A 55,256-nucleotide genomic window follows, 5' to 3' on the forward strand; every position below is an offset into this window, starting at 1 on the left:
CTCTTTTTACGTCAGGTGCTCTACAATCGTAGAGCGGATGGCGGCGCCTCCGCGATGTGCTTCCATCCGCTCACGGTGTGTCACTGCAAGTATCGGACAAGAATCATGCTCTCCAAACGGCAGCCCGGTCCCGGCATCTTCGTCATGGTGTGCCTGCTGGCCGGCTGCGCGGTCGGGCCCGATTTCCGGCGTCCTGCCGCTCCCGGCGGCGAGCGCTACACGTCGGCGCCCTTGCCATTGGAAACCGCCTCGGCGCCGGGCGCGGGCGGCGAGGCGCAGCGTTTCATGCCGGGCCGGGATATTCCCGCGCAATGGTGGTCGTTGTTCCAGTCGCCAGCCCTGGACCAGCTGGTGCGTGATGCCTTGACGCGCAGTCCCGGCCTCGCGTCGGCGCAGGCGGCGCTGCGCCAGGCGGATGAAAACTACCGCGCCCTGGCCGGCAGCCTGCTGTATCCGGAGGTGGGCGCCCAGCTGGGCGTGAGCCGCGAAAAGACCAGCCGCCTGGAAGGGGCCGGCGGCGTTTCCAATTTGTACAATGCCTCGGTGAATGTCTCGTATGCGCTGGACGTGTTCGGCGGCAACAAGCGCCAGCTGGAAGGCTTGCAGGCGCTGGCCGATTATCAGCAGTACCAGCTCGAAGCGGCCTATTTGGCCCTGACGGCCAACCTGGTGACCACGGCGATCCGCGAAGCGTCGCTGCGCGGGCAATTGCAGGCGACGGGCGAGGTGCTCGATGCGCAGCAGAAACAGCTCGACGTGATCGAGCTGCAATTCCAGTTCGGCGCGATCCCCCGCGCGACGGTGCTGCTTCAGCGCAATACGGTGGCACAGACGCGCGCCAGCGTGCCGCCGCTGGAAAAGGCCCTGGCGCTGACGCGCCACCAGCTTGCCGTCTACGCGGGCCGCCTGCCCAGTGAGCCGGACCTGCCCGCCTTCGACCTGGCATCGCTGCGCTTGCCACAGGACTTGCCCGTGTCGCTGCCATCGGCCCTGGTGCGCCAGCGACCCGACATCCGCGCCAGCGAAGCGCTGTTGCAGCAGGCCAGCGCGCAGATAGGCGTGGCCACGGCAAACCAGTATCCGCAAATCACCTTGACGGGCAACTACGGTTCGCTGGCATCCAGCTTTCCCGCCTTGCTGCAAGGCGGTTCCTCCGTCTGGGGCGTGGCCGCCGGGCTGGCCCAACCCCTGTTCAACGGCGGCGCCCTGAGCGCCAGGCGGCGCGCCGCCGTCGCCGGCTACGAGGTGGCCGCGGCCGGCTACCGCGCCACCGTGCTGGGTGCATTCCAGAACGTGGCCGACAGCCTGCGGGCGCTCGATGCGGATGCCGACGCGCTCAAGCAGCAGGCCGAGGTGGCGGCGCTGGCCAGCGAATCGCTGGCGCTGAGCACGCAGCAATTCAAGCTGGGCGCCATCAGTTATCTGTCCCTGCTCGATGCCCAGCGCACGTATCAGCAAGCCAGGGTGGGCCTGGTGCAGGCGCAGGCGGCGCGCTATGCCGACAGCGCCGCACTGTTCCAGGCGCTGGGCGGCGGCTGGTGGAACCGGCCCGCGCTGGCGACTGTTAGCGCCACGACGGCCCTGCCGCTGAGGACGGGCACGGACTGATTTTGTTGGACGCCACAATCACAAGGGGTGCATCCATGACGAAACGCACGAAGCGCATGCTGATCATGCTGGGGGCGGTGGCGCTGCTGATTGCCTTGCTGGCGCTGGGTTTCTTCCTGCATATCCGGCAACTGATGGCCAGCGCGCCCAAGCCCGCGCCGCAGACGGTCTCGGCCACGATCATCCGCCATGCGCAATGGCAGCCGCACCTGTCGTCCGTGGGCACCATGGTGGCCGTGCGCGGCGTCGACGTGGCCAGTGAAATTGCCGGCCTGGTCAGGTCCGTCCATTTCAAGTCGGGCCAGGAGGTGGCGGCGGGGCAGTTGCTGGTGCAGCTGAACGCCGATGCCGATATCGCCCAGTTGCGCGCTTTGCAGGCCGCCGCGGAACTGGCCGCTTCCGTGCTCCGGCGCGACCAGCAGCAATTCGCCGTGCAGGCGATCAGCCAGGCGCAGATCGACAGCGACCAGGCCGACCTGAAGAGCCGCCAGGCGCTCGCCGCGCAGCAGGCGGCGCTGGTGGAGAAGAAAACCATCCGCGCGCCGTTCGCGGGCAAGCTTGGCATTACCACCGTCAATCCAGGGCAGTACCTGAATCCCGGCGACAAGATCGTGACCCTGCAAACCATCGATCCCATCTATGTGAATTTCTATATTCCGCAAAAGCAGCTGAGCGGACTGCAGGTGGGGCAAGCCTTGCAGCTGTCCAGCGACGCCTATGCAAACACGGCTTTTACGGGCAAGGTCAGCGCCATCAGTTCCAAGGTCGACCCCGCCACGCGCAACGTGCAGGTCGAGGCCACGGTGGCCAATCCGCAGCGGCAATTGTTGCCCGGCATGTTTGCCAACGTGCACGTGGAGGCGGGCGGCAAGCGGCAGTTCCTGACCTTGCCGCAAACGGCGATCACCTACAATCCGTACGGTTCCACCGTGTTCGTGGTGCAGGCGGCGCAGCAGACCAGGCAGGATGCCAAGGTGGGGACACCGCCGCCGCCCAGGGCGGACGGGCTGGTGGTGCGCCAGGTGTTCGTGACGACGGGCGAGACGCGGGGCGACCAGGTGGCCGTGCTGACGGGCCTGGCCGAGGGACAGCAAGTGGTCACCAGCGGACAGATCAAGCTCAAGAACGGCAGCCCCGTGGTGGTCAGCAACGTGGTCGAACCGCGCAACAATCCGCGGCCTACGCCGCAGGAACACTGAGGCGCCGCCATGAACTTCACCGATCTCTTTATCCGCCGGCCCGTGCTGGCCATGGTGGTGAGCCTGCTGCTGGTGGTGCTGGGCCTGCGCTCCCTGTTCAGCTTGCCCATCAACCAGTATCCGAAAACGCAGAACGCCGTGGTGACGATCTCCACCACGTATTACGGCGCCGACGCGCAGACGGTGGCGGGGTTTATCACGCAGCCGCTGGAATCGGCCATCGCACAGGCGCAGGGCATCGATTATCTGTCGTCGTCGAGCAGCAGCGGCGTGTCCACGATCACGGCCACCTTGCGCCTGAATTACGATGCCAACCGTGCCCTCACGCAAATCAATACCCAGGTCAGTTCCGTGCGCAACCAGTTGCCGGCGCAGGCCCAGGCGCCCGTGCTGACGGTACAGACGGGGCAGACGACGGACGCCATGTATCTGGGCTTTTACAGCAAGACCTTGCCAACGAATAACGTCACGGATTTTCTCAGCCGCGTGGTCAAGCCCAAGCTCGACTCCGTCAGCGGCGTGCAGACGGCGGAACTGCTCGGTGCGCGCCTGTTTGCCCTGCGCGCCTGGCTCGATGCGGACAAGATGGCGGCTTTCGGCGTGACGGCGGCCGAGGTCAGCGCCGCGCTGGGCAACAATAATTACCTGGCCGCGCTCGGTTCGAGCAAGGGCCAGATGGTGACGATACCCCTGACGGCGGGGACGGACCTGCATTCCGTGGATGAATTCAAGAAGCTGGTCGTCAAGCGCAGCGGCGACTCCATCGTGCGCCTGGAAGACCTGGCCACCGTCGTGCTGGGGTCGGAAAACTACGATTTCAACGTCGCCTTCAGCGGCGTGCGTTCCGTCTTCATCGGCATCAAGGTGGCGCCGGAAGCCAATATCCTCGACGTGGCCGAGCGCGTGCGCGCCGCCTTCCCCGACATCCAGACGCAGCTGCCGGCCGGCCTGACGGGCGAAATCGTGTATGACTCGACGTTCTTCATCAATACCTCGATCCGCGAAGTCATCAAGACCCTGGTCGAGGCGCTGCTGATCGTCACCATCGTCATCTACCTGTTCCTGGGCAGCCTGCGGGCCGTCATCGTGCCCGTGATCGCCATGCCGCTGTCGCTGGTCGGCACCTTTACCGTGATGCTGGCGCTCGGCTATTCCATCAATCTGCTGACTTTGCTGGCCATCGTGCTGGCCATTGGCCTGGTGGTCGACGATGCTATCATCGTGGTGGAAAACGTCGACCGGCACATGAAGCTGGGCCAGTCGCCGCTGGAGGCCAGCCTGCTGGCGGCGCGCGAGCTGGGCAGTCCCATCCTGGCCATGACGGTGGTGCTGATCGCCGTCTACGTGCCCATCGGCTTCCAGGGCGGCCTGACGGGCGCGCTGTTTACGGAATTCGCGTTTACGCTGGCCGGCGCCGTGGCTGTCTCGGGCGTGGTGGCCTTGACCCTGTCGCCCATGATGTGTTCGCGCTTTTTTCGCCCGGAACAGGATAGCGGGCGTTTCGTGCAAGCCATCGACCGCGTGTTCGGCAAGGTGCATGACCGCTACCGGCGCATCCTGCACAGCTTGCTCGACACCTGGCTGGTGCTGATCGTGCTGGCGGCGATCCTGATGCTGGTGCTGGGCCTGATGTTCAAGATGTCGCAGTCGGAACTGGCGCCCGAGGAAGACCAGGGCGTGGTGCTGTCGCAGGTGGTGGGCGACCCGACGGCCACCTCGGACCAGATGCAGACGTACGCCGAGCAGATTTACCAGGTGGCCAAGGCCATGCCCGAATACAGCCAGATGTTCCAGATCACGGGCGTGCCCACAGTTAACTCGGGTTTTGGCGGCATGCTGATGACGCCATGGGACGCGCGCGCGCGCAGCGCCCAGCAGGTGCAGCAGGACTTGCAGGCGGGCTGGAACAGGATCGCTGGCGCGCGCGTGGCCGCCTTCCAGTTTCCCGCCTTGCCCGGCTCCTCCGGCTTGCCGGTGCAGTTCGTCATCACCACCACGGAACCGTTTGAAAACCTCGACGCCATCGCGCAGCAGGTGCTGGAGAAGGCGCGGGCGTCCGGCAGCTTTTATTTCATCGACACGGATTTGAAGATCGACAAGCCGCAAGCGACGGTAGTGATCGACCGCGACAATGTGGCCGCGCTGGGCCTGACGCAGCAGGACGTGGGCGGGGCCCTGGGTGCGGCGCTGGGCGGCGGCTACGTCAATTATTTTTCCATCGCGGGCCGTTCGTACAAGGTGATTCCGCAGGTACTGCAGGTGGACCGGCTCAACCCGTCCGAAGTGCTGGATTTCCATATCAAGACGCCGGACGGCACGATGATACCGGCCAGCACCGTGGCACACATCCAGTACGACGTCGTGCCCGAGTCGATCAACCGTTTCCAGCAGCTCAATTCCGTGACCCTGTCCGGCGTGTCCGGCGCTTCGCAGGGCGACGTGCTGGCCTTGCTGCGCAACGCCCTGGCCGAGGTGGCGCCCAGCGGCTACACGGCCGATTATTCGGGACAGTCACGCCAGTACGTGCAGGAATCGGGCGGCTTTGTCGTCACCATGCTGTTTGCCGTGGTGATCGTCTTCCTGGCGCTGGCGGCGCAGTTCGAGAGCTTCCGCGACCCCGTCGTGATTCTCGTCTCCGTGCCGCTGGCCCTGTTTGGCGCCACCATGTTCATCTTCCTGGGCTTTGCCTCGATCAACATTTATACGGAGGTGGGCCTGGTGACCCTGATGGGGCTGATCAGCAAGCACGGCATCCTGATCGTGGAAGTGGCCAACCAGCTGCAAAAGACGGGCAAGAGCAAGCGCGAGGCGGTGGAAGAGGCGGCTGGCGTGCGCCTGCGGCCCATTTTGATGACGACGGCCGCCATGGTGTTTGGCGTGCTGCCGCTGGTGATCGCCTCGGGTGCTGGCGCGGCGGGGCGCCACGCGATGGGCCTGGTGATCTTTACGGGCTTGTCCATCGGCACCTTGTTTACCCTGTTCGTCGTGCCCGCCATGTATTTGTTCCTGGCCGCCGACCACCAGGCCTTGCGTGCCGGCGCGGCGGAAGCGGCTCCCACGGAGGCGCCGGCGCATTGATGCGTTGGAACCGCTGAATGCAGCGAGGTACGCAAAAGGCCCCAGCAAAGACAGGCGCACAAGCAGGCGCACAAGCAGGCGTACAAGCGGGCACAATAGCTGGTGAATAGCCGGTGAATAGCCGATGCAATAGCAGATGCAATAGCGGGCGCAAAAAAGAGCCTTCCGGGAAGACTCTTCTGCACACAAGGCTCTGACCAGGCTCTGAGAACAAGATGCTGCAAACAGGATGCTGGACACAGTATCCCGCAAACAGTATCCCGCGAACAGGATGCTGCAAACAGAACGCTGGACACAACCCGCCGCACACAACCCGCCGCGAGAGCGGGCCGTAGCAACCTGCCGCCAACTGCCAACTGCCAACTGCCAACTGCCAACTGCCAACTGCTAGCTGTTGCGGGGCGGCGGCGTGGTCGTGCCTGTACCCGTTCCCGTGCCCGGCGGGGTGCCATTGTTGGGCGGCACGGTGGGGGGCGTGGTGGTGCCGTCGGGATTGGTGGTGGTGCCAGGCGCGACGCCTGGCGTCGTGGTGGCGGGCGGAACGGTGCTGTCGGGCGTGGTGCTGCCGCCCGTGCCCGAGGTGCCGGAATTGCCGCTGCCGGGCGTGGTGGCGGGCGTGGCATCGGGCGTGGCGGCCGGTGTCGCGGGGGCGGTGGTGGCGTCGTTGCGCTTGTTGCAGCCGCCCAGCAGCGCACACACGATGGCGGTGCCGAGGACTAGCTTGCTGGTGCTAAGGAGTGGGGCCGTCATGATTGTTCCTTTCTCGTTGGAAGGCTGTCGTAAGACTTCGAACATCGCCAGGCCACCCGCTGCATGCGGTAACAGGCAGCGTGCAAGAGGCAGCGCTAGCAATGCTGGCATCGCTTGCAGAAATTAGAGTAGACGGGCGTGCGCAGGTTCACCGCAGTTACAAATCAACGGTGCATGGCGGCGAGAGTAACGGCGCGCTTTGACGTGGCGCAAGCAGGCCACAGGAACGGGAACGGCGGCAGTGGAAATCACAGGGGGCATGCTTGCGGCCAGGACAGGGCGTCCCGGCCGCAGGCCATGCTTATTTAGATGGTGCAGCCTTGCTCACTTCCACTTCCCAATCCACGCCCGATTCGACATGGTGCTTGGCGGCAAAGTCGCCCTGGCTGATGGCCACGGCCACGTCGAGCAGGCTGTTCAGGTAGACGAGCGGCTTGCCCTTGGCGACGCCGCCAAACGTGTGCTCGAACGGCGCCGTGACCTTGGCCACTTGCTTGCCCTTGTGCAGGATGCGCACTTGCAGCGGATCATGTAATTTCACCTGTAATTCATCGAGCAGGGATTTCGGGATATTCGTCCACACATTGCCATATTTGACGTCGAGCACGGGCACGATGCCGCGGATGGTGTTGCCGTCGCGTACAGGTTTTTGATACGCGATTTTGACCACGGATTCGCTCGGCAATTGCGGGCCCACCTGTTCATAGGTGATGGCGCCCGACGCCAGGCGCGCGCCCACGTAGGCGTACACATCACGGCCATGGAAGGTGTACGACTCGCCTGATCCGGCCAGGCGGTTGACCTTTTCATCGATTTCACGCAGCTCGGCCACACCGTCGCGTTCGGCGATCAGGGTGAACAGGCCATTATCCGGACCCACGAAATAGCGTCCGCCCTTGGTTTTCAGCACCACCGACTTGCGGTTCGTGCCCACGCCCGGATCGATGACGGAAACAAATACCGTGCCTTGCGGCCAGTAATTGGCCGTCTGGTACAGACGGTAGGCGCCCAGCCAGATATCGTAGTCGGGAATCTGGTGCGTCAGGTCCGAGATGGTGAGCCGGGGATCGACGCCATAGGCCACGCCATGCATCGCGGAGACGGCGCCGTCGGCAGTGCCGAAGTCCGTCATCAGCACCAGCGGAGACGCGGCCTGCGCGGCGGACAGCATGAGGGCGCTCAGGCAGGCGCCCGCGACGAGGTGAGAAACAAGGCGGGAAATTTGCTTGATGATCATATGGCGTTTCCGTGTTTTAGAAGTTGTAGCTCAGCTTGGCATAGAAATACGCGCCGTTTACGCCGATGGGGTTGATGAAATTGTAGGGCAGGGCGCCGCCATAGGTGGCATTGTTGGTGTCGCGCACGCGCTGCGGATAGCGGTCGAGAATATTGTTGCCGCCGACGCTCAGGGTCAATTGCTTGCTCAGTTTCAACTGGCCTTCCAGGTCCAGCGACCAGACGGCGCCGAAGCGCTGCGCGGGGATGCCGTCGATCAATGGCGCATCGCTGTCATACGAAAAATCCTTCAGTTCGCCAAAGCGCGTGGCGCGCGCCTGCACGCCCCAGCCTGCCGCCTGCCAGTCGGCACCCAGGATCAGCTTGCTATTCGGCGAGGCGTTCTTGATGCGGAACAAGCTCGTCTCCGTCAGCAAGGTCAGGTCCGGATCGATGGCGGCCAGCATCGTCGAACGCTGGCGCACCTTGTCCAGGCTGGTCTTGTTCAGGTTCAGGGCCGCGCTCAGGTTCAACTTGCCGTTGCTGAGGGCCAGGTCGTGGTTCAGCACCACGTCCAGGCCGCGGGTAGCGGTGTCGAGCAGGTTCGCCAGGTAGGCCACGGACTGGATGTCGCTGCGGCCCGCGCCAGCCAGGTAGGCGGTGACGGCGTCGCTTTGCAAGTCGCTTGAGCGCGTGATGCGGTCGCGGATGCGGATCACGTAGGCGTCCACCGTCAGGCTGGTGGCGCTCGCCGGCTTCCATGCCAGGCCCAGCGACACATTGGTCGACTTTTCCGGCTTCAACTGTTGCGCGCCGAAGCTGCGCGCCAGCGGATCGCTGGCCGGCAGCAGGGCCGCCGTTTGCAGGGCCGTGCCGTCCGCGTTGAAATTCAGGGTGGCGAAGCGGAAGCCCGTCTGCACCAGGGCCGGCGCGCGGAAGCTGTTCGACAGCGAGCCGCGCACGAGGAACGTGTTCGTCACTTTATAGCGGCTCGACAGCTTGCCCGTGCTGGCGCTGCCAAAGTCGCTGTAATCCGAATAACGGGCGGCGGCGCCCACCAGCAGGCGCGGCGTGAGATCGGTCTCCACGTCCGCATATACGGAGCGGATCTGCCGGCTGCCGTCATACGCATCCGACGGACGCAAGCCCGGTCCCGCCTGCGCGCCCGGCGGCGCATCCGTGTTGCCGCCGGCCGCATACGACGCGGCATCGCCGGCCGAACTGGTGTAGCTTTCGCGCATCCATTCCGTGCCAATGGCCAGGCTCAAGGGCGCTGGCAAGCCAAGATCGAGGCTGCGCGTGGCGTCCAGGTTTAGCGCATCCTGGCGGAAGTCGAAGCCGGCCAGGTGAAAACTGGTGGGACTGGCCGCGCCCTGCGAAGCGTTGACGGAGTGGCTGACGCCGTAGTCAAAGCGGTCGCTGCCATGGCGCGCGCTGGCGTCCCAGTTCCACTCGCCTGCGCTGCCACGCACGCCGGCCACGACGCTCAGGTCGCGCTTGTCGCCGTTGGTGACGGGGCGGTAGCCGTTCGGATACAGGGCCGGCACGTTCGACGGGTCGCCCGGATAGCGGAAGTAGGCGCTGCCGTCGGATGTTCTCTCGTTCAAGGTGGCGAACGAGTACACGTCCAGTCCATGATCCAGGGTCAGCTGCGCGTTGTAAAACAGGTAGTTGTTGCGCTGGCGCGAGTCGCCCGACTTGAACAAGACCTTGCCATCGAGGGCCTGGTCGGCCGGCGTGAAGTTGTAGGAAGTCCAGCCCGCGTCGCTGGGGCCGGCCCGTTCCGTGGGCGAGCGGCGCCGCGTTTCCGCGCCGAAGTGCAAGTAGCCCGCGTCGCCCAGCGGCACGCCGTAGTCGGCGTTGACGATGACGCTCTGGCCATCCGTCAGGGTTTGACCGGTGGGGTCGAAATGCGTGTGGTTGGCGCCATAGCTGACGGACGCGGCACCGCCCGCGCGGGCTTTTTTCAGCACGATGTTGATGACGCCCGCGACGGCGTCGCTGCCGTACTGGGCGCCGGCGCCGTCGCGCAGGATTTCGATATGGTCGATGGCGTTGGGCGGTATCGCATTGATGTCCACCGGCACCGTGCCGGCGAAGCTGCTTTCAGTGTCGAGCACGGCGCTGGTGTGGCGGCGCTTGCCGTTGATTAGCACCAGCACCTGGTCCGGCGCCAAGCCCCGCAGCTGGATGCCGCGCACGGAGTCCGACGCGCCACTCGACTCGATGCGGGGGAAGTTGATCGACGGCGACAGCGCCTGCAATGCCGCGCCCACGTCGCCCGAGGCCAGCGCATTGCTCACTTCGCGCGCGCCGAAACGGTCGATGGGCACGCTGCTGTCGAAGACGGTGCGGTTGCGCGCGCGCGAGCCGACGACAGTGACCTGGTCGATGCTGGCCGCGGCTTGCGGTTCGGCCTCGGCGGCCGTGCCGCCGGCCCAGGCGGGGGCGTTGCCCAGCATGGCGCAGGCCAGCACGATGGCGCGCAGGGGCGTGGCGGGAAGGGAAGATGCAACGTCAGAATGGCGCGGGTGCAAGGCGGTGTCCTTTGGCTCGATTAGTGTCGGTGTGGAAACAGTTGCCATGAGCTTAAGGGAGCCACCCGCCGGCGCTAACGATTCTTTCTGGATATGCTTATGCTGTTGTTTTTATGTTGCCAGCTGGTGCAGCAGGGCGGGTATCTCGGCCGGAATTTCGCGCGCCAGGTAGCCGAGGGTGCCGAAGCGCAGGGCCAGCTGTTCGCCCGCCAGCGCATGCAGGGCGATGCCCCAGGCGCACGCTTGTTCCAATGGCGCGCCGCGGGCGGCCAGGCCCGCGATGATGCCGGCCAGGGTGTCGCCCGAGCCGGAAATGGCCAAGCCGATATTGCCGCCTGCGTGCATCCCGTGCGTCCAGCCGGTGCCGTCGGGCATGGCGAGGACGGTCAGCGCGCCTTTCAGGGCGACGATGGCATTCCAGCGCCGCGCCGCTTCCATGGCGCAGGCGCGCGGGTCGGCCAACACGGCATCTTTCGAGATACCCATCAGCTGCGCCAGCTCGCCCGCGTGCGGCGTCAGCAGGACGGGCTGGTCAAAGCGGAAATGCGCAGGCTTGCGCACGACCTGCATGGCGCAGGCGTCGAGAATCAGGCGGCTGCCGGCAAACAGGGGCAGCAGGTGGCGCATCAGCTCGCAGCTGGCCGCCGTCTCGCACATGCCCGGCCCGACGAGCACGGCATCGACCTTGTCCACCAGCGGCGCCAGCTGGTGCCGCGCCTCGTGCCGGAAGCCGCCCAGCGCCGTTTCATCGAGGCCGATGACCCGCGCTTCGGGCATGGCGATGGCCACTTGCGTCGCCACCGAGGCGCCCGTCGCCAGGGTCAGCTTGCCCGCGCCGGCGCGCAGGGCGGCCGTGGCCGCCAGCAGGATGGCGCCCGGCATTTCCTCCGAGCCGGCGACGATCAGCAAGTGGCCGCGCACTTCCTTGTCGCCATCGGCGGCGGGCATGGGCAGGGGCCAGGAGCGCAGCAGGGCGGGCGTGATGTCGGTGGCGGGCATGCGGTGCCTCCTGGCGGGAAAATCTAGGACTTGGGCGCGGCCGGCATGTCGGGCTGCGCCGTGACGGGGGTGCCCGCGGCTTCCAGCGGCGCGACGAAATTGCACAGGTCCAGCTGCAGCTTGCCATGCTTGCCCAGGCCCGGATTGAAGGCATACGAGGTGACGCCGCAGTTGGGCACGTCCGCTGCCTTGTCGATGGCCAGGATGGCGTGCTCGTCGCAGCGTTCCAGCAGGTAGCGGAAGCAGTTGACGATAACCTGGTGGCCGACGATCAGCACCCGTTCGCCCCGGTATTCGCGCGTGATGGTGTCGAGCACGCTGCGCAGGCGCAGGATGACGTCGCACCAGCTTTCGCCGCCGGGCGGACGGAAATAAAACTTGCCCACGTGCTGGCGCTGCGCGTGCAGTTCCGGATACTTGCTGGCGATGCCATGCACGGTCAGGCGGTCGAGGATGCCGAATTCCTTTTCGCGCAGGCGCTCGTCGGCCACCACGGCGCTCAAGTTGTCCGCATCGATGCGCGCCAGCACGGCCTGCGCCGTCTGGTGCGCGCGCACATAGGGCGAATACAGCACCACGGTCGGTCGTTGTTCAGGGGGGAGGGTGGCGAACCAGTCGCCCAGGGCTTGCGCCTGGCGCGCACCGAGGCTGGAGAGGGGGACGTCGACATCGCGCTCGGCAATGGCGATCAACAGCTGCTTTTCCGCTTCGGCGGCGTCGCGCGCCACGTTGCCGGCACTCTGGCCGTGACGCACGATCCACAATTGCTGCGGCCATTTTTGCTCCATCGCCTTGCGCTCCCATCTGTATTGATCGACTGTCAATATAGATGAAAGCGGCCAGGCGCGGCGCGCCGCTGGTCCGGGTGCAACGATTACGCCGTGTGTTCCGCTTCGTCCAGGTCGGGCGCGTTGTCGCTGTTGTAGACGGCCAGGTCGGTCTCGCCCATGACGCGGCTGGTGACGGTGCCGGCCGTGATGGAGCCGCTCACGTTCAGGGCCGTGCGGCCCATGTCGATCAGCGGTTCGACGGAAATCAGCAGGCCGGCCAGGGCGACGGGCAAGTCCATCGCCGACAGCACGATCAGGGCGGCAAACGTGGCGCCGCCGCCCACGCCGGCCACGCCGACGGAACCGATGGTGATGATGGCCAGCAAGGGCAGCAGGAAGCTGATGGTGAACGGGTCGACGCCGACGGTGGGGGCGATCATCACGGCCAGCATGGCGGGATAGATGCCGGCGCAGCCATTCTGGCCGATGGTCGAACCGAACGAGGCGGCGAAGTTGGCGATGCCTTCCGGCGTGCCCAGGCGTTGCGTCTGCGTCTGCACGCTCATCGGGATCGAACCGGCGCTGGTGCGCGACGTGAACGCGAAGGCCAGCACGGGGAAGACCTTTTTCACGAAGCGCAAGGGGTTCAGGCCCACGCCGGCGATGATGGCCAGGTGCACGAGGAACATCAATATCAGCGCGCTGTAGGACGCCACGACGAAGTTGATCAGTTTCAGGATGTCCGTGTAGCTCGACGAGGCCACCACTTCAAACATCAGCGCGAAGACGCCGTACGGCGTCAGGCGCAGCACCAGGGTGACCATGCGCATGACGATGGCGTGCGCCACTTTCATGAAGTTTTCGAAGGACGCGAAAATCTCCGGTTTTTTCGCCGCGATGCCGGTGGCCGAGATGCCGATGAAGATCGAGAACACCACCACGGCGATGGTCGAGGTCTTGCGCGCGCCCGTCATGTCGAGGAAGGGGTTGGTTGGCACGAAGCTGACCAGCAGTTTCGGCAGGGACAGGGCTTTCGCCGTTTCCAGCGACCCTTGCAGCTGCACGCCGCGCGCCACTTCGGCCGCGCTCGACGTCAGGCCCACGGCCGTCAGGCCGAACAGCTTGGCCATCAGGATGCCCAGCGCGGCGGCGACGGTGGTGGTGATGAGCAGCGTGCCGATGGTCAGCGCGCTGATCTTGCCCAGGGAACTCGCATCCTTGAGTTTCAGGATGGCGGAGATGATGGAGACCATGATCAGCGGCATGATGATCATCTGCAGCAGTTTCACATAACCGCTGCCGACGATGTCGACGTATTCATTGGTGCCGGCGATGACGGGCGAACCGGCGCCGTAGATGGCCTGCACGGCCGCGCCCAGCAGCACGCCCAGGCCCAGGCCCGTGAACACGCGCACGGTGAACGTGGCGTGCTTGCGTTGCTGGTGGAACATGAAGGCGAAGACGAGCAGCGCAACGAGCAGGTTCAGAATGATGTTAATTGCCATGAGAGGGCCTTATCTTGGTTTTATTCGAGTCTGCATAAAGCATGTGGAACTGTACTACAGGTAGCAGCTGCCCCAGCCTGGGGCGGAAGGGCAAGCACTGTACAGTACTATGGGGGCGTTCTGCGCAATGCCGCTGCGAATATTACGCTATATGAATATGCTCCACAGGCATAAGTCTTTCGGATGATTGTGCATCTGGCCATTTCGTGCCAGCATTCTTTTCCCGTTTGCTAATATGGCGCGCGTTATTTTAATAAGGAAAAAGATGAATGCTTTGACGGAAGTACAAGTGCTGGATGGGGAAGAGCGCTTGCGCCTGGCCATGATGGCGTCCGACGTGGCCGCGCTGAATGGCTTGCTGGCCGATGATTTGCTGTTTACCAATCACCTGGGCCATCTGCTGAGCAAGCATGCGGACCTGGCCGCACACGAGCAGCGCCTGCTGACCATCACGGATCTGCGCGCCTCCGAGCGCCATGTGCGCATCACGGGCAGCGTGGCCGTGGTGTCCGTGCGCATGCAGCTGACGGGCAGCTATCACGACGTGGAAACGCATGGGGACTTCCGATTTACCCGCGTCTGGGCGCAGGATGGCAGCGGCGCGCTGCAAGTGATCGCCGCCCATTCGGGCGTGGTGGCGTAGGCAATGGCAGTGGATCATCGTTCCAAAGGGCAGCTGCTGGAAGCTGTCATCGCCGCCGGCCCCGCCACCCTGGCCATCACGGCCGGCTATCCCGTGCTGCTGTACAACCTGGTGCGCACCTGGGCCGAGGCGCCCGGCGCCAACGCGCTGGCCGCGCTGCTGCTGACGGGCGGGCTGTGGGCCTTGCTGGAATTCTGGCGCATCGCGCTGGCCACGGTGGCGCGCAAGGCATATGCATTCAACTGGCGCTTCTGGCTGGCCATCGCCGCTTTCCTCGCCTGCTTCGCGCGTTTCGTGCCGGACATGCCTGCCGGACTGATGCTGGTCTTGCTGGTACTGCCGGCGCTGGCGTGGACACATTTCATCCTGCTGCAGCTGAAACGTCCGCGTGATGCCTGAGGCGTGATGCCGGCGTTTTACGCAAGCAATTGCCGGCCGGGGCAAGATCGTCATGCCGCCGCGCCTGGCAATCGATATAATCATTTCCCACACGCATTGCAAACAGCATGCCTGGCGTAACTCCATTTATTTTGAAAGAATGTCGATGAAAGCTCTCTTTTTGCTGGTGTTCGTATCGGGCGCCGCCCTGGCCGACGATGCCGCCATGCTGCAATGCCGTTCCCTGGCCGATGTGCCCAGCCGCGTGAAATGCTATGACGCCATTCCGCTGGGTGCGGCGGCGCCTGCCATGCCGGCCGCCGTGGCAGCGGCTGCCGTGCCCACCGCGCAGCAGCGCGAGCAAAGCTTTGGCATGGAAACGATCAAGGCGCCCAAGGCGGCCGTGCCGGAAGAAAGCACCTCGATCAGCAGCACCATCGCCGGCAAGTTCGATGGCTGGAGCGGCAATGAAATGATTAAATTGGGGAATGGCCAGGTATGGCGCGTCATCGATGGCAGTTCCGCCGTGCTGGCGCCACTGAACAACCCGAAGGTGACGGTCGAACGCAACTTCATCGGCACCTTCTTCCTGAAGATCGAAGGCACGAATAATTCGCCCAAAGTACGCCGCGTGCAATAAATTCCTGCAGCACAGGGCGCGCGGCCATCAGTGCTGCGCGTCCATGTTGCGCAGCAGCTCGCCGATCCAGTCGGCGAAGGAGCGCACGGCCGGCGACAGGTGCCGGTTTTGCGGATACAGCACGGACAGCGGCACCACCGGACCCCGGTACTGCTGCAGCACGGCCACCAGGTGCCCGGCGCGCACATGCGGCGCCGCCAGGAAACTGGCGATGCGTATCAGCCCCAATCCTTCCAGCCCGCAAGTGATATAGGCATCGGTATCGTTGACGGCCAGGCTGCCGCGCAAGGTGAGCGCGCGTTCCTCGCCGTCGACGATGAAATGCCAGGCCAGCGGCCGCCCCGTCAGTCCTGAATGAAACTCCACCGCCTGGTGCTGCGCCAGCTCGTCCAGCGAGCGGGGCGTGCCATGCCGTTCCAGGTAGGCGGGCGAGGCGCACGTCACCCATTCGAAGCCGCCGATACGGCGCGCCACCAGCAAGGGGGACAATTCCGGCACGCCAGCACGCACCACGCAATCGACGCCTGCCTGTATCAGATCGACGGGCCGGTCGCCCAGGGTCAGCACGAGATCGATGTCCGGATAGCGGTCCTGGAAGGTCCGCATGGCGGGCAAGACCACCTGCCGCGCGAAGGACGAGGTCATGTCGACGCGCAAGGTGCCGCGCGGCTTGGCCGTGCCGTTCGACAAGGCATTGTCAACCCGCGCGAGCTCGCTCAGGATGCGCTGGCAGTGCTCGTAATACACGCCGCCGTCCAGGGTCAGGCTCAGCGTTCGCGTCGTGCGCTGCAGCAGCCGCACGCCCAGCATGGCTTCCAGGTCCTGTATCGAGCGGCTGACGGTCGAGCGCGGTATCGACAGATTCCTGGCCGCTCCGGCAAAGCTGCGCGCCTCCACCACGCGGGAAAAAATCTGCATGCCCCGTATCCTGTCCACCGCCGCTCCCGTGTCTGGTATTGAGGGACGATTATCCCATTTTTTGCAATTCTCAAGGCCAGCCATGCCCGCTTATGCGCAAGCCGCCACCTGCCTATACTGCCCTGCATCCCCGGCATGCCCGTGCGCACCAGTTGGCCGTGCCGAAAAATGGATCAATCTCACCACTGAACAGAAGGAAGCAAACATGTCCCCTCATTCTAATGAATTGCCTCGCGGCGCCACCCTGGTACTCGGTGCCGGTGAACTCGGCATGGCGGTGCTGCGCCATCTGGCGCCGCGCTGCCAGGCGCTGGCCAGGCCGCTTGCCGTGCTGGTGTCGCCCCGCTCGCTGCAGGCGCCGGACCCCGCGCAGGCACGCACGCAGGCACAATTGCGGGCCATGGGCGTGCGCGTGCTGCCCTTTGATTTGCTGGAGGGCTCCGGTGCCGAGCTGACCGCGCTGCTGCGTACATTCGACACGGTGGTCAATTGCACGGGATTCGTGGCGGGGCCGGGTACCCAGAGCGGCATCACCGGCGCCGTGCTGGCCGCTGGCGTGCGCCGGTATTTTCCCTGGCAGTTCGGCGTCGATTACGACGTCGTCGGCATGGGCAGCGGCCAGCCCGTGTTCGACGAGCAATATGCCGTGCGCCAGCAGCTGCGGGCGCAGTCCGCCACCGAGTGGGTGATCGTCTCGACGGGGATGTTTACCAGTTTCCTGTTCGAGCCGGCCTTCGGCCTGGTCGCATTCGGCAAGGACGGGGACGTGGTGCGCGGCCTGGGCAGCTGGGAAACGCGGCTGACGGTGACCACGCCCGACGACATCGGCCGCCTCACCACCGCCATCCTGCTGGAAACGCCTGCCATCCGCAACCAGGTGGTGTACGTGGCCAGCGATACGGTTTCGTATGGCCAGCTGGCCGCAATCGTCGAGGACGTCACGGGGCGGCCGTTCCGCCGCGAGCTGCTGACGCCGCAGCGGCTGGCCGCCGACCTGGCCAGCCATCCCGGCGATGGCATGGCGCGCTACCGCGTCGCCTTCGCGCGCGGCGAGGGCATGTGGTGGGACAAGGAAAGCACCTACAACGCGCGGCGCGGCATCCCGACGGTGGACGTGCGCAGCTGGCTGCAGGCGCACGGCGGTGTCTGGCAATCCGGCGAAGCGCCCGCATGCGCATGAGCCGCATGAGCCGCGTGGGCGGCAAGGCCGGCCGTTTCAGTCCTGCGCCTCTGCCACCTCCAGCCAGGCGATGCGGCCGTTGCCCGCTTCCTCCAGGTGGGCCAGCAGGGCGCCGGCCGCCGTTTCCGGCAGGCTGAAGTCGAACAGCACGGCGTCGCCGTGCGCCACGTTCAGCAGGGTGGCGCCGGCTCCGTCCAGCTCGCGGCGCAGCATGCCTTCCATCGCATACGGCACCGTGCAGCGCAGGGTTCGCTGGCGCACGATGGCCGTCTTTTCCGCCTGCAGCAGCGCCTGCGCCACGCTGTCCGTGTAGGCGCGCACGAGGCCGCCCGCGCCCAGCTTGATGCCGCCAAAATAGCGCACGACGGTGGCCAGCACGCCTTCGAGGTCCTGGTGGCGCAGCACGTCGAGCATGGGCCGCCCCGCCGTGCCGCTCGGCTCGCCATCATCGACGGCGGCCGACTGCCCGCCCGCCAGCAGCGCCCAGCACACATGGCAGGCGCCCGGATGCTGCGCCTTCAAGTCATTGACCACCTGCTGCGCGCTGGCGCGGTCCGTCATCGGCTGCACGCAGCCGATGAAACGGCTTTTCTTGATGATCAGTTCGCTGTGGACGGGGGCGGCAATGGTAAACGGCATGGCGGGAACGAAAGCGGGCAAAGCAGCATGATAGAGGAAATGCGCGCCGGCGACGAGCCAGTGCCGCCTACGCGGCCGATGGCGATACCAGTTCGCGCAGCGCGGCATCGCGCACTTGCACAATGTCGAACAATCCCAGCGCGCGCAGGGCGGGCAAGGCGTCGAGAATGTCGCGCTCGGCACTGTTTCGCTCGGCGCTGCTGGCGGCTTCGTCCAGCCATACCCGGGCATTCGCAAGGAAGGCGCCCACCGTGCCCTTGCGCACGGTGACGCCATTAAACTGCCCCTGGTTTTGTTGATCTGGTAATACGTCTTCTGCGCGCATGGTGAACTCCTGAACGATGGAAAGACTCCACTGTATGATGGCGGGATTGTCTTGCCTACGTTGTTTATGACTATCGATACGTCAAATCCGCCAATCTTGCCGCCGACGCTGCTCACGCCGCTGCGCGCCATGCTCACGCCGCTGCGCGCCATGCGCATGGCCCAGCCGCAGGAACGGGTGACGCCGCCGCACAGCCATGCCAGCGGGCAGTTGTTCGGCGCTGTGCGGGGCTTGCTCGCCGTTGCCGCCGACAGCGGGCAGTGGGTGGTACCGGCCAGCCATTGCGTGTGGATGCCGCCCCATCACGTCCATGCGCTGCGTTCCCATGGCCCGTTTGCTGGCTGGAGCGTGTATGTGGACGAGGCCAGTTGCGACAGCTTGCCCGCCGCGCCGTGCGTGATGCGCGTCTCGGGCCTGCTGCGCGAGGCGGTGGGCCGCGCCAGCGCCTGGGACGACGGTGCGCCGGACGCGCGCCAGGCCCGGGTGGCAGGCGTGATCCTCGACGAGATCTCCGCCGCGCCGCACGAGCCCTTCGGTTTGTCGCTCCCCACGGACCCGCGCCTGCTGCGCGTAGCGCGCGCCGTGCTCGATGACTTGGCCGACGAGCGCGGCGTGGAAGCGCTGGCCGCCTGGGCCGGCGTGTCGCCGCGCACGCTGGTGCGCCGTTTCGCGCTGGAGACGGGTTTTACCCCATCCGTCTGGCGCCAGCGCGCCCGCACCCTGCGCGCCCTGGAACTATTGGCCGCCGGCCAGCCCGTCACGACGATTGCGTTGGACCTGGGCTACGGCAACGTCAGCGCCTTCATCGCCATGTTCCGGCGCGTGATGGGTGTGACGCCGGGCAGGTATGCGGCCATGGCCGGGTGAAGGGCGGCGCGCCTCGCTGGCAGCGCCCGCCGGCCTGTTGAAGACTGCAAGCATGCAATCGGCGTAAAATTGCTCAATTCATTCTTTGGTTTCCATGATATATGCACAACGACGACCGCTTCGATGGCATCAACGATTTCGTCATGACCGTGAAACTGGGCAGCTTTGCCGCGGCGGCCGCCGCGCAGGGCGTGTCGGCGTCGGGCGTGGGCAAGAGCGTGTCGCGGCTGGAAGCGCGCCTGGGCACCAAGCTGCTGCACCGTACCACGCGCCGGCTGACCCTCACGCCGGAAGGGCGCACCTACTACGACATGTGCGTGCAGATGCTCGACGACCTGGAGGCAACGGAACATGGCCTGATCATGGGCCAGCAAGTGCCGACGGGGCGCCTGCGCGTGGACGTGCCGGCCGCGTTCGGCCGCCGCCACATCCTGCCCACCCTGCTGGAGCTGGCGGCCCGCCACGCGGGCATCGAGCTGGCCGTGACCTTCACGGACCGCACCGTGAACCTGGTCGAGGAGGGCATCGACCTGGCCGTGCGCATCGGCGCGCTGAACAACGACGCCGACCTGGTGGCGCGCCAGCTGGGCACGCAGCGGCTGCTGATCTGCGCCGCGCCGTCCTACCTGGCGCGCCACGGCACGCCGCAAGTGCGCGACGAACTGACGCAGCACGACTGCATCGTGGGCTGGCGCCGGCAGGGAGCCGCGGTCTGGCTGCTGCGCGAGGCGGACGGCAGCTCCACCGAGCAGGCCATCCGCGTGCGCCATGCCCTGCGCGATGGCGAGGCGATGCTGGCGGCCACCGTGGCGGGCGCGGGCCTGTGCCAGCTGCCCACCTGGCTGATCGATGCGCACCTGGCGTCAGGCCAGCTGGTGCCCGTGCTGCAGCAGCATGCGGGCGGCGAAATGCCCATCCATGCCGTGTGGCCGGCCACGCGCTATGTCAAGCCGCGCCTGCGCGCCGCCATCGATGCGCTGGTGGCGCTGGCGGGCGCGCCCAATCCCGTGTTTCACCCGGCCCGGTGAGCGGCCTCGATCAGCATCAATCGGCATTAAACAGCGGCAGCACATGCTCGGCCATCTCCGCGATGACCTCTTCGGCCGGGCGCTGCGACGGCTTCATGTTCAGCGCCACGTGGCTCACGCCCAGTTCGCGCTGCGCCTGCCAGCGTTCGATCAGCGCCTTGCGGCCGATGCGCACCACATTGTAGAAGCGCCGCGGCGGCGCGTCCGGGTCCTTGTCCAGGTCGAAGAAGGTGGCGTAGCCATAGGGCGGCGGCGTCCTGTCGCCCGCATGCTGGCGCAGGCTGGCCAGGATGTCGCCGATCGCCTGGGCATCGTCGACGGACCATATCCACGCGTCGACATGGCGCGCCAGCCAGTCGATGGGCTGGCGCGAGCGGCCCACCGCCAGCATGGGCAGGTGGTGGCGCACCGGCTTGGGCACCAGGTCCAGACTGCCATCCAGGTTGCCGTAATGCCGCGTCGTGGCGGCCGGGAAGGCTTGGCCGCCCAGCTGGCGCAGCAGCGCGAAGGCTTCGCGGTAGCGCTCGTCGCGGTTGTCGAAATCGGCGCCAAAGGCCGGGTATTCGGCGGGCCGGTCGCCCGTCGACAGGCCGAGTAGGAAGCGCCCGCCGCTCAATTGATCCACCGAGGCCGCCTGCTTGGCGACGATGACGGGGTCGCGCACGGGCAGCACGATGCCGGCCGTGCCGATGCTGATGCGCCTGGTGACGGAGGCCAGGAAGCCCGCGTACACGAAGGGATCGAACACCTGCCCGGCGTCGCCGAATGCCGGATCGAGGAAGGGCACGTCGCGCAGCCAGATGCTGGCAAAGCCGGCGTCGTCGACCAGCCTGGCCATGCGCTCGTGTTCCCGCATGGTGGGCAGCGGTGAGCCGGGGTAGGCTTCCAGCGGCGCGATCAGGCCGAAGGTCAGCTTGCCGGGGCTGAACACGCGCCGGAACGGGGCGTGCTGCGCCAGGCTGGCCGGCGCGGGCGGCGGGGTGTCGTGGTGCTGTCGCAAATCCATGATGTCGTTCCTTTCCTTATTCGGCTGCCGTCGCCGGCAGTTCCAGCTTGTCGCCGGGCTGGCCGCCGCCGCCATTGCGCGCCGGCCAGACGATGTCGAGCTGCGAGCGGCTGATGTGCCAGCGGCCGTCGATGCGCCGGTATTCGTCCGCATATGCGCCCAGCAGTATCCACGGGTCGCGCTGCTCCGGCTGGCGCGTGTGCAGGTCGATCAGGTAGCAGCGCCCCTGCGCCGTGTCCGCGTCGAGCAGTTCCACCCAGTGGTTCGTCACGGCGTGCAGGAAGGGGTAGCTGCCATGGCGCTCGGTGTCGTAGTCGTCGAAGGCCTGCTGCAGGCCGGCGCGGATGGCGTCCCGTCCGCGCCATTCGCCCAGTCCCGCGTTGCAGACGGCGTCCGGCGCGAACAGTTCGGCCAGTTCGCCGATGCGGTTGCTGTCCAATAAATGGCTGTAGCGGATGCGCAGGTTTTTGATGGCTTCCAGGTCCAGCAGTGTTTGCATGTTCATCGTGTGTCCTTTCAAAGAGTGGGGCCAAAAGCGGGCCGGTTACTGCGGCGCCGCCGCAAAGGCGGGGTAGTCCGTATAGCCGTTCGCGCCGTGCGGGCCGTAGAAGGTGGCGCGCTCGGCCTGCGCCAGCGGCCAGCCGTGGCGCAGGCGCTCGACCAGGTCCGGGTTGGCGATGAACGGGCGGCCGAAGGCGGCCAGGTCGATGCGGCCCTCCTGCAATGCCGCTTCCGCGCTGTCCCCGTCGAAGCCGCCCGCCGAGATCAGGGTGCCGCGGTAGGCGCGGCGGAACTCGGCCGCGAAGCCGGCGGGTATCGGCGTCTGCCCCAGGGTCAGCTGGTCGCTCGTGTGCACGTAGGCGAGGCCGCGTGCATTGAGCGCTTCGGCCAGGGCCAGCCAGGTGGCCGCTTCGTCGTCGAAGGGCTGCATGTCGTACAGGCGGCCGAACGGCGAGATGCGCACGCCGACGCGCTGCGCGCCCACTTCCGCGCTCAGGGCGTCGATGGTGTCGAGGATCAGCCGCAGACGGTTGGCGATCGTGCCGCCGTACGCGTCGTCGCGCGTGTTGAGGGCGCCGTTGATGAATTGCTCGAACAGATAGCCGTTGGCGCCGTGCAACTCGATGCCGTCGAAGCCGGCCGCCATGGCGCGCCGCGCGGCCAGCACGAAGTCCTGAATGACGCGGGGGATTTCCGCGGCGTCCAGGGCGCGCGGCGCGCTGGCGGGCACTTGCCCGGCCACGCCCGGCGACACCCAGGCAAAGGCGGGCGAATTGTCCGCGCGGCGGGCCACGGACGACACGGGCGCCGCGCCATCGGCTTGCAGCGAGGTGTGCGACAGGCGCCCCACATGCCACAGCTGGGCAAAGATGCGCCCGCCCCGCGCATGCACGGCGTCGCACACCTGGCGCCAGCCGGCTTCCTGCGCATCCGTGTACAGGCCGGGCACGAACAGGAAGCCCGTGCCTTCGCGGCTGACGGGGATGCCTTCGCTGATGATCAGCCCGGCCGATGCGCGCTGGGCGTAGTACAGCGCCGTCTGCGCGTCCGGCACGCCATCGGTGGCGCGCGAGCGCGTCATGGGCGCCATGACGATGCGGTTGGGCAGGGCCAGTCCTGCCAGGTCATACGGAGTGTAGAGCTTTTTCATAGCCAGTCCTTTCGGTCAAATACGGTGCGTGATGCGTGATGCGGGCGCAGGCATTGCCTGTGCCGCCATGCCGTCTATTGTATTTATGAACGGAAAAAAGATAATCTGGGTTTGATTCCGCAGACTCGATCCTGTGGGGATTGAATTGGGATAGTGTAGGAAGGGAAGGGGGCTGAAAAACAAAAAAGCCCACGAACGTAAATTCGTGGGCTTTCCTGAAGTATTTGGTAGGCCGTGCGGGATTCGAACCTGCGACCAACGGATTAAAAGTCCGCTGCTCTACCAGCTGAGCTAACGACCCAAAAACTTTGACTGCTGAACTGCGGTAACACTGCGTGGAAGGCGCTTGCCATGGCGGCATGCGGACAGACCACAAATTCTTGGTAGGCCGTGCGGGATTCGAACCTGCGACCAACGGATTAAAAGTCCGCTGCTCTACCAGCTGAGCTAACGACCCAAGGGCGGCTATTATGACGGCCAACGGGGATTTTGGGAAGGGCTGAACGGGGCATGGGCGGAAAAAAGCCTTGCATCGCTGTCAGGCTCGGACTAATATAGGTAGATAGCCTACCTATTTGGATCATGCCATGCCCCCTGACGAAGACCTTCCCATCCCTGAACGCGCCTTGGCGCTGTCCGATGAATTGCGCGCGGCGTTCAAGCGCCTGCTGCGCTCCATGCAGCGTGAAGGGGGCGAGCTGGACGCCCATGTATCGATGATGCAGTACATGCTGCTGGCCCTGATCCACGAGCAGCCCGGCATCGGCGTGGCCGCGCTGGCGCGCCTGCAGAACGTGCGCGGGCCCACCGTCAGCGCCCAGGTCAAGGCACTCGAAGAAGCGGGACTGGTCGAGCGCAGCGCGCCCGATCCGCAAGACCTCCGGCGCTCGGGCCTGCACGTCTCCGCGCATGGCCTGACGATTCTGGAATCCCTGCGCGCGCGCCGCCGCGATGCGCTGGCGCGCCGCATCGCCCGCCTCTCGCCGCAGCAGATGGACGCGCTGGCCGCCGCCATGCAGCCGCTGCTCGAGATTGGACAAGCATGAGCACCCAGGACAAGCCCGTGGCCGCGGAAGCGCCCCTGACGGAACGCGAAGTGCGCGCCACCTATCTGGGCCTGATGGCCGTGCTGGGCCTGGGCGCGCTGGACCAGAGCATCGTCGCCACGGCCTTGCCGCGCATCGTCGACGACCTGGGCGGCATGGCGCACCTGTCGTGGGTGGTCACGGCCTATGTGCTGGCCTCGACGGCCACCATGCCTCTGTATGGCAAGCTGGCCGACCAGTATGGCCGGCGTCCCATGATCTTCACGGCCTTGCTGACCTTTTTGCTCGGTTCCGTGCTGTGCGGGCTGGCGCAGAACATGACGGAACTGATCATTTTCCGCGCCATTCAGGGCCTGGGCGCGGGCGGCTTCATGCCGCTGGCGCAAATCATCATCGGCGACATCGTGCCTCCCGCCGAGCGGGGCAAGCGGCAGGGCATGGTGCCCATCGTGTTTGCCGTCACCAGCGTGCTGGGGCCGGTCTTGGGCGGCGTCATCACGGATGCCCTGTCGTGGCACTGGATCTTTTATGTGAACCTGCCCGTGGGCGCCGTTGCCTTTGTCATCATCGCGCGCGCCATGCGCAAGCCCGTGCGCGCGCATGCGCACCGGATCGACTATTTGGGGTCGGCCTTGCTGACGGGCGCCATCACGGCGGCGCTGCTGATGCTGGCGCTGGGCGGCACGGAGTGGCCGTGGGATTCACTGGCCATCAAGGTGTGCGGCGGCCTCGCCGTGCTGCTGGGTATCTGGCTGGCCTTCCACGTGGGACGGGTGGATGAACCCGTGCTGCCGCCCGACCTGTTCGGCAACCGCACCTTCAATATCGCCAGCCTGGTGATGGCCGTGACCTTCATGGGCCTGATGGGCGCCAGCGTGTTCTTTCCCCTGTTCTTCCAGCTGGTGATGGGCACCAGCCCCGCGGAATCGGGCGTGATGACGGTGGCCATGATGGTGGGGCTGGTGGCGTCGTCGATGTTCAACGGGCGCGTGCTGTCGCGCTCGGGCAAGTACAAGATGGTGCAGGTGATGGGGCTGGGCGTGGCGGTCGTGGCGTTTGCCGTGCTGGCCTGGGCCATGGAAACGTCGCGCGGCTACTGGATCATCGAGCCGGCCATCTTCTTCCTTGGCACGGGGCTGGGCCTGGTGATGCCGAACATGACGATCGCCGTGCAAAATGCCCTGCCGCTGGCGCGGCGCGGCGTGGGCACGGCCATGCTGGCCTTCTTCCGTTCGCTGGGCGGCTTGCTGGGCGTGACGGCGTCCGGCGCCATCCTTGCGCACCAGCTGCACCAGCATGGCGTGGAAGCCGTCTCGGCGCTGGGCGCCCACGCGGCGCAGGCGCAGACGGTGGAAGTCTACCGCCACGCCATTGCCAGCGTGTTTGGCGCCGGTGCCGTGCTGCTGCTGGTGGGGCTGGTCTTCCTGCTGTTCCTGCCGGAACTGCCCCTGGAGGGGCATCCGGCAACGCGGAAGGGCAGGGAAGATCAGTAGCGTTCCAGCCAGTGCGCGTATGGCGCCGGCATCACCCACGAGGCGCGCTCCACGCCGAGTTCCTTGGCGGCAAAGTAGGCCCAGTGCGGATTGGCCAGGTGGGCCTTGCCGACCATCACCACGTCTAGCTGTTCATCCTTGACAACGCGCTCGGCGATGGCCGGCGTGCCGAAGCCCCAGGCGGACGAGACGGGCACGCCTGCTTCGCGCCGCACGCGCTCGGCGATGGGGCCCATGAAGGCGGGACCCCAAGGAATCGAGACGTCGGGTATCGTGAAGCCCATGCTGACGCTGATCATGTCCATGCCGGCATCCTTGAACTGGCGCACCAGGCCGATCGATTCGAGCAGGGTCTGCTCGTCGCGGCCGTCGAATTCCAGCACGCCGAAGCGGATCGTCAGCGGCAGGTGCTCGGGCCACACGGCGCGCACGGCTTGCAATGTTTCCAGCAAGAAGCGGCTGCGGTTTTCCACGCTGCCGCCATAGATGTCGTCGCGCTGGTTCGAGTGGGGCGAGAAAAAGCTTTGCGCCAGGTAGCCGTGGGCGAAATGCAGTTCCAGCCATTCGAAGCCCACTTCGCGGGCGCGCACGGCGGCGTCGACGAAGTTCTGGCGCACGCGGGCGATATCGTCAAGGTCCATGGCGCGCGGCACTTTCGGCAGGCCGCCGCCAAAGGCGATGGCGGACGGGGCGATGGTTTGCCAGCCGCGCGCGTCGCCGTCGGCAATGTGATCGTCGCCTTCCCATGGGCGGTTGGCGCTGGCCTTGCGGCCCGCGTGGGCGATCTGGATGCCGGGCACGGAACCGGCCGCCTTGATGGCCTTTACCACCGGCACGAACGCTTGCGCCAGATCATCGTTCCAGATGCCCGTGCAGCCGGGCGTGATGCGGCCTTCGGGCGCCACGGCCGTCGCTTCGACGATCACCAGGCCGGCGCCGCCGCGCGCCATGCCCGCGTAGTGCGACAGATGCCAGTCGTTGGCCACGCCGTCGACGGCCATGTACTGGCACATGGGCGGCACCGCGATGCGGTTGCGCAGGGTGATGTCTTTGAGGGTGTAGGGCTGGAAGAGGGCGGACATGGTGGCCTTTGTTGTTGGTTGACGTGAAAACGGGTGGATACGGAGATAAGTGAATATTGATTCGGTATTTCGTAAATACTCGAAGAATGGAATTAGTATAGCCGATGCGGTATGATCCTGCTCATGCGTCCACACAAACATCCCTCCGCCAGCGAATTCGTGCTCGAAAGAGTGCTGTACGCCCTCAGCGATTCCATTCGCCTCGACATCGTGCGCCACCTGGCCCGCGTGGACGCGGCCGCCTGCGGCGACCTCGATGGCGGGCGGCCCAAATCGACCGTGTCGCACCATTTCAAGGTCTTGCGCGAAGCCGGCCTGGTGTGCACGGAAAACGTGGGCACGACGCACATGAACACCTTGCGCCGCGCCGATATCGAGAGCCGCTTCCCCGGCTTGCTCGATGCCATCCTGGCCCAGCAGCCGCAGGCGCCGCTGGTTTCCGGGGCGGCCGGGCAGGGAGGCGCCTAGCCTGCCGTGCCACGCCATTTGCCAGGCTCGGCTATCATGTCGGCCTTTTGGTAAATCCCCAGCCGCGCACGCCTTGCGCGACGGGCTGGCGACAAGTACCAGGCATGGCAAGGGATGGGAATGACGGTAGCGGCAGCGGTATCACAAGCGGAACTGGCACATCGTCCGCAGTTTGGCTGGATTAATCTGTTGAAGGCGGTGGCGGCGCAATTGATCGTGCTGCATCATCTGGCGTTTTACGGCCCCATGTCCGATTACGTGCAGCCCCTGTGGCCCGCATTGCTGGACTGGCTGGGCGGCAATGCCAGGATCGCCGTGCAAGTGTTCCTCGTCATCGGCGGCTTCCTCGTCGCCAAGTCCCTGTCGCCTGCCGGACGCCCCGGCATCGCCTCTCCCGCGCAAGCCATCTGGCGCCGCTATGCCAAGCTGGCGCCGCCATTCCTGGCCGCCACCGTGCTGGCCGCCGTGATCACCCCCGTGGCCGGCATCTGGATGCTGCACGATTCCATGTCGGCCGCCGTCACCCTGGGTCAGTTGAGCGCCCACGCCCTGCTGCTGCATGGCGTGCTGGGCTACGAGTCGCTGTCGGCCGGTGCCTGGTACGTGGCCATCGATTTCCAGCTGTATCTGCTGACCGTGCTGCTGCTGTGGCTGGGCGGCCTGCTGGAGGGCCAGCGGGCGCTGCCCTGGCTGATGCCGCTGGCCGTCACCGTGGGCGTCACTTTTTCGCTGCTGTATTTCAACCTCGATGCGGACTGGGACAACTGGGCGCCGTATTTCTTTGGCAGCTATGGCCTCGGCATGCTGGCCTGGTGGGCCAGCGACCCGGCCCGCAAGCCTGGCGCCATGAGCGTGCTCATGTGCATGATGGCGGTACCCGTCCTGCTGGGTCTGGCCATCGACTACCGCAGCCGCATCGCCCTGGCGCTGGTCGTTGCCTGCGCCCTGTTCCTGTTCGGCCGCGCCCGCACGCCTGCGCAGGGCCGCGCCTGGACCGTCATCAACGCCCTGGGCCGCATCTCCTACGCCGTCTTCCTCGTGCATTTCCCCGTCAGCCTGCTGGTCAATGCCTGGTTTACCGCCTATGTCCCCCTGGCGCCGGAATGGCAGGCGCTGGGCATGCTGACGGCGTGGAGCGCCAGCCTGCTGGCCGGAGCCGCGTTTTACCGCTGGGTGGAAGTGCCGCTGGGGCGGGTGGTGCTGGCGCTGGCAGGCAAAGCGTCGCAGCAAAGGATGGCTGCCTAGCCTGCGCAGCAAGCCCGGCCTGATATTTTCCCCAAGATTAACTATTCTTGCCTTACAATTCATTGGCAGGATGGCATGATATTGATGGTGTCATTCGCGCTTCCATCTACGTTCAATCATCCAATATGACAAAATTATTCATGGGCGTGGGGCTGGCCGTGGCATTGTCCGGCTGTGCCAATTACCAGTCGGCCACCCCCGCCGACTACACGGGGCCGACAGCTACCATCAAGGATTCCGTCAATACCCTCAGCAGCAGCAAGGCTGACTTTTATTATGTGGAGCAGGTCGATGGCGCCAATATCCGCAACAGCCGCATGAATACCCTGAGTGCCAACCAGGGGCGCGGCATGCAGATGGCGGCCGCCATGGTGGACCGCCAGGTGCCGGCCCGTCCGATCAAGCTCAGCGTGACGGGGCGGACGGAATATGCTGCGCCCATCCTTGCGCTGACGGGCACGGTATATCAGGTCAAGGGTGTCGTGGAATTCACTCCTGAAGCCAACAAGAGCTATACGGTACGGGGTGTGCTGGGGGATGACGCTTCCGTATGGGTGGAAGAGGACGAGAGCAAGGCCGTGGTGGGTGCCAAGGTGGAAAAGCATGGCGCCAAACTGGGTGTATTCGAGAAGTAGGCCCCGGGCCGATGGCGGGCGCGCCCCGCCAGCCTGTGCGGGCAGGGCACAAAACAAAAAAGCCAACCGCGAACGGTTGGCTTCTTCATAGTATTTGGTAGGCCGTGCGGGATTCGAACCTGCGACCAACGGATTAAAAGTCCGCTGCTCTACCAGCTGAGCTAACGACCCAAAAACTTTTTACAACAACTTCGGTAACACTATGCCGTAAAAAAATGCTTGCTATAACAACTCGCAAGCAGATCAGTACTGCGTATTCGTGGTAGGCCGTGCGGGATTCGAACCTGCGACCAACGGATTAAAAGTCCGCTGCTCTACCAGCTGAGCTAACGACCCGAAGAAGAAAGATTATAGGGGGTGCCCGGGATTCTGTCAAACCTAACGGGCAACTTTTTCCCCGCTTTTACTTTTTGCCGGCCCGTTCCTTGGCCGTCTGCGCGGCGCTGGAGTCCGGATAGCGCGAAATCAGCGCGTTCAGGGTCTTGGTGGTGTTGGCCTTGTCCTTCATCTCCGTATAGCAGCTGGCGATGTTGAGCATGGCATCGGCTGCTTTCGGGCTGTCCGGGTAGTTCTTCACGACGGCTTGCTGGGCGCTGATGGCGCTCTTGCAGTCGCGCTGGGCGTAATACGCGTTGCCCAGCCAGTATTGCGCGTTGGCCGCGTAGGCCGAGTCGGGGTAGCGCTTGACGAAGGCGTCCAGCGCCGTGGCGGCGCCCTTGTAGTCGCCCGACTTGAACAGGGCCAGCGCCGCCTCGTATGAACTTTGCTCGGACACGCCGACGGCCGCTTCCTGGCCGTCGATGGTGACCTGGCGCGGTTCGAGCTTGCGCAGGCGCGCGTCGAGGTCGGTGTAGAAATCTTTCTGGCGCTTTTGCGCATTTGCCAGGTCATTGCCCAGCACTTCGATCTGGCCCCGCAGGCGGGCGATCTCCTGCATGGTCTGGTCATGCTGGTTGAGCATGGCGAGGGTGCTCGTCTTGTCCGCCTTGGTGTCGATGCGGCTGTTCATGTCGCGTGCCAGTGCGTCGACTTTCGAGCGCAGCTCCAGGATGGCCTTGCGTGCTTCGTCGTCGTCGAACAGGGCTGCGTTGGCGTGCAGGGGCAGGGCGGCAAAGGCGGCCAGCAGGGCGGCGGCGACGCCGGCTTTCGAGAATGTCATCATGGGTCGGGCTTTCAAAAGTTACGCATACATGCAAACGGGGCGCCGGGCGGTAATCCGCGCAGCGCCCCATTATTATGCCTATGACTGGCCAGTTAGGTAAGCGCCTATCTTGCTGCGCCTACCGCTGTACATCAATAAACGATGTCAGCGCGGCGGTTTTCTGCCCATGCTGCTTCGTTGTTGCCTTGAGCCTTAGGCTTTTCTTTGCCGAAGGACACAGCTTCCATCTGGTTGTCGGACACACCCAAGGCGGCCATCGACTTACGCACTGCTTCAGCACGTTTTTGACCCAGGGCCAGGTTGTACTCGGCGCCGCCGCGATCATCGGTGTTGCCTTGGATGATGACTTTGCGCGCTGGGGTTTTCACCAGGTAAGCGGCGTGGTTTTGCACCACTGGCGTTTCCGATTCACGCACGACATATTTGTCGAAATCGAAGTACACGCTGCGGTTGGCCAGCACGCCTTTTGGATCGTTCAGCGGATCGACCACTTCAGCGACAACGGTGTTGACTTCGCGCGTGTCCGGTGCTGGCGGCGCGGTTTTTTCAGGAGCGCGCTCGACGACTGGGGTTTCTGCCAGTTTGACAGGGGTGCTGCAAGCCGACAACAGGGCTGCAGTAGCTGCGATGAAAGCTAAACTTTTAAAGTTACTCATTTTTATTCTCCGGGTCGTGGTTAAGGTAAAACGTACTGCATTACTTCATGAAAGGACCCCAGGTGGGCTCCTTGATATTGCCAGCTTGCGTGGTCAGACGCTGCTTGACGCGGCCATCCACCGAAACCACCGCCAACGACTTGCGTCGTCCGGATTCGGTCGCGTACATGATATATTTCCCGTTGGGCGAAAAGCTCGGTGATTCGTCGTTGGCGGTGTCCGACAGGCGCAAGTCCTGGCCACTAGCCAGGTCAAGCGCGTAGAGCTGGAAATTGCCGTCGCGACGGGAAATATAAGCGAGTGTCTTGCCGTCGGGAGAGACCCGCGGGCTGGTATTGTATGAGCCGCCAAACGTCACGCGCTTGGCTTCGCCGCCATTGACGGGCATGCGGTAGATTTGTGGTCCGCCGCTGCGATCACTGGTGAAGTAAATGCTTTGGCCATCGGCCGAGAATTGTGGTTCCGTATCGATGCCGCTGCTGGTGGTCAGGCGGCGCAAGCCACCGCCATCGGCGTTCATGATGTAGACCTGGGTATGGCCGTCGCGCGACAGGGCCACGGCCAGGCGCGTGCCGTCCGGGCTCCAGCTGGGGGCCGAGTTGCTGCCTTTTTCGTTCGACACGATGGTGCGCTGGCGCGTCACCAGGTTTTGCACGTAGACGATGGGCTTGCGTTTTTCAAACGAGACATACGCCACCTTGGTGCCGTCCGGCGACCAGGCGGGCGAAATGATCGGCTCGTGCGAGCGCAAGGCCACCTGGATGCCTTCGCCATCGGCGTCGGCCACTTCCAGGCGGTATTCGCGGCCCGATTGCGTGACGTAGGCGATGCGCGTGGAAAACGCGCCCTTGGTGCCCGTCAGCTTTTCATAGATATCGTCGGCGATCTTATGCGCCAGCAAGCGGTTGAACTGCGGGGCGGCCGCATTGTTCATGCTCGACAGCTGCGTGCCCTTGATGGTGTCGAACAGCTTGTAGCGCACGTCCAGGCGGCCATCGGCCATGGTCTGCACGCTACCGGCCGCCAGCGCGTCGGCGCCGCGCGACTTCCACTGGTCGTAGCTGACGGGCGCCGTTTCGGCGATGGCCGTGTCGGCATCGATCAGCTTGAACACGCCGCTGCGCGTCAGGTCGGCCTTGATGATGGACGACAGCGGTTGCGGCGCCGCCGATTCATTGACGAAATTGGCGATGGCGACAGGAATCTGGTTGCTGCCGATACCGGTAATCTCCACGCGCAGCTGCGCCTGGGCACCCGTCGCGCCCAGCATCAGGCCGGCGCAGAGCACGACATAGCTCATTTTTTTCATGGTCATCATTTAGGCAAATCCTTCATCTCGAATATGAGTTCAATCTCGCGTTCCACGGTGCCGTCTTTTTTCTTCGGCAGTGGCGACGATTTATTAATGGCGTTTTCCACCGCGCTGTCATACGCCGGCAGTCCGCTACTTTTTATCTTTCGGACCGAAATAATTTCCCCAGTTGGCAATTGCTCGATCTTGAACACGGCGCGCGGGTTGCCCGGCACGTCCGTGCTGCCGCTATACGCGAGGTTGCCCTTGATCTTGCTCGTCAGGGCAGCGACATAGCCGCTGTCCTTGCGTGGCGCCGTCGCTTTCGCGGCCGTGCCCGTCGTACCCGTGCCGACCGCGCCCGTGATGCGGCTCATTTCAGCGGCGCGTGCCTTGTCGGCGGCTTTTTTCTCTTCTGCCGCTTTCTTTGCCTTGGCGGCTTTTTCCGCCGCGGCTTTTTTATCCGCCAGTTCCTTCTCGGCTTTTTCTTCCGCTTTTTCCTTCTCTTTCGCCAGCTTGGCTTTTTCCAGCTTGTCAGCCTTTTCTTTTTCCAGCTTCTCGGCCTTGTCCTTCTCTTTCTGCTTCTGTTTTTCCAGTTCGCGCTTTTCTTCCTCGCGTTCCTTCTGCTCCTGCTTGCGGCGCTCTTCCGCCGCGGCCTTGTCTTTTTCTTCCTTCAGCTTGGCCTTCTTGCGTTCGAGCGCGATTTCCGCTTCGCGCAGGTCCACTTTCGGCTCGGGCGCCGCCACGGGCGGCGGTGGCGGCGGGGCGGGCTGCTCCACTTCCGGCTCCGGCGGCGGCGCCGGTGTCGGTTCCGGCTCGGTAGTCACTTCGGGCGCCGGCGCGGCCGTCTGCACCTGCATGTCCCACACTTCCGCTTCCACGGCGACCGGTTCCGTGCTTTGCCAGTGTACGCCTACCCACAGGAAAAACAGCAGGCCAAGGTGCATCGCCAGCGCCAGGCCCAGCGCGGGCCAGCGGCTGCGTTCGCGCGGCACGCTGTAGGGCTTGCCGAGTACATGGTCGATTTGTTTGGTCTGCAAAGTCTAGTCTATCTAAAAACGGTCAAGTCTGGAGTCGGGGTGCTGCGCTTACTTGGTGGCCAGGCCAACGCGGGTGATGCCCATCTTCTTCGCTTCCGAAATCAGCTGGATCACGTCGTCGTACTTGCTGTCCTTGTCGCCCGCGATCATCACGGGGTATTCCGGATTGGTGTCGTGCAAGCCGCGCAGCTTGCGCAGCAGGGCGTCGCGGTTCGGTTCCGTTTCCGGCGCCAGCTGGTCCTTGCCGATCAGGCCGATCGACAGCGAACCATTCGGCTTCAGGACGATCTGAATATAGTCATCGGGCGGTTTCGCCGTCTTTTCCGCATTGGGCAGGTTCACCACGCTGGGGTTGTTTGACGACGGCATCACCATGAAAATGATCAGCAGCACCAGCATCACGTCGATGTACGGCACGACGTTGATTTCCGACTTGAACTTGCGGCCACGGCCACCGCGCATGCCGCCACTATTGAATGAGGAACCCATGGGCAGTGCTCCCTCTTAGCGCGACTGGCGCTGCAAGATGTTCGAGAATTCCTCGACGAAGCTTTCGAAGCGGATCGCCAGGCGGTCGATGTCGTGCGAAAAACGGTTGTAGGCGACGACGGCGGGAATCGCCGCGAACAGGCCGATGGCGGTGGCGATCAGTGCTTCCGCAATGCCGGGCGCGACGGCGGCCAGGGTGGCTTGCTGCACGTTGGCCAGGCCGCGGAACGCGTTCATGATGCCCCACACGGTACCCAGCAAGCCGATGTATGGCGAGACGGAGCCGACGGAAGCGAGGAAGGCCAGGTGCGATTCGAGCGCATCCATTTCGCGCTGGAAGGCGGCGCGCATGGCGCGGCGGGCGCCGTCGAGCACGGCGCCGACGTCCAGCGCTTCGCGCGAACCGTAGGACGCCTTGCCCTTGATGAATTCGCCCATGCCGGCATCGAAGATGCGGGCCAGCGCGCCGCTCTGGTCGCGGTTGCCGCTGGCGCTCTGGTGCAGCGCATGCAGGTTGCCGCCGGCCCAGAAACTGCGTTCAAATTCGATGGTCTGCTTGCGCGCCTGGCGCACGGCAAACATCTTGCGGAAGATATAGGTCCAGCTGGTCAGGGAAATCAGCAACAACAGGGCCATGATCAATTGCACGATCAGGTGGGCATTGGAGATGAGCGCGAGGAAAGAAAGATCTTGTGTAACGTTCATTGGCAGGCAGTCTGTTGGGTGAATTGTCCGGGGTGGCGGGTGGGGCTCAGGCGGCGCGCATGCGGGCCGCGACTGCATCAGGCACGGCGCGCGGGCGCAGTGCCGAATCGACGCAGCCGATCTTGACGCGGGCCGTGTTGAGCAGGCTGTCACCGCACCAGGCTTGTTGCAGGAAAACGATGGAGGCGCGCCCCATTTTTTCTATGCTCAGGGTTAATCTTAACGTGTCATCGAGCCTGGCTGGCGCATGATAGTCGGCGTTGACGCTTTTGACAACGAACAATGCGTCGTGCTGTTGCAGCAATTCCTGCTGGCCCACATCGATGGCGCGCAGCCATTCGGTGCGCGCGCGCTCGAAGAATTTCAGGTAGTTCGCGTAATAGACGATGCCGCCGGCGTCGGTGTCTTCATAGTAGACACGTACGTTCCAGGTAAAGACTGAAGGCATGTTTATTGCGCCAGTAGTGAGATTGAGCAACATTTTACGCGATTTTTCTTGTTGTGACTGTGGGCGCTTGCTGGAAAGCCATGTAAAAGCAGCATGCAAGTTGCACCGCAGCATTGTAGATCCGGGGTGCGCATTGGCAAGCTTCGTAACATACGCTTACACGCCCTGGCTAGGTTTAAGTTCAGCTTAAGAACTGGCGCATCTGCCCCGGGCATGGCCCGTGGCGCGCCCGGGCGTTGGCGGCGCGCGGCGATTATAGCCGCACAGCTGCATTCCTTGCTCAATTTGGGCACTTAACTTACAATTTGATTTCCATTACGTCTCACGTGACTGGCGAAAAGTCGGCGATCTGCCTGGAAGGCGATCGGCAAACCGGCGAAAGGTGGGCACCCACCGGGAAACGTGAGATTTTTCATCAGCCGTTCGCCTGGGTAGCCACTATGGAAATGCACGAAGAGGCTGCCTGTCAAATGTTGTTATTCACTTAACGCCGGCTCCCCTCATTCGATCCAACCTGCCAGTACAAGCACCCTCATACTTGGAGTTTTTACATGTTTGCAAAAGATCACAACCTCGCCAACGTCGATCCAGAACTGTTCGCCGTCATTCAAAAAGAAAATACGCGCCAGCACGACCATATCGAACTGATCGCCTCGGAGAACTACACGTCGCCAGCCGTAATGGAAGCGCAAGGCTCGCAGCTGACGAATAAATATGCGGAAGGCTATCCAGGCAAGCGCTACTACGGTGGCTGCGAATACGTGGACGTCGCCGAGCAATTGGCCATCGACCGTGTAAAACAGCTGTTCGGCGCCGAGTGCGCCAACGTGCAGCCGAACTCCGGCTCGCAGGCCAACCAGGGCGTCTTTTTCGCCATGTTGAAACCAGGCGACCTGATCATGGGTATGTCGCTGGCCGAAGGCGGCCACCTGACCCATGGCATGCCGCTGAACATGTCCGGCAAGTGGTTTGACGTCGTGTCGTACGGCTTGACGGCCGAAGAAGACATCGACTACGAAGCCATGGAACGCCTGGCCCGCGAGCGCAAGCCAAAACTGATCATCGCCGGCGCCTCCGCGTTCTCGAAAAAGATCGACTTCGAGCGTTTCAGCAAGATCGCCAAGGAAGTGGGCGCCTACTTCATGGTTGACATGGCCCATTACGCCGGCCTGATCGCCGCCGGCCTGTACCCGAATCCCGTGCCATTCGCCGACTTCGTCACCTCCACCACGCACAAATCGCTGCGCGGCCCGCGCGGCGGCATCATCCTGATGAAGGCCGAACACGAAAAAGCCATCAATTCGGCCATCTTCCCTGGCATCCAGGGCGGCCCGCTGATGCACGTGATCGCCGGCAAGGCCGTCGCCTTCAAGGAAGCGCTGAGCCCGGAGTTCGTCGAATACCAGAAGCAAGTGATCAAGAACGCCGACGTGCTGGCAAAAACGCTGATCAAGCGCGGCCTGCGCATCGTTTCCGGCGGCACCGAATCGCACGTCATGCTGGTCGACCTGCGCGCCAAGAACCTGACGGGCAAGGAAGCCGAAGCCATCCTCGGTTCCGCGCATATCACCTGCAACAAGAACGGCATCCCGAACGACCCGCAAAAACCGTTCGTCACCTCGGGCATCCGCCTGGGCAGCCCGGCGATGACGACGCGCGGTTTCAAGGAAGCCCAAGCGGAAGAAGTGGGCAACCTGATCGCCGACGTGCTGGATAACCCGCATGATGCCGCCACCATCGAGCGCGTCAAGGCGGCCGTGAAAGTGCTGGCCGACGCGCACCCTGTGTACGCTGCTTAAGAGCCTGTTCCGGTAAAGGAATACATCCGCAGCAGACAGCCCCTCGGAAGCGGGTACTGCGTTGCTCGTCGTAGCATGGCCCGCCATGCGTCCTCCTCGCGCCTTGTCCGCGCGACCGATGAGTAATCTGCTGCAGACGCTCCTTACCGGAATAGTCTCTAATTATTTGTCCAGAATGTGTCATACGGAGTAAGATTCTGTATGACACATTCCAGTCGTGCCCAAGGGCGCCCGGAGTGATCCAGGCGCTTTTTATTTAACAACACCCGACCAAGACCCTCGCCAGCGGAAGGGAAGGTGGCCAGGAAGCGCCAGCGTGCGAAGGTACGGACGCCGAGCCGGTGAGCATCGCAGGCCGCGTGTGCCGACGCGCAGCAGGCGTTGACAGCTGTTCCAAGGCGGCGATTTCCGTAATCATTACTATAAAGTTCTATCCAGCCCATGAAATGTCCATTCTGCCAGCACGGCGACACCCAGGTTCTCGATACGCGCGTATCGGAGGAAGGGGATGCCATCCGGCGCCGGCGCCGCTGCAGCAAATGCGACAAGCGTTTCACCACCTACGAGCGCATTGAACTTATCATGCCGGCCGTCGTCAAAAAGAATGGCAGCCGGACGGAGTTCGCTGCGGATAAGTTGCGCGGCAGTTTGATGCTGGCCTTGCGCAAGCGCCCCGTCGCGGCCGCCTCCGTGGATACGGCTATCGCTTCCATCCAGGAAAAACTGCTGACGAGCGGCTTGCGCGAAGTCGATTCCGGCTATATCGGCGAACTCGTCATGCAGGAACTCAAGCGCCTCGACAAGATCGCGTATATCCGCTTTGCATCCGTGTACAAGAATTTCGAGGACCTGGCCGAATTCCAGGATGCGATTGCCGAAGTGGGACAGGCGCGCAAGCCCTGATGCCGTTGCAATGGCGGGGTGGATCGTTCGTCCCGTTTGTTCGTTCGGCCCGCACGCGCTGTTCCTGTTGTCTGTTGCTCGTTGCTGTCTTCACCACGCCGGCGTTGGCCTGGCAAGCCGACTGATCAATTACCGCGCCGTTTTTTTCCCCATATCGCCGTGCTGTTTGCGCTAGCGCAGAGCGGGGGCGGTGCGCGCGCCTATCTTGTAGCTGGGCCGCCTGTTCCTGCGACTCTTTCTGCGGAAGGGAGCTTCTCATGCGCAATGGTGGTCGCGCTCATCATTTGTCCGGTGGCAGCAGCCTGGTCGAGGTACTGGTGTCGCTGCTGCTGTTGGCGCTGGGCCTGCTGGGCGCCAGCATCCTGCAACTGACCTCCCTGCGCGCGCGCCACGAATCGGCGCTGTTGTCGGCGGGCGCGCAGCTGGCCGCCGGCATGGCCGAGCGCATGCGCGCCAACGCTACGCTCATGTACGGCCCCGATGCGGGCAACCCTTACCTGGGACTCTCGTATGCCGCATCGCCGGATGGCGCCGCGCCTGGCGGCGCGCCGGCCTGCTTCGGCGCCGCCGCCTGCAGTGCTGCGCAGCTGGCGCAATTCGATATCGCCGAATGGAAACAGCAGCTGCATGCCGCCTTGCCTGGCGCCCGCGTGCAGGTCTGCCGTGACGCGCAGGCGTGGGATGGCGCGGCGCAAGGTCTGCACTGGAGCTGCAGCGGCAGCAAGGGCGCGCCCATCGTCATCAAGCTCGGCTGGCGCGGCCGCCAGCCCGATGGCCAGCCGGCCGTGAATGGGGCGGGCGAATCGCTGCCCAGGGTGGTCTTGCAGCTGGGCGGAGGTGGTGCGTGAGCACCGCACGGCGTCGTGGCATGAGTCTGGTCGAACTGCTGGTGGCCTTGTCCCTGGGCGCCATGCTCATGCTCGCTGCCAGCGCCGTATTGCTGGCGGCCAGCGGCAGCTATGCCGGCCAGTCCGCCGGCGCGCGCCTGGACGACAACGGCCGCTATGCGCTCGACACCATCGCGCGGGCCGTGCGCCAGACGGCGTACGTGAACTGGGACAGCAGCGCTGCGCCGCTGTTTCAAGCCGACTATGACAGCGCGAATATCGCCGGCCTCGACGCGCACGGCCTGGGCAAGAACAGCGAGGGCATCAGCCAGCCATTGCCCGATGCCATGCACGGCAGCGACGTGCTGGCCTTGCGCTACGACGGCGCCGGCGATGAGGCGGGCGGCGACGGCTCCGTCCTCAATTGCGCCGGCTTCGGCGTGGGCGCCGCGCACTCGGAGGCGCAGCGGGGCTGGAGTATTTTCTATGTAGCGCAGGGTGCCGATGGCGACGGGGAATTACGCTGCAAATACCGTGGCGCCAACGGCTGGGGCGCGGACGCCATCATCCGCGGCGTCGATACGTTCCAGGTGCTGTACGGCCTTGACACGGATACCCCGCCCGATGGCGTGGCCAACCAGTATGTGAATGCCAGCGTGCTCGATGCGGCTGACGCGGCGCTGCTGCTGGCGGGCGAAACGGCGGCGGAGCGCCAGCGCGACTTCCACCGCCGCACGCACTGGAAGCGCATCGCCGGCGTGCGCGTGGCCCTGTTGCTGCATGGCGAGACCGGCGCGGCGGACAAGCTCGACGACATGGGGCCGGCGCAGTTCGACTTGTTCGGCAAGGACTATGCGGAAGCGTCCGGCGCCAGCGATCCGGGCGTGCATCTTGCGCGCACGGCTTTTCCTGCATCGCAGCAGGGACGGCGGCGGCAGCTGATCCAGACCAGCATCCTGCTGCGCAACGGGGCGGGATAGCCGATGGGGCCCGGGGCCAGCGGTGGCGGCATGCCGGTGTTCACGAAGGGCGCCACCCTCGTGTACGTGCTGTGCTTGCTGATCGTCATCTTGCTGCTGGGCGTGTCGGCCGCGCAGATGGCCTTGCAGGGAGAAAAGGCGGCACGTGGCGAGCGTGACCGGCATGTCGCGTTCCAGGCGGCGGAGGAAGCATTGACGGATGCGCAAAACGATATCGAGGGCCTGCCCGGCGCGCCTGGGCGCAGCAGCCTGTTCGCGCCCGGCAGCGCGGCCGGCTTCACGGCCGGTTGCGGCGATGGCGCCAGTGGCGAACTGGGTCTGTGCCTGCCTGCGGCCCCGGGCACGCCGGCGTTATGGCTGAGCATGGATCTCGATGCTGCAGACGCGGCCAGCGGAGCCGGCGTCAGCCGCTCGGTGCCGTACGGCCAGTTGACGGGCGCGCTCATGCAGACGGGCCAGGGCTTTCTGCCGGCGCGCCCGCCCCGCTACATCATCGAACTGCTGCCGTTTCACCCGCCCGGCGCAGAGGCGGGGGCGGCGCTTGGCAGCCTTGCAACGGAAAACTATGTGTACCGCATCACGGCCATCGGATTTGGCGCGCAGGAAAGTACGCAAGTGGTGCTGCAAAGCTATTACCGCAAGCAGGCGGCAGGGGCGGGGCCGTGATGGCGCCGTGCATCGTCCGGCAGCGGCTTGGCCGCGCATGGCTGCTGCTGGCGGTCCTGTGCAGCGGCGCCGCCACTGCCGCCGCGCCCACGGTGGACCTGGCGCGCGCCGATGTGGGCTTGCAGGGCGCGCGAGTGCCGCCGAATTTGCTGCTCAATCTGTCGCTCACGCATGCGGCCGCCGCCGCGGCCCATGGCGGCGAGTATGCGCCGCAGCGCGAGTACGCCGGCTATTTTCACGCTGGCATGTGCTATGGCTACCCGTATCGCAGCAAGGATGGCGCCATGCTGCCGGACTTGCGCGTAGCGACCGCTTACTTCTCCGTGTCGAAACGGGCCGATGCGCTGCATGGTTGTGGCGGTGACAGTTTCAGCGGCAATTTTTTGAACTGGGCCAGCGCCAGCATGCTCGACATCGTCCGCTATGCCCTGACGGGGGGAGACCGCGTCATCGACGACGTGCACAAGACCGTGTTGCAGCGCGCGTATCTGCCCGACGGCGGCGCCGGCCCGGATTTCTTTGCCCATCCCATGTACTTCCCGCGCAAGGTCCTGCACGAAGGCGTGGCGGCCGCGACACCCTTCAGCGTGGCGCAGCTGGCCATCGTTTCCTGCCGCAACCGCCTGCTGTTTGGCAATGCTGCCTTGCCCTTGGAGGGCAGTTGCGACGCTCCCGCTGCCGCCGGCAAGCACGGCGTATTCCTGGCCCGCGTGCGCGTCTGCGACACGGAGGAAGGGCCGTTGCGCGCCGACTTGTGCCTGGCGTACGGCAAGAATTACAAGCCGGTGGGCGTCATCCAGCGTCATGGCGGCAGGGTGCGCGTGGGCGTGTTTGGCCGCCTGAACGCCCCGTCATCTGGCGCCGGTGCCGTATATGGCGGCGTGCTGCGCGCGCCACTGGCGCATGCAGGACGGCAGCGCTGGACGGCGCCCGATTTCCTGCCGCAAGACAATGCTGATGCCGAGTGGAATCCCGCAAATGGCATCCATGCGGCGCATGGCGGCGGGGTGATCGCTTACATCAACGGCCTGGGGCGCGGCAATGCCGAGCCTCCCGGCGCCTATGCGGGGGCGGCGCCGGTGGCCGAACTGTTGTATGAATCCTTGCGCTACCTGCAGGGCCGGCAAGCCAGCGCCGCAATGTCCGCGGCCACGGCGCCTCCCGTCATCGATGACGGCTTGCCGGTCGTGCACCCGTGGGTAGACCCGCAAGTGGCCAGCTGCCAGCGCCACGTGGTCGTCACCTTGGGCGACGCGGGCATGGCGGGCGACCGTTACGTGCCGGGAAATATCCCCGCACATCCGAACTCCGCCGGGAGCAATGACAGTGCGCGCGCCGTTGACGCTTTTTCTTCCCCGGCGCTCGATGCGATGGCCTGGACGCGCGCGGTGGGGCAGCTGGAAAGTGACGGTGGCCAGGGCAATCCCGCGCCGCAGCCTGAACTGGCGGGGCTGGAGTGGCTGGCCGATGGGGCGGGCGGCGCCAGCTACCATGCGGCAGGGCTGGCGTACTGGTCGCATGTCAAGGCGCTGCGTCCTGGCGGCAAGGCCGGCAGTACTGGCGCGGCAACGTCGGAAGCGGCACTGACGCATTACGCGGGCGACTTGCGCACGGTTGATCCTGCTGCCGGGCCCGTCTCCACGCCCTTGCTGCTGGCGGCCAAGTATGGCGGCTTTGCCGATGCGAATGGCGACGCCAACCCCCACAAGAGCGGCACGGGCGACGCGTATGTGGAGTGGCGTGGCGGACGCTGGCCCAGCCACTATTTGCCCGGCAGCGATCCAGCCGCCCTGATCGCCGGCCTGCGCGCCGCGTTCGTGGCGGCGGACCAGGGCGCAGGAACGGCGGCACTGCCAGGCCCCGCGCTGATGGCGTTGGCCAGCGGCACGGAAGAAGCGTACTGGTTTCAGACGCAGCTGCGCCTGGCGGACGGCGGCATGCGCGTGTCGCGCAGCGCATTCGCGCTCGGCGGTGATGGCGGCCCGATGGCGGGCAAGACTCTGTGGCGGGCGGGGGAGCTGCAAGAGGCGGGGCCGGGCGATGCGCCCGCAGCCTTGCGCCCCGTGTACACGCTCGATGGCCAGGGGGCATTGACGCCGCTGGCGTGGCAGCATCTGGATGCAGCGCAGCGCGCCCTGTTCGACGGCGGCAACGACGGCCAGGGCGAGCGGCGCCTGGATTATTTGCTGGGAAATCGCAGCCGTGAAGTGGGCCAGCCAGGCGGCGACTTGCGGCGCCGCACCGGCAGTCTGGGTGCGGCGCCGCATGGCAATCTCGTGCATGTGGGCGCGCCGGGGCTGGGCATGCCGGGCGCCGGCTATGGCGTGCACCGCAAGCTGCTGCAGCAGCGGCGCAAAATGCTGTACCTGGGCGCCAATGATGGCTTGCTGCACGCCTTCGATGCGCGCACGGGCAAGGAATGGTTTGCGTATCTGCCGCGGGCGCTGCTAGGCGCCGCGGCGGCCACGGCGAGTACTCACTACAGTCCCGGCCCCGTGCTGGACGGCGCCGCCGCCACGGCGGAAGTGCTGGCGCTGGGGCGCTGGAAGACGGTGCTGGCGTCCGGCATGGGCGGCGGCGCGCAGGGCGTGTTTGCGCTCGACATCACCGACCCGGCCCGCTTCGCGCAAGACGGGGCCCTGTGGGAATTTACGGACCGCGACGATAAGCTGATCGGCAACGTGCGCGCGCCGCCGGGCTTTGCCCGCATCAACATGGGCGGCAAAGAGGGCGCCCTGGCCTACCGCGACTTCGCCGTGGTCAGCAGTGGTTACAACAACCATGCTGACGATGGCAAGGAAACGACTGCCCCCGCTTCCGCCGCCGCCATCTTTCTCTTGGCGCTGGACAAGCCCCCTGGAACGCCTTGGCTATTGGGCAGCAATTATTTCCGTTTGAAAGTGCCCGTGACCGGCGGCGGCAATGATGGCGGCCATGATGCCGGCACGGATGCTGGTGCGCCGGCCGTTTCTCATGCGCTGGGACCGCCTGCCCTGGTGCCGGGCGATGATGGCGCGCTGGCCTTCCTGTATGCGGGCGATTTGCAGGGCAATATCTGGCGTGTCGACATGGCTGGCGGCCCGCCCTGGAAGGATGGCGCAGGGCGCAAGCTGGTCTTTGTCGCGCGCGATGCGCAGGGACGCCGCCAGCCCGTGACGCAGCAAGTCAAGGTGGCGTATGCGCCGGGAGGCGGCTATCTGCTGCTGTTTGGCACGGGCAAGCTGGCGGAAGCCTCGGATGCCTGGCCCGGCGCCTTCCTGTCGCAGGCGTTTTATGCCGTCCACGATGACTTGCAGGAGCAATCGCCCACGCGCAGCCGCGCCGACCTGGAGCCGCGCCATCTGGCCGACGCAGTGGGCGGCGTGAGCGTGGACGGCGCCGAAGTGCGCTATACGGGCAGCGACGCCCGGCGCGGCTGGTATGCCGATTTCATCCATGCCGCGCTGACGGGCGAGCGCAGCGTGAACAGCCCCGTGCTGGCGGGCGGCAAGGTGATCTTCAATACCGTCTTGCCGGGGCGCGATCCATGTGCGCGGCCTGCCACGCGCGTGTATGCGCTCGACGTGCTGAATGGCTTTGCCGCCGATGGCGCGGGCTTGCTGCAACCGGGTGCGGTCACGGGCAGCTTGCTCGACGGCCTGGCGCGCGCGCCGCCGCTGGTGCTGGAGCTGGACAGCAGCGTGGGCGCCGTCACGGCGGCGGGACGCGCAGAGGGCCGCAAGCAACTGGCCGTGCTGCAGCCCGGCTTGCCGGGCACGGTGAACGAGGCGAGCGGGGCGCTCAAGACGGTCAAGATCGTCAGTGCGCCGTTGCCAGCCCGGCGCATCAGCTGGCGCGAAGTGGCGAACTGGAGAGAGTTGCACGAGGCGGCCAAGAAAAAAAAGCCGTGAATGGCACGGGCGATGCGCAAGGCGCGCAGACAGTCGCGCGGGGCGCTGGCCGCGCGCGCTGGCGAGGCGGGAGGAGGCATGGGGATAGCTGCACGGTGGAAGGGGCATGGTGAACCCATACCGGGTGCAAGGGGGCGCGTGGCTCGGCGCGCGCCACCCTGGCTGACGTCGTTGCGGCGCCGTGCGCCAGGATGCGCTGGCACGCCGGGCTTCAGCCTGATCGAACTGCTGGCCGCGCTGGTGATTGTCAGCCTGCTGCTGGCGCTGGCCATGCCCGCTTATCACGGCCATGTCGTGCGGGCCAAGCGGGTGCAGGGACAAGCGGCCCTGCTGCGCCTGATGCAGCAGCAGGAGCGCTATTACACGCAGAACAACCGTTACCTGGCGTATTCCTCGGCATCGCCGGCGTCCCAGTCGCAGCAATTTCCGTGGTGGTCAGGCGAAGGACCAGTCTCCAGCGCGGCCAGTAGCGCGTATGAAATCGAGGCGCTGGCCTGTGCGGAATCGACGCTGGCGCAATGCGTGCTGCTGCGCGCCTTGCCTGGCACTGCCAAGGTAGATGCGCGGTTTCACGACGTCGAATGCGGCGTCTTGTCCTTGAGCAGCACAGGCCAGCGCGGCAGCAGCGGTCCTGGCAGCCATTGCTGGCCTCATTGATGCACGCTGCCATGGCCTTCATGACCGACAGCGCCTATGCCAACGCCAGCGCCAACGCCATGGCCATGGCCATGATTCGCCTGGCCTGGAAAAGCGCCCGGCGCCTGCCCGCGTGCGTCAACGGCGGCAAGGCGCAGGCATGCGGACGGCCATGCCGGGCAGGCCATGCCTTGCTGGAAATGCTGGCCATGGCATTGGACATGATTAGCCTGGCTCGGAAAGGTGCAGGGCGCCGGCACGCGTGCGGCAACGGCGGCAAGGTGCGGGCGTGCCGGCGGCCGAGCCGCACGGGCCATACCCTGCTGGAACTGCTGGCCGTCTTGTCCATCGCGGCGCTGCTGATGGCTGCTGCCTTGCCCAGCCTGCAGCAAATGCTGGCCCGCCAGCAAGTGCGCGCGGCGGCGACGGACTTGTTTTCTGCCATCGAGCTGACGCGGGCGCAGGCGATGGCCCGGGGCCAGCGCGTGCTGCTGATGCCGGCCGGACCGGGCGGCATGGACTGGCGCGCTGGCTGGCTGGTTTTCGTCGACCGCAATGCCAGCCTGGCCTTCGATGATGGCGACGAATTGCTGTTCCGCCAGGGACCGCTGGCGGCGGGCATCACTGTCCAGTTCGCTTTCTCGTCCGCCACGGCTCCCTTGTATATCGCCTACAATGGCGCGGGACGCAGTTGCAGCGCCACCAACAGCCTGGCGGCCCGCTGGGGCACCTTGTCCCTGGTATTGGGAAAACAGCTGCGGCATATTAAAATCAACATGCTGGGCAGGGTGCGCGTATGCGATCCGCAGCAGCAGGCGGCCAATTGCAGCGGCGTGGCCGACAGTTCCTGACAAGATTGAGCCATTCTTTACCCATCACTCACCTTCAAGCAAAGACGCCCGTGGAAATACTTAACGATATCGATGGCATGCGCCTGGCGCTGGAATGGGCGGCGCGCGGTTTATACACGACTTCGCCGAATCCCCGCATCGGCTGCGTGATCGTCAAGGACGGCCAGGTGATCGGCGCCGGCGTGACGCAGGCGGCGGGGCAGGATCATGCCGAGGTGCAAGCGCTGGCGAATGCGGCTGCGCGCGGCAACGACGTGCGCGGCGCCACGGCCTATGTCACCCTGGAGCCGTGCAACCACCATGGCCGCACGCCGCCGTGCTCGGATGCGCTCGTGCGCGCCGGGCTGGGGCGTGTCGTGGCCGCAATGATGGACCCGAATCCGCTGGTGGCGGGGCAGGGGCTGGCCAAGCTGGAAGCGGCCGGCATCGCCGTCACCACGGGCGTGCTGGCGGACGAAGCCCATGAAATGAATATCGGCTTTTTTTCGCGCATGCAGCGCGGCAAGCCGTGGGTGCGCATGAAAACGGCGGCCAGCCTGGATGGCATGACGGCCTTGCACAATGGCCAGAGCCAGTGGATCACGGGGCCGCAAGCGCGCGCCGACGGCCACGCCTGGCGCGCCCGTGCCTGCGCCATCCTGACGGGCATCGGCACCGTCACGGCCGATGACCCGCAATTGAACGTGCGCGCCGTCGACACGCCGCGCCAGCCGCGCCGCATCGTCATCGACAGCCGCCTCGACATCAGCCTCGACGCGCGCATCTTGCAAGGCGGCGGCACGTGGATCGTCGCCGCCGTCGCCAATCCGGAGAAGGAAGCGCAGCTGCGGGCGCTGGGCGCCGAAATCATCGTGCTGCCGAACGCGGCCGGCAAGGTCGACCTGGCCGCGCTGATGCTGGAGCTGGGGCGCCGGCAAATCAATGAAGTCCATGTCGAGGCCGGTTCCAAGCTGAACGGCTCGCTGATCCGCGAAGGCTGCGTCGATGAATTGCTGGTCTACCTGGCGCCCACTTTGCTGGGCGACGCGCAAGGCATGTTTGCCTTGCCTGCATTGACGGACCTGAAACAGCAACGCACGCTGCAATTTCACCAGGTTCAGCAGGTGGGCGAAGATTTGCGTATCCTTGCAAGGTTCGTCCGGCGCAGCGAGTCGCCCAACGTATAGCCCAACGTATATCCCAACGCATAACTTCATGCATTTTTTATAGGTATAGCTCCATGTTTACAGGAATTGTTGCCGCCATTGGCAAGATTGAAACCGTGCAACCGCTCGAAGGCGGCCTCGATGCAGGCGTGCGCCTGACGATCCACGCGGGAGGTTTGCCGCTGGCCGACGTGGCCCTGGGCGATTCGATCGCCATCAATGGCGCCTGCATGACGGTGGTGGAAAAGTCGGACACGGGCTTTGCCGTCGATGTCTCGCGTGAAAGCCTCAACTGCACCGTGGGCCTCGATACCCCTACGGAAGTGAACCTGGAAAAAGCCCTGACCCTGGCAGAGCGCCTGGGCGGCCACCTGGTGTCCGGCCACGTCGATGGCCTGGGCACCGTGCGCAAGTTCGAAGCCGTGGGCGAGTCGTGGGAACTGGTCATCGAAGCGCCGCGCGAGCTGGCGAAATACCTGGCATTCAAAGGGTCTGTCGTCGTCAATGGCGTGTCCCTGACCGTGAACCGCGTGGAAGACCTGGGCGCCGGCGCCATGCATGGCTGCCGTTTCTCGATCAACCTGATTCCGCACACGATCGCCATGACGACCTTGAAACATTTGACGGTTGATGGCAAGGTCAACCTGGAGATCGACCTGATCGCCCGCTATGTCGAGCGCATGCTGTCGCTGGATAAACAAGCGTAAGCAGCCTGCCCCTGCATGCAAGGTGCAGGGGCGGCAAGCCCGGGCCCGGCTTGGCTGGTGCTCGCCCGGCGGTGCCGCCTGGCGCCAAGCGTGTGTTGCTTTTCCGGCAGACGCGCATACTATGAAGCTTTCCGCAGTGAAGGAAAGCCATGGACCCGATTTCGCGCGCCACCCTGCCTAATATCATACCGGCAAGCCCACGTGTGGGCGAAACGGCGCCGCTGGCGCCAGCCACGGCCGTGCCCGCTTCCGGCACGGCGGCCGTCAATCCCATCCTCTCTTCCACGCAGGTCGATATCTCTCCCCTGGGACAGTTTCTCTCTGGCGTGGCCTTGTCGCGCCGGCAATTGCTGGCCTTGCAGGGCGCCACGGAACAGGCCGGCGCGGCCAATACGCCCGTGAATGTCAACGATGACTTGCTGGCGCTGGCGCGGCAATTGACGGAATCGTTTGCCCAGCTGCAGACCAGCGGCATCGATGCGAGCCAGCTGGCGACGGCTGGCGAGACGCCGGGCAGCCTGGCGCAGCGCTACGATTTGCTGTCGGGCGACGGCACGACGGGCGCTGCGGCGGCGCTGGCGCAAGACGGCAATCTGCTCACGCAAGCGGGGCTGGCGCGCATCGGCATCGACTTGCGCAATGAAGATGTAAATGCGGCCACACTGCAGGCGGCATACGCGGCCGACCGCAACGGTACTTTGGATGCTTTGCAGCAAGGAACGGACGTGCTGGCGCAGGTAGGCGCCGTGCTGGCCCAGCGGCAGGGTGCCCCGGTCGCGTCTGTCGTGGCAGCCGACCTGAATGGAGAAGCTGCGACGGCCAGCGCCGTTGCCGGGGGGCAAGCGGTGGCACAGGCGGCGTTGCCAAGCGCCAGCTCCGTGAACGAGCCGGCCCAGGCGCCGCTGGATGCCCTGGAGCAGCGGCAGCTGGAAGTGCGGCAACAGATGGAAACGGAAGAGCTGAGCCAGGACTTGCAGGACGTGCGGCAGGCGGCGCAGGACGCGGCCGGACTGCCATCGGCCACGGCCGTCCGCGATCAGCTGGCGCAGGCCGGCGCTGTGCCAGCCCAGCAAGTTCAGCAGGCTCAGCAAGATCAACGAGCTCAACAAAGCCAGCAAACCGAACAAACCCAACAGGCTCAGCAAGCCCAGCAAGCCCAGCAAGCCCAGCAAGCCCAGCAAGCCCAGCAAGCCCAGCAGACTCAGCAGACCCAGCAGACCCAGCAGACCCAGCAGACCCAGCAGGCGCAACAAGCGCAACAAGCCCAGCAGGCCCAGCAAGCTCAACAGGCCCAGCAAACCCAGCAAACCAACGCCAGCCTGCAGCGCCAGCCAGCGCTGCAAGCCGATAGCGGCCAGGACCGGCTGCAGGCGCAGCGCGATGACAGCGCGCGCATCGATGCCCAGCGCGTTGACGCGCAGCGTATCGAAGGCGATCGCCAGGCCGGGCAGCAGGATGCGGTGCGCGTGGAGGAGCTGCGCCAGGACGAGTTGCGGCAAGCGCAGTTGCAGCAGTCGCAACTGCAGGAGCAGGCGCAAGTGGCGGCGGACGAGGCGGCGCGGGCGCAGTTGGCCGCCAGCGATGCGCAACTGGCCGCGCAGGCGGCGTCCGAACGGGCGCAGGCGCTGGCGCGCACGGAGCAATTGCAGGCCGATCAGGGCCTGGCGGCGACGGCGCAAGCTCAGCTGGCGCAGCAAAATGCGCTGGCGCAAGAGCTGGCCGCGCAAAACGCGGGCATGGCCGTGCCGCCGCCGTCGTCGCAAGACCCGTCCGTGGCGGCAGCCATCGCCGCCTATAACCTGAACAATGCGGCTCTGAATCCCGGCCTGATAAACCGGCAACTATCGGCCAGCGACCTGCAAAAGCCGCTGGTGACGCCGGTCGCCCCCGTGGAACCCGTCAAACCCGTGAACAAGATTCAGGGTGGCGGAGTTTAGGGCAGCAAGGTGGCATCCAGGGTAATATTGGCTTTTAGTAATTTCGATACGGGGCAGCCGGCCTTGGCCTTGCCCGTCAATTCCTCGAATTTGGCCTGGTCGGCGCCGGGAATCTTGGCTTTCAGGGTCAGATGGACGGCCGTGATGGCAAAGCCGTCATCGACCTTGTCCAGGGTCACTTCAGCCTTCGTTTCCATCTTTTGCGCCGTCAGGCCCGCTTCGCCGAGGATCAGCGACAGGGCCATGGTAAAGCAGCCCGCGTGCGCGGCGCCGATCAGCTCTTCGGGATTGGTGCCGGGCTTGCCTTCGAAGCGGCTGGCAAAGCCGTAGGGATATTCCTGCAAGGCGCCGCTGCGGGTGCTGATGGCGCCCTTGCCATCCTTGATGCCGCCTGACCAGATGGCCGATCCGTTGGTTTTCATGCTGCCGCTCCTGTGTGGGGATAATGCGAAACATAAGAAAGCGCCAGCCGTGGCGGGAGCCGCGGGGCGCAAGGGACAAGTCAGCGCACTGACCCGCTCATCTTATGCTTTTCGCCAGGCTGGCGGCGCGCGTCTTGCCTGCGCCGTGTGCGCTGGATCAGGGAATGGGCGCTTTGCCGGGCCGGCCGCGGCATCCGTGCCGCAAAGCTGTCTTATTTCAGGTCTGCAAGCGCTAAATCCTTTAAAATAGCAGGTTATAAGAAAATTCCCGGAAATTCGCGGAATATTCACGCTCGAAGTTTCAGTTTCAGTTTTTAGTTTCATTAACAACGCCCGGCAAAATCGTCGCGAGCGGAAGGGAGGGGTGGCTGAGAAGCGCTGCCGTACGAAGGTACGGTGCGCATCGCGAGCCGCCTGTACCGACGCGCAGCAGGTTTTGCCAGGCGTCTTCAGAGGATGAATAATGTCAATATCCAGCACCGAAGAGATCGTCGCTGAATTGCGCGCCGGCCGCATGGTGATACTGGTCGATGAAGAAGACCGGGAAAATGAAGGCGACCTGGTGCTTGCCGCCGATTTTGTCACGCCTGAAGCCATCAATTTCATGATCACGCATGCGCGTGGCCTGGTGTGCCTGACCCTGACGGAAGAGCGTTGCGACGAGCTGAACCTGTCGATGATGACGTCGCGCAACGGCACTGCGTATGGCACCAACTTCACCGTGTCCATCGAAGCGGCCGAAGGCGTGACCACGGGTATTTCCGCCGCCGACCGCGCCAAGACCATCCAGGTCGCCGTGGCCAAGGGCACGCAGCCCAGCGATATCGTCCAGCCTGGCCATATCTTCCCCCTGAAAGCGCAAAAGGGCGGCGTGCTGATGCGCGCAGGCCATACGGAAGCCGGCTGCGACCTGACGGCCATGGCCGGCTTGACGCCCGCCTCCGTGATTTGCGAAATCATGAAGGATGACGGCACCATGGCGCGCCTGCCGGACTTGCTGGTATTTGCTGAGCAGCATGGATTGAAAATCGGCACTATTGCCGACCTGATCCATTACCGCAGCCAGACGGAGTCCCTGGTCGAGCGCGTTGCCGAGCGCACCCTGCACACGGCGCACGGTGAATTCCGTTTGATCGCCTTCCGCGACAAGCCCAGCGCGTCGGCCCACCTGGCTCTCGTGCATGGCGACCTGGCCCCTGGCCTGGAAGCCCTGGTGCGCGTGCACCAGCCCGTTTCCCTGCTGGACGTGCTGGAAAGCGAGGCGACCACCCACTCGTGGACGGTGGCCGCCTCGATGGCCGCCATCAAGCAGGCCGAGCGGGGCGTGATGGTCTTGCTGAACTGCGGCGAAACGTCGAGCGAGCTGTTTGCCCAGTTCGCCGCGCTGGACACGCCGCAAGCCAAGCCGAAAGGCCGCGCTGCCAGCATGGACCTGCGCAGCTACGGCATCGGCGCGCAAATCCTGCGCGACCTGGGCGTGAGCAAGATGCAATTGCTGGCCAGCCCCCGCAAGATGCCGTCGATGGTCGGTTTCGACCTGGAAGTGACTGGTTTTCAGTGCCATCCAGGCCAGACGCGTGACTAAATAGCCTGCGCGCCGTTATTTGCGGCCTGCGATGCTCACTGTGCCTTCGTACAGTTGCGCTTCTCGGCCACAAATCACTGCCGCTCGCGACGATTTTGTCAGGCGTCGATGTGAGAGTAAACGAAGGCGGCATGTGAGTGTCGCCCTGAACCACCAGATTAAAGAGGCATATGATGAGCGTAGGAACGTATGAAACCAATTTTGCCGGCGAAGGTTTGCGCGTCGGTATCGTCCAGGCACGATTCAATGAAATCGTCGGTGGTGGCTTGCTGTCGGCATGCCTGGAAGAGTTGAGCAAGCTGGGCGTGGCCGATGAAGATATCCTGCACGTGACCGTGCCGGGCGCCCTGGAAATCCCACTGATTCTGCAAAAAATGGCGGAAACCGAACAATTCGACGCCCTGATCGCACTGGGCGCCGTGATTCGCGGTGAAACCTACCACTTCGAGCTGGTATCGAACGAATCGGGCGCGGGCATCACGCGCGTCGGTCTCGATTACGGCATCCCCATCGCCAACGCCGTGTTGACGACGGAAAACGACGAGCAGGCGGAAGTGCGCATGCTGGTCAAGGGAGCGGAAGCGGCACGCGTGGCAGTGGAAATGGCTAATCTGGCGCAAGCGCTGGAAGAGTTGCAGGACACCGACGAAGACTAAGCGCGTATGACAAGAATGCCATGGCTGCGTTGCAAGGCCTTGCGGTACTGTCGTACTGTCTTCGGCCTCGCACCTCGCCCCGACATCCTTCTCACGCACGCTTGAACTGTGGCTGCGCTGCCTAAAAGCGCGCCGCAGTGTCTCGTCGGAATTTGTAGTGAACACGTACTTAAGAACAGGTAACAATCATGACTGAGAAAAATTTGCTCGCCAATCCCAGCAAGAACCGCACGCCGCGTCACCGCGCGCGCGAGTTTGCGCTGCAGGGCTTGTACCAGTGGCTGCTGAACAATGAAGATGCGACCACCGTGGTGAACAATATTCGCGCCGCGCACGGTTTCGACAAGGCCGACGGCGATCATTTCACGGTGCTGCTGTACGGCGCCATCAAGGATTCGCTGGCGCTGCGCGAAAGCATGGCACCATTGATCGACCGTAATATCGCGGAACTGTCGCCGATCGAACATGGCATCCTGCTGATCGGCGCATTCGAGCTGAAGAACAACATGGAAATTCCGTACCGCGTCGTCATCAATGAGGCGGTCGAGCTGGCCAAGTCGTTTGGCGGCATCGATGGCCACAAATATGTGAACGGCGTGCTGGACAAGCTGGCAGTGAAATTCCGCGAGGAAGAAGTCAACGCCAGCAAGCGCAAGTAAATGAGGCTTACATCCTGCGGCAGGCGCCGCAGGAATGCAAAAAGGGCAGACTGCAAAGTCTGCCCTTTTTTGTTGCGCGTGTTGTGCAGTCACGCCTCGGTGCCGCTTCTCGCCAAGGACGGCAGGATGATAATGCTAAGCAAAAAAAAGCCACCGCACGCAAACGCCGGTGGCTTTTTTCCGGATGCCCCTGTGAGGGCTTTTAAAGGGTCACAGGCCGGCGATCTCGTTGTGCGGCAATACTTTGATGGTGATGCTGCCGCTTTCCTTCGGCAGGGCAGGCGCCTGGGAAGGCGCTGGCGTGTTCGACGCCATCACCGGCGTCGTGGTGGGCACGCGCTGGCCGGCGGACACTTGCTTCAGGCGGCGGTACTCGGCCAGCACGCGCGAGCCGTAGCCCGAGTCGGTGGCGAAGTTGGCAGCGCCCACATAGGTTTTCAGGCCCGCTTCGACGGAACCGCCACGCGTGACGTAATCTTTCAGGATCAGCGAGCCGACACGGATGTTGGCCACCGGATTCAGGGCAGCTTGCACGCCGCCCATTTCCTGGAAGCGCTCGTGATGGATCTTCGACATGACCTGCATCAGGCCTTGCGCGCCGACCGGGCTTTCCGCGAACGGGTTCAGACCCGATTCGATGGCCATCACGGCCAGGATCAGCAGCGGGTCCAGCTTGATTTCACGCGCCGTCAGGTAAGCCGTCGAGACGAGCATATTGGTCGCGTCGTTGGCCACGCGGTAGCGCTTGGAGAGCCAGTCGGTCACCCATTGCTGCTGCTTTTTCGTGCCCAGCAGGGCTTTTTCTTCCTTGGTCAGCGGTGCTTCGTTGATCACGGCCGTTTGCACGGAAGCGGGCGCTTCCATCAGTGCCGACAGGGCCGGTGCCTCGACGGCTTGTGCCTCTGCCATTGGCAGCGGGAACAGGCTGTGCGTCAGTTGCTTGCCCAGTTCAGGGCGGAACATCAGCAGGGCGATCAGTGCCAGTGCGGAAATGCCAAAAACGGTCAGAGTGTGTTGCGCCGTGGTCAAAACGCCACGTGCCGAGATGGCTTGTGCGCGGGCGCGCAAACGCGCCAACGCTGGCTGGCCAGCCACGGTTGAAGCAGGCAAAGCTGCTTCGGTGCTACGATGAGTCATAGAGTTCCCCGAAATGTCGCGTCAACAGGCAGTCCCTCCGCGGTCTCGCGGTGTTGTGGGTACTGCCAATGCCGTGCATCAGAAATATCATCGTTTCCGCCGCGTATGGATGCGTGCGAGAAACGCCGTCATTGCTTGCTTGAGCTGATCGGTCCACATTGGTATTGGATCAGTCGCAATACAACTTTTACCGGGGGTAAGGCAGACGCCTTTTGAAAACACTCCTTAAAATGTCATGTGGAGCCCCGACTCCGTGAATGAGAGAGAGACGCTAAAATCAAGCCTTGGGCCGGCGTCCTCTTTCAAGTTGGGCGAATTGTAGAAGCCGTTTTATATCAAGTCAATACTAACGAATCGATTCTTTATTACTTTTATGTCTTACTTTTTGACTTGCATTGTGCCAAAAGCCAATAAAATCAATTACTTGGCATAGATCCTTCAGCAACGGCGTCCGACGTCAAAAAAAATTAAAAACACATGAAATATTCAGATTTGCGAGATTTTATTTCTCAACTGCAACAAATGGGTGAACTTAAGCCCATTTCGACGCCTGTTTCACCATATTTGGAGATGACGGAGGTTTGCGACCGCACCTTGCGCGCGGGCGGGCCGGCCCTGCTGTTCAATCATCCGACGGGACACACGATGCCGGTGCTGGGCAATCTGTTCGGCACCACGCGCAGGGTGGCGCTGGGCATGGGCGCCGAGGATGTCAGCGAGCTGCGCAAGATCGGCCATGTGCTGGCGCGCCTGAAGGAGCCGGAGCCGCCGAAGGATTTCAAGGATTTGCTGGGCCTGGGCTCCCTGGTGAAATCCGTGTGGGACATGTCGCCGAAGGAGCTGCGCGGCGCCAAGTGCCAGGAAATCGTCTGGGAAGGCAATGATGTCGACCTGGCGCGCCTGCCCATCCAGCATTGCTGGCCCGGCGACGTCGCCCCCCTGATTACCTGGGGCCTGGTGATTACCAAGGGCCCCAACAAGAAGCGGCAAAACCTGGGGATTTATCGCCAGCAAGTGCTGGGGCGCAATAAGGTCATCATGCGCTGGCTGGCCCACCGTGGCGGCGCGCTGGACTTCCGCGAGCACGCCATCCAGAGCAAGGGCAAGCCGTATCCGATCGCCGTCGCGCTGGGCGCCGATCCCGCTACTATATTAGGTGCCGTGACGCCGGTGCCGGACAGCCTGTCCGAATACCAGTTCGCCGGCTTGCTGCGCGGCAGCCGCACGGAGCTGGTGAAAGCCATCGGCAGCGAGCTGCGCGTGCCCGCGTCCGCCGAAATCGTGCTCGAAGGCCATATCTATCCTGACGAAAACCACCCGAGCGGCTATGAGCACGCGCTGGAAGGGCCGTATGGCGACCACACGGGCTACTATAATGAGCAGGACAGTTTCCCCGTGTTTACCATCGACCGCATCACCATGCGCCGCGACCCGATCTACCACTCCACGTACACGGGCAAACCGCCGGACGAGCCGGCCGTGCTGGGCCTGGCCCTGAACGAAGTGTTCGTGCCGCTGCTGCAAAAACAGTTCAGCGAAATCACGGATTTCTACCTGCCGCCCGAAGGCTGCAGCTACCGCATGGCCGTGGTGCAGATCAAGAAGCAGTACGCGGGCCACGCCAAGCGCGTGATGTTCGGCGTGTGGAGCTTTTTGCGCCAGTTCATGTATACCAAGTTCATCGTGGTGGTCGACGAAGACGTGAACATCCGCGACTGGAAAGAGGTCATCTGGGCCATCACCACGCGCGTCGACCCCAT

Annotated in this window: 51 protein-coding genes, 4 tRNA genes and 1 riboswitch (1 of these 56 only partly in view); of the genes, 29 read left to right on the plus strand and 26 right to left on the minus strand. The window is 64.6% G+C overall.

Annotated features, from left to right (window positions below):
- The first annotated feature begins 105 nt into the window (after positions 1-105).
- The 3 genes from ACZ92H_RS26525 to ACZ92H_RS26535 are packed head-to-tail and all read left to right on the plus strand — an operon-like array spanning position 106 to position 5,885.
- A complete protein-coding gene (locus ACZ92H_RS26525) occupies positions 106-1,608 on the plus strand; it encodes an efflux transporter outer membrane subunit (RefSeq protein WP_465051637.1) in 1,503 nt (500 codons plus the stop codon).
- 35 nt (positions 1,609-1,643) lie between these two features.
- On the plus strand, positions 1,644-2,807 hold the full coding sequence (locus tag ACZ92H_RS26530; protein ID WP_131378932.1) for an efflux RND transporter periplasmic adaptor subunit: 1,164 nt from the start codon (positions 1,644-1,646) through the stop codon (positions 2,805-2,807).
- Positions 2,808-2,816: 9 nt separating this feature from the next.
- The gene (locus tag ACZ92H_RS26535) at positions 2,817-5,885 is read left to right on the plus strand and encodes an efflux RND transporter permease subunit (RefSeq protein WP_465051636.1); all 3,069 of its coding nucleotides are present in this window, start codon (positions 2,817-2,819) and stop codon (positions 5,883-5,885) included.
- Between the two features lie 387 nt (positions 5,886-6,272).
- Here ACZ92H_RS26535 and ACZ92H_RS26540 read toward each other — a convergent pair whose 3' ends face one another.
- From ACZ92H_RS26540 to ACZ92H_RS26565, 6 genes are all read right to left on the minus strand, one after another.
- Positions 6,273-6,635, minus strand: a complete 363-nt coding sequence (locus ACZ92H_RS26540; protein ID WP_465051634.1) for a hypothetical protein — start codon at positions 6,633-6,635, stop codon at positions 6,273-6,275.
- Positions 6,636-6,936: 301 nt separating this feature from the next.
- A complete protein-coding gene (locus tag ACZ92H_RS26545) occupies positions 6,937-7,872 on the minus strand; it encodes an SAM hydrolase/SAM-dependent halogenase family protein (protein ID WP_465051632.1) in 936 nt (311 codons plus the stop codon).
- A 16-nt stretch (positions 7,873-7,888) separates the two neighbouring features.
- Positions 7,889-10,387 carry a TonB-dependent receptor plug domain-containing protein gene (locus ACZ92H_RS26550; protein WP_465051631.1) on the minus strand — a complete coding sequence of 833 codons (2,499 nt, stop codon included), beginning with the start codon at positions 10,385-10,387 and terminating at the stop codon, positions 7,889-7,891.
- A 111-nt stretch (positions 10,388-10,498) separates the two neighbouring features.
- The gene (locus ACZ92H_RS26555) at positions 10,499-11,386 is read right to left on the minus strand and encodes an NAD(P)H-hydrate dehydratase (protein WP_465051630.1); all 888 of its coding nucleotides are present in this window, start codon (positions 11,384-11,386) and stop codon (positions 10,499-10,501) included.
- A 23-nt stretch (positions 11,387-11,409) separates the two neighbouring features.
- Positions 11,410-12,174 (minus strand): histidine phosphatase family protein, encoded by a 765-nt coding sequence (locus tag ACZ92H_RS26560; RefSeq protein ID WP_465051629.1) that lies wholly within the window; start codon positions 12,172-12,174, stop codon positions 11,410-11,412.
- An 86-nt stretch (positions 12,175-12,260) separates the two neighbouring features.
- A complete protein-coding gene (locus ACZ92H_RS26565) occupies positions 12,261-13,661 on the minus strand; it encodes an L-cystine transporter (protein ID WP_465051627.1) in 1,401 nt (466 codons plus the stop codon).
- A gap of 265 nt (positions 13,662-13,926) precedes the next feature.
- On the opposite strand from ACZ92H_RS26565, the gene ACZ92H_RS26570 reads away from it, so the two are divergent.
- The 3 genes from ACZ92H_RS26570 (at position 13,927) to ACZ92H_RS26580 (ending at position 15,322) form a co-directional block, all read left to right on the plus strand.
- Positions 13,927-14,304 (plus strand): nuclear transport factor 2 family protein, encoded by a 378-nt coding sequence (locus ACZ92H_RS26570; RefSeq protein WP_465051626.1) that lies wholly within the window; start codon positions 13,927-13,929, stop codon positions 14,302-14,304.
- 9 nt (positions 14,305-14,313) lie between these two features.
- Complete coding sequence (locus ACZ92H_RS26575; RefSeq protein WP_131378922.1) at positions 14,314-14,703, plus strand: hypothetical protein; 390 nt, start codon at positions 14,314-14,316, stop codon at positions 14,701-14,703.
- A 145-nt stretch (positions 14,704-14,848) separates the two neighbouring features.
- Positions 14,849-15,322 (plus strand): hypothetical protein, encoded by a 474-nt coding sequence (locus ACZ92H_RS26580; RefSeq protein ID WP_131378921.1) that lies wholly within the window; start codon positions 14,849-14,851, stop codon positions 15,320-15,322.
- Between the two features lie 27 nt (positions 15,323-15,349).
- Here the strand turns inward: ACZ92H_RS26580 and ACZ92H_RS26585 are convergent, their stop codons facing one another.
- Positions 15,350-16,240, minus strand: a complete 891-nt coding sequence (locus ACZ92H_RS26585; protein ID WP_131378920.1) for a LysR family transcriptional regulator — start codon at positions 16,238-16,240, stop codon at positions 15,350-15,352.
- 205 nt (positions 16,241-16,445) lie between these two features.
- Between ACZ92H_RS26585 and ACZ92H_RS26590 the strand changes: the two genes are divergently transcribed.
- Complete coding sequence (locus ACZ92H_RS26590) at positions 16,446-17,420, plus strand: aromatic alcohol reductase (RefSeq protein WP_465051625.1); 975 nt, start codon at positions 16,446-16,448, stop codon at positions 17,418-17,420.
- Positions 17,421-17,456: 36 nt separating this feature from the next.
- On the opposite strand, the gene ACZ92H_RS26595 is transcribed toward ACZ92H_RS26590, so the two are convergent.
- Positions 17,457-18,059, minus strand: a complete 603-nt coding sequence (locus ACZ92H_RS26595; RefSeq protein WP_465051624.1) for an IMPACT family protein — start codon at positions 18,057-18,059, stop codon at positions 17,457-17,459.
- A gap of 67 nt (positions 18,060-18,126) precedes the next feature.
- Positions 18,127-18,384: a hypothetical protein gene (locus ACZ92H_RS26600; protein ID WP_131378918.1), complete on the minus strand. Its 258-nt coding sequence runs from the start codon at positions 18,382-18,384 to the stop codon at positions 18,127-18,129.
- A gap of 129 nt (positions 18,385-18,513) precedes the next feature.
- On the opposite strand from ACZ92H_RS26600, the gene ACZ92H_RS26605 reads away from it, so the two are divergent.
- Together ACZ92H_RS26605 and ACZ92H_RS26610 are read left to right on the plus strand one after the other, a co-directional pair.
- Positions 18,514-19,251, plus strand: a complete 738-nt coding sequence (locus ACZ92H_RS26605; protein ID WP_465051679.1) for an AraC family transcriptional regulator — start codon at positions 18,514-18,516, stop codon at positions 19,249-19,251.
- A gap of 101 nt (positions 19,252-19,352) precedes the next feature.
- Entirely contained in the window at positions 19,353-20,279 is a 927-nt protein-coding gene (locus tag ACZ92H_RS26610; RefSeq protein ID WP_465051623.1) for a LysR family transcriptional regulator, read from the plus strand.
- Between the two features lie 16 nt (positions 20,280-20,295).
- On the opposite strand, the gene ACZ92H_RS26615 is transcribed toward ACZ92H_RS26610, so the two are convergent.
- From ACZ92H_RS26615 to ACZ92H_RS26635, 5 genes are all read right to left on the minus strand, one after another.
- Complete coding sequence (locus tag ACZ92H_RS26615) at positions 20,296-21,285, minus strand: LLM class oxidoreductase (RefSeq protein WP_465051621.1); 990 nt, start codon at positions 21,283-21,285, stop codon at positions 20,296-20,298.
- 16 nt (positions 21,286-21,301) lie between these two features.
- On the minus strand, positions 21,302-21,790 hold the full coding sequence (locus ACZ92H_RS26620) for a nuclear transport factor 2 family protein (protein ID WP_465051620.1): 489 nt from the start codon (positions 21,788-21,790) through the stop codon (positions 21,302-21,304).
- Positions 21,791-21,829: 39 nt separating this feature from the next.
- Entirely contained in the window at positions 21,830-22,936 is a 1,107-nt protein-coding gene (locus ACZ92H_RS26625; protein ID WP_465051619.1) for an alkene reductase, read from the minus strand.
- A 225-nt stretch (positions 22,937-23,161) separates the two neighbouring features.
- Positions 23,162-23,237: transfer RNA gene (locus ACZ92H_RS26630), tRNA-Lys, on the minus strand.
- Positions 23,238-23,317: 80 nt separating this feature from the next.
- A tRNA-Lys gene (locus ACZ92H_RS26635) sits at positions 23,318-23,393 on the minus strand.
- 130 nt (positions 23,394-23,523) lie between these two features.
- Here ACZ92H_RS26635 and ACZ92H_RS26640 point away from each other — a divergent pair.
- Both ACZ92H_RS26640 and ACZ92H_RS26645 read left to right on the plus strand, forming a co-directional pair.
- Positions 23,524-23,982 carry a MarR family winged helix-turn-helix transcriptional regulator gene (locus ACZ92H_RS26640; protein ID WP_465051617.1) on the plus strand — a complete coding sequence of 153 codons (459 nt, stop codon included), beginning with the start codon at positions 23,524-23,526 and terminating at the stop codon, positions 23,980-23,982.
- A complete protein-coding gene (locus tag ACZ92H_RS26645; RefSeq protein ID WP_465051615.1) occupies positions 23,979-25,475 on the plus strand; it encodes an MDR family MFS transporter in 1,497 nt (498 codons plus the stop codon). The genes ACZ92H_RS26640 and ACZ92H_RS26645 overlap by 4 nt, the downstream gene beginning before the upstream one ends.
- Here the strand turns inward: ACZ92H_RS26645 and ACZ92H_RS26650 are convergent.
- Entirely contained in the window at positions 25,469-26,557 is a 1,089-nt protein-coding gene (locus ACZ92H_RS26650; protein ID WP_465051614.1) for an NADH:flavin oxidoreductase/NADH oxidase, read from the minus strand. The two genes, ACZ92H_RS26645 and ACZ92H_RS26650, sit on opposite strands and share 7 nt — an antisense overlap.
- A 123-nt stretch (positions 26,558-26,680) precedes the next feature.
- On the opposite strand from ACZ92H_RS26650, the gene ACZ92H_RS26655 reads away from it, so the two are divergent.
- From ACZ92H_RS26655 to ACZ92H_RS26665, 3 genes are all read left to right on the plus strand, one after another.
- Positions 26,681-27,025, plus strand: a complete 345-nt coding sequence (locus ACZ92H_RS26655) for an ArsR/SmtB family transcription factor (protein ID WP_465051613.1) — start codon at positions 26,681-26,683, stop codon at positions 27,023-27,025.
- A 120-nt stretch (positions 27,026-27,145) separates the two neighbouring features.
- Positions 27,146-28,270: an acyltransferase family protein gene (locus tag ACZ92H_RS26660; protein ID WP_465051612.1), complete on the plus strand. Its 1,125-nt coding sequence runs from the start codon at positions 27,146-27,148 to the stop codon at positions 28,268-28,270.
- Between the two features lie 125 nt (positions 28,271-28,395).
- Positions 28,396-28,905: a hypothetical protein gene (locus ACZ92H_RS26665; RefSeq protein ID WP_465051611.1), complete on the plus strand. Its 510-nt coding sequence runs from the start codon at positions 28,396-28,398 to the stop codon at positions 28,903-28,905.
- Between the two features lie 95 nt (positions 28,906-29,000).
- On the opposite strand, the gene ACZ92H_RS26670 is transcribed toward ACZ92H_RS26665, so the two are convergent.
- From ACZ92H_RS26670 to ybgC, 9 genes are all read right to left on the minus strand, one after another.
- Positions 29,001-29,076 (minus strand) — tRNA-Lys (locus tag ACZ92H_RS26670).
- 89 nt (positions 29,077-29,165) lie between these two features.
- A tRNA-Lys gene (locus tag ACZ92H_RS26675) sits at positions 29,166-29,241 on the minus strand.
- A 67-nt stretch (positions 29,242-29,308) separates the two neighbouring features.
- Positions 29,309-30,067, minus strand: coding sequence for a tol-pal system protein YbgF (gene ybgF, locus ACZ92H_RS26680; protein ID WP_131378906.1), 759 nt, complete (start codon positions 30,065-30,067; stop codon positions 29,309-29,311).
- A 131-nt stretch (positions 30,068-30,198) separates the two neighbouring features.
- Positions 30,199-30,723 (minus strand): peptidoglycan-associated lipoprotein Pal, encoded by a 525-nt coding sequence (pal, locus tag ACZ92H_RS26685; protein ID WP_131378905.1) that lies wholly within the window; start codon positions 30,721-30,723, stop codon positions 30,199-30,201.
- A gap of 40 nt (positions 30,724-30,763) precedes the next feature.
- Positions 30,764-32,032 (minus strand): Tol-Pal system beta propeller repeat protein TolB, encoded by a 1,269-nt coding sequence (tolB, locus tag ACZ92H_RS26690; protein WP_465051678.1) that lies wholly within the window; start codon positions 32,030-32,032, stop codon positions 30,764-30,766.
- A 5-nt stretch (positions 32,033-32,037) separates the two neighbouring features.
- On the minus strand, positions 32,038-33,054 hold the full coding sequence (gene tolA, locus ACZ92H_RS26695) for a cell envelope integrity protein TolA (protein WP_131378903.1): 1,017 nt from the start codon (positions 33,052-33,054) through the stop codon (positions 32,038-32,040).
- Between the two features lie 48 nt (positions 33,055-33,102).
- Positions 33,103-33,543, minus strand: a complete 441-nt coding sequence (locus tag ACZ92H_RS26700; RefSeq protein WP_314629710.1) for an ExbD/TolR family protein — start codon at positions 33,541-33,543, stop codon at positions 33,103-33,105.
- A 15-nt stretch (positions 33,544-33,558) separates the two neighbouring features.
- Complete coding sequence (gene tolQ / locus ACZ92H_RS26705) at positions 33,559-34,248, minus strand: protein TolQ (protein ID WP_131378902.1); 690 nt, start codon at positions 34,246-34,248, stop codon at positions 33,559-33,561.
- A 46-nt stretch (positions 34,249-34,294) separates the two neighbouring features.
- On the minus strand, positions 34,295-34,696 hold the full coding sequence (ybgC, locus tag ACZ92H_RS26710; protein WP_131378981.1) for a tol-pal system-associated acyl-CoA thioesterase: 402 nt from the start codon (positions 34,694-34,696) through the stop codon (positions 34,295-34,297).
- Between the two features lie 316 nt (positions 34,697-35,012).
- A riboswitch (ZMP/ZTP riboswitch) is annotated at positions 35,013-35,136 on the plus strand.
- A 111-nt stretch (positions 35,137-35,247) separates the two neighbouring features.
- On the opposite strand from ybgC, the gene glyA reads away from it, so the two are divergent.
- The 11 genes from glyA (at position 35,248) to ACZ92H_RS26765 (ending at position 49,037) form a co-directional block, all read left to right on the plus strand.
- On the plus strand, positions 35,248-36,495 hold the full coding sequence (gene glyA / locus ACZ92H_RS26715; RefSeq protein WP_034786580.1) for a serine hydroxymethyltransferase: 1,248 nt from the start codon (positions 35,248-35,250) through the stop codon (positions 36,493-36,495).
- A 441-nt stretch (positions 36,496-36,936) separates the two neighbouring features.
- Positions 36,937-37,398 (plus strand): transcriptional regulator NrdR, encoded by a 462-nt coding sequence (gene nrdR / locus ACZ92H_RS26720; RefSeq protein WP_071324704.1) that lies wholly within the window; start codon positions 36,937-36,939, stop codon positions 37,396-37,398.
- A 257-nt stretch (positions 37,399-37,655) separates the two neighbouring features.
- Positions 37,656-38,246, plus strand: a complete 591-nt coding sequence (pilV, locus tag ACZ92H_RS26725) for a type IV pilus modification protein PilV (protein ID WP_465051609.1) — start codon at positions 37,656-37,658, stop codon at positions 38,244-38,246.
- The gene (locus tag ACZ92H_RS26730; protein WP_465051607.1) at positions 38,243-39,205 is read left to right on the plus strand and encodes a PilW family protein; all 963 of its coding nucleotides are present in this window, start codon (positions 38,243-38,245) and stop codon (positions 39,203-39,205) included. Before pilV ends, ACZ92H_RS26730 begins: the two co-directional genes overlap by 4 nt.
- Positions 39,206-39,235: 30 nt before the next feature.
- Entirely contained in the window at positions 39,236-39,871 is a 636-nt protein-coding gene (locus ACZ92H_RS26735) for a pilus assembly PilX family protein (protein ID WP_465051606.1), read from the plus strand.
- Entirely contained in the window at positions 39,868-43,761 is a 3,894-nt protein-coding gene (locus ACZ92H_RS26740; RefSeq protein ID WP_465051604.1) for a hypothetical protein, read from the plus strand. Before ACZ92H_RS26735 ends, ACZ92H_RS26740 begins: the two co-directional genes overlap by 4 nt.
- A gap of 171 nt (positions 43,762-43,932) precedes the next feature.
- Positions 43,933-44,418 carry a type IV pilin protein gene (locus ACZ92H_RS26745; protein WP_465052383.1) on the plus strand — a complete coding sequence of 162 codons (486 nt, stop codon included), beginning with the start codon at positions 43,933-43,935 and terminating at the stop codon, positions 44,416-44,418.
- Positions 44,419-44,429: 11 nt separating this feature from the next.
- Entirely contained in the window at positions 44,430-45,248 is an 819-nt protein-coding gene (locus ACZ92H_RS26750) for a GspH/FimT family pseudopilin (protein ID WP_465051602.1), read from the plus strand.
- A 77-nt stretch (positions 45,249-45,325) separates the two neighbouring features.
- The gene (gene ribD, locus ACZ92H_RS26755; protein ID WP_465051677.1) at positions 45,326-46,414 is read left to right on the plus strand and encodes a bifunctional diaminohydroxyphosphoribosylaminopyrimidine deaminase/5-amino-6-(5-phosphoribosylamino)uracil reductase RibD; all 1,089 of its coding nucleotides are present in this window, start codon (positions 45,326-45,328) and stop codon (positions 46,412-46,414) included.
- A gap of 53 nt (positions 46,415-46,467) precedes the next feature.
- On the plus strand, positions 46,468-47,100 hold the full coding sequence (locus ACZ92H_RS26760) for a riboflavin synthase (protein WP_131378897.1): 633 nt from the start codon (positions 46,468-46,470) through the stop codon (positions 47,098-47,100).
- A gap of 149 nt (positions 47,101-47,249) precedes the next feature.
- A complete protein-coding gene (locus ACZ92H_RS26765; protein WP_465051600.1) occupies positions 47,250-49,037 on the plus strand; it encodes a hypothetical protein in 1,788 nt (595 codons plus the stop codon).
- Here ACZ92H_RS26765 and ACZ92H_RS26770 read toward each other — a convergent pair.
- The gene (locus tag ACZ92H_RS26770; RefSeq protein WP_465051598.1) at positions 49,034-49,459 is read right to left on the minus strand and encodes an OsmC family protein; all 426 of its coding nucleotides are present in this window, start codon (positions 49,457-49,459) and stop codon (positions 49,034-49,036) included. The genes ACZ92H_RS26765 and ACZ92H_RS26770 overlap by 4 nt on opposite strands.
- 463 nt (positions 49,460-49,922) lie before the next feature.
- Here ACZ92H_RS26770 and ribBA point away from each other — a divergent pair, with 463 nt between their 5' ends.
- From ribBA to nusB, 3 genes are all read left to right on the plus strand, one after another.
- Positions 49,923-51,044, plus strand: coding sequence for a bifunctional 3,4-dihydroxy-2-butanone-4-phosphate synthase/GTP cyclohydrolase II (gene ribBA / locus ACZ92H_RS26775; protein WP_131378894.1), 1,122 nt, complete (start codon positions 49,923-49,925; stop codon positions 51,042-51,044).
- A gap of 173 nt (positions 51,045-51,217) precedes the next feature.
- Entirely contained in the window at positions 51,218-51,700 is a 483-nt protein-coding gene (gene ribH, locus ACZ92H_RS26780; protein WP_034786791.1) for a 6,7-dimethyl-8-ribityllumazine synthase, read from the plus strand.
- Positions 51,701-51,888: 188 nt separating this feature from the next.
- Complete coding sequence (nusB, locus tag ACZ92H_RS26785) at positions 51,889-52,359, plus strand: transcription antitermination factor NusB (RefSeq protein WP_465051597.1); 471 nt, start codon at positions 51,889-51,891, stop codon at positions 52,357-52,359.
- A 210-nt stretch (positions 52,360-52,569) separates the two neighbouring features.
- On the opposite strand, the gene ACZ92H_RS26790 is transcribed toward nusB, so the two are convergent.
- Positions 52,570-53,496: a transglycosylase SLT domain-containing protein gene (locus tag ACZ92H_RS26790; RefSeq protein WP_465051595.1), complete on the minus strand. Its 927-nt coding sequence runs from the start codon at positions 53,494-53,496 to the stop codon at positions 52,570-52,572.
- A 477-nt stretch (positions 53,497-53,973) separates the two neighbouring features.
- Here ACZ92H_RS26790 and ubiD point away from each other — a divergent pair, with 477 nt between their 5' ends.
- On the plus strand, positions 53,974-55,256 hold the 5' portion of the coding sequence (gene ubiD / locus ACZ92H_RS26795; protein WP_465051593.1) for a 4-hydroxy-3-polyprenylbenzoate decarboxylase. 202 nt of this gene lie beyond the right edge of the window; the window shows 1,283 of its 1,485 coding nt (coding positions 1-1,283); it begins with the start codon at positions 53,974-53,976; its stop codon lies beyond the right edge, outside the window.

The organism is Janthinobacterium foliorum (assembly GCF_978021625.1).

What these genes read in the sequence shown, in the direction of transcription:
- ACZ92H_RS26545 (WP_465051632.1), bottom strand. Translation starts at nt 7,872, where the DNA reads ATGATCATCAAGCAAATTTCCCGCCTTGTTTCTCACCTCGTCGCGGGC.
- ACZ92H_RS26790 (WP_465051595.1), bottom strand. Translation starts at nt 53,496, where the DNA reads ATGACTCATCGTAGCACCGAAGCAGCTTTGCCTGCTTCAACCGTGGCT.
- ACZ92H_RS26700 (WP_314629710.1), bottom strand. Translation starts at nt 33,543, where the DNA reads ATGGGTTCCTCATTCAATAGTGGCGGCATGCGCGGTGGCCGTGGCCGC.
- ACZ92H_RS26535 (WP_465051636.1), top strand. Translation starts at nt 2,817, where the DNA reads ATGAACTTCACCGATCTCTTTATCCGCCGGCCCGTGCTGGCCATGGTG.
- ACZ92H_RS26615 (WP_465051621.1), bottom strand. Translation starts at nt 21,285, where the DNA reads ATGGATTTGCGACAGCACCACGACACCCCGCCGCCCGCGCCGGCCAGC.
- ACZ92H_RS26660 (WP_465051612.1), top strand. Translation starts at nt 27,146, where the DNA reads ATGACGGTAGCGGCAGCGGTATCACAAGCGGAACTGGCACATCGTCCG.
- ACZ92H_RS26555 (WP_465051630.1), bottom strand. Translation starts at nt 11,386, where the DNA reads ATGCCCGCCACCGACATCACGCCCGCCCTGCTGCGCTCCTGGCCCCTG.
- ACZ92H_RS26665 (WP_465051611.1), top strand. Translation starts at nt 28,396, where the DNA reads ATGACAAAATTATTCATGGGCGTGGGGCTGGCCGTGGCATTGTCCGGC.
- ACZ92H_RS26640 (WP_465051617.1), top strand. Translation starts at nt 23,524, where the DNA reads ATGCCCCCTGACGAAGACCTTCCCATCCCTGAACGCGCCTTGGCGCTG.
- ACZ92H_RS26770 (WP_465051598.1), bottom strand. Translation starts at nt 49,459, where the DNA reads ATGAAAACCAACGGATCGGCCATCTGGTCAGGCGGCATCAAGGATGGC.
- nusB (WP_465051597.1), top strand. Translation starts at nt 51,889, where the DNA reads ATGACTGAGAAAAATTTGCTCGCCAATCCCAGCAAGAACCGCACGCCG.
- ACZ92H_RS26585 (WP_131378920.1), bottom strand. Translation starts at nt 16,240, where the DNA reads ATGCAGATTTTTTCCCGCGTGGTGGAGGCGCGCAGCTTTGCCGGAGCG.
- ribH (WP_034786791.1), top strand. Translation starts at nt 51,218, where the DNA reads ATGAGCGTAGGAACGTATGAAACCAATTTTGCCGGCGAAGGTTTGCGC.
- tolQ (WP_131378902.1), bottom strand. Translation starts at nt 34,248, where the DNA reads ATGAACGTTACACAAGATCTTTCTTTCCTCGCGCTCATCTCCAATGCC.
- ACZ92H_RS26765 (WP_465051600.1), top strand. Translation starts at nt 47,250, where the DNA reads ATGGACCCGATTTCGCGCGCCACCCTGCCTAATATCATACCGGCAAGC.
- pal (WP_131378905.1), bottom strand. Translation starts at nt 30,723, where the DNA reads ATGAGTAACTTTAAAAGTTTAGCTTTCATCGCAGCTACTGCAGCCCTG.
- ACZ92H_RS26530 (WP_131378932.1), top strand. Translation starts at nt 1,644, where the DNA reads ATGACGAAACGCACGAAGCGCATGCTGATCATGCTGGGGGCGGTGGCG.
- ACZ92H_RS26560 (WP_465051629.1), bottom strand. Translation starts at nt 12,174, where the DNA reads ATGGAGCAAAAATGGCCGCAGCAATTGTGGATCGTGCGTCACGGCCAG.
- ACZ92H_RS26580 (WP_131378921.1), top strand. Translation starts at nt 14,849, where the DNA reads ATGAAAGCTCTCTTTTTGCTGGTGTTCGTATCGGGCGCCGCCCTGGCC.
- tolB (WP_465051678.1), bottom strand. Translation starts at nt 32,032, where the DNA reads ATGAAAAAAATGAGCTATGTCGTGCTCTGCGCCGGCCTGATGCTGGGC.
- ACZ92H_RS26655 (WP_465051613.1), top strand. Translation starts at nt 26,681, where the DNA reads ATGCGTCCACACAAACATCCCTCCGCCAGCGAATTCGTGCTCGAAAGA.
- ACZ92H_RS26735 (WP_465051606.1), top strand. Translation starts at nt 39,236, where the DNA reads ATGCCGGTGTTCACGAAGGGCGCCACCCTCGTGTACGTGCTGTGCTTG.
- ybgC (WP_131378981.1), bottom strand. Translation starts at nt 34,696, where the DNA reads ATGCCTTCAGTCTTTACCTGGAACGTACGTGTCTACTATGAAGACACC.
- ACZ92H_RS26625 (WP_465051619.1), bottom strand. Translation starts at nt 22,936, where the DNA reads ATGAAAAAGCTCTACACTCCGTATGACCTGGCAGGACTGGCCCTGCCC.
- glyA (WP_034786580.1), top strand. Translation starts at nt 35,248, where the DNA reads ATGTTTGCAAAAGATCACAACCTCGCCAACGTCGATCCAGAACTGTTC.
- ACZ92H_RS26525 (WP_465051637.1), top strand. Translation starts at nt 106, where the DNA reads ATGCTCTCCAAACGGCAGCCCGGTCCCGGCATCTTCGTCATGGTGTGC.
- nrdR (WP_071324704.1), top strand. Translation starts at nt 36,937, where the DNA reads ATGAAATGTCCATTCTGCCAGCACGGCGACACCCAGGTTCTCGATACG.
- ACZ92H_RS26605 (WP_465051679.1), top strand. Translation starts at nt 18,514, where the DNA reads ATGCTCACGCCGCTGCGCGCCATGCGCATGGCCCAGCCGCAGGAACGG.
- ribBA (WP_131378894.1), top strand. Translation starts at nt 49,923, where the DNA reads ATGTCAATATCCAGCACCGAAGAGATCGTCGCTGAATTGCGCGCCGGC.
- ACZ92H_RS26645 (WP_465051615.1), top strand. Translation starts at nt 23,979, where the DNA reads ATGAGCACCCAGGACAAGCCCGTGGCCGCGGAAGCGCCCCTGACGGAA.
- ACZ92H_RS26565 (WP_465051627.1), bottom strand. Translation starts at nt 13,661, where the DNA reads ATGGCAATTAACATCATTCTGAACCTGCTCGTTGCGCTGCTCGTCTTC.
- ACZ92H_RS26650 (WP_465051614.1), bottom strand. Translation starts at nt 26,557, where the DNA reads ATGTCCGCCCTCTTCCAGCCCTACACCCTCAAAGACATCACCCTGCGC.
- ACZ92H_RS26620 (WP_465051620.1), bottom strand. Translation starts at nt 21,790, where the DNA reads ATGAACATGCAAACACTGCTGGACCTGGAAGCCATCAAAAACCTGCGC.
- ACZ92H_RS26760 (WP_131378897.1), top strand. Translation starts at nt 46,468, where the DNA reads ATGTTTACAGGAATTGTTGCCGCCATTGGCAAGATTGAAACCGTGCAA.
- pilV (WP_465051609.1), top strand. Translation starts at nt 37,656, where the DNA reads ATGCGCAATGGTGGTCGCGCTCATCATTTGTCCGGTGGCAGCAGCCTG.
- ACZ92H_RS26750 (WP_465051602.1), top strand. Translation starts at nt 44,430, where the DNA reads ATGGCCTTCATGACCGACAGCGCCTATGCCAACGCCAGCGCCAACGCC.
- ACZ92H_RS26570 (WP_465051626.1), top strand. Translation starts at nt 13,927, where the DNA reads ATGAATGCTTTGACGGAAGTACAAGTGCTGGATGGGGAAGAGCGCTTG.
- ACZ92H_RS26600 (WP_131378918.1), bottom strand. Translation starts at nt 18,384, where the DNA reads ATGCGCGCAGAAGACGTATTACCAGATCAACAAAACCAGGGGCAGTTT.
- ACZ92H_RS26540 (WP_465051634.1), bottom strand. Translation starts at nt 6,635, where the DNA reads ATGACGGCCCCACTCCTTAGCACCAGCAAGCTAGTCCTCGGCACCGCC.
- ACZ92H_RS26610 (WP_465051623.1), top strand. Translation starts at nt 19,353, where the DNA reads ATGCACAACGACGACCGCTTCGATGGCATCAACGATTTCGTCATGACC.
- ACZ92H_RS26590 (WP_465051625.1), top strand. Translation starts at nt 16,446, where the DNA reads ATGTCCCCTCATTCTAATGAATTGCCTCGCGGCGCCACCCTGGTACTC.
- ybgF (WP_131378906.1), bottom strand. Translation starts at nt 30,067, where the DNA reads ATGATGACATTCTCGAAAGCCGGCGTCGCCGCCGCCCTGCTGGCCGCC.
- ACZ92H_RS26595 (WP_465051624.1), bottom strand. Translation starts at nt 18,059, where the DNA reads ATGCCGTTTACCATTGCCGCCCCCGTCCACAGCGAACTGATCATCAAG.
- ribD (WP_465051677.1), top strand. Translation starts at nt 45,326, where the DNA reads ATGCGCCTGGCGCTGGAATGGGCGGCGCGCGGTTTATACACGACTTCG.